54 protein-coding genes are annotated in these 55,083 nt (G+C 61.3%); 32 read left to right on the top strand and 22 right to left on the bottom strand.

Translation table 11 applies throughout. The features are described 5' to 3' along the window. Nucleotides 1-80 precede the first annotated feature (80 nt). Nucleotides 81-881: an alpha/beta fold hydrolase gene (locus tag ACQZ6F_RS22575; RefSeq protein ID WP_449094181.1), complete on the top strand. Its 801-nt coding sequence runs from the start codon at nucleotides 81-83 to the stop codon at nucleotides 879-881. A gap of 20 nt (nucleotides 882-901) precedes the next feature. On the opposite strand, the gene ACQZ6F_RS22570 is transcribed toward ACQZ6F_RS22575, so the two are convergent. Beyond that, nucleotides 902-1,978, bottom strand: coding sequence for a DUF2252 family protein (locus tag ACQZ6F_RS22570; RefSeq protein ID WP_449094180.1), 1,077 nt, complete (start codon nucleotides 1,976-1,978; stop codon nucleotides 902-904). A 163-nt stretch (nucleotides 1,979-2,141) separates the two neighbouring features. On the opposite strand from ACQZ6F_RS22570, the gene ACQZ6F_RS22565 reads away from it, so the two are divergent. From ACQZ6F_RS22565 to guaA, 3 genes are all read left to right on the top strand, one after another. Next, nucleotides 2,142-2,591 carry a PaaI family thioesterase gene (locus ACQZ6F_RS22565; RefSeq protein ID WP_037197294.1) on the top strand — a complete coding sequence of 150 codons (450 nt, stop codon included), beginning with the start codon at nucleotides 2,142-2,144 and terminating at the stop codon, nucleotides 2,589-2,591. Further along, nucleotides 2,588-3,229 (top strand): 5'-methylthioadenosine/S-adenosylhomocysteine nucleosidase, encoded by a 642-nt coding sequence (locus ACQZ6F_RS22560; protein WP_449094179.1) that lies wholly within the window; start codon nucleotides 2,588-2,590, stop codon nucleotides 3,227-3,229. Before ACQZ6F_RS22565 ends, ACQZ6F_RS22560 begins: the two co-directional genes overlap by 4 nt. 102 nt (nucleotides 3,230-3,331) lie before the next feature. Continuing rightward, complete coding sequence (guaA, locus tag ACQZ6F_RS22555; protein WP_077468465.1) at nucleotides 3,332-4,894, top strand: glutamine-hydrolyzing GMP synthase; 1,563 nt, start codon at nucleotides 3,332-3,334, stop codon at nucleotides 4,892-4,894. Between the two features lie 102 nt (nucleotides 4,895-4,996). Here the strand turns inward: guaA and ACQZ6F_RS22550 are convergent, their stop codons facing one another. Further along, nucleotides 4,997-5,437, bottom strand: coding sequence for a lipid-binding SYLF domain-containing protein (locus tag ACQZ6F_RS22550; protein ID WP_077468464.1), 441 nt, complete (start codon nucleotides 5,435-5,437; stop codon nucleotides 4,997-4,999). A gap of 316 nt (nucleotides 5,438-5,753) precedes the next feature. Here ACQZ6F_RS22550 and ACQZ6F_RS22545 point away from each other — a divergent pair, with 316 nt between their 5' ends. From ACQZ6F_RS22545 to mug, 4 genes are all read left to right on the top strand, one after another. Further along, entirely contained in the window at nucleotides 5,754-7,265 is a 1,512-nt protein-coding gene (locus ACQZ6F_RS22545) for an FAD-dependent monooxygenase (protein ID WP_449094178.1), read from the top strand. 98 nt (nucleotides 7,266-7,363) lie between these two features. Then, on the top strand, nucleotides 7,364-7,972 hold the full coding sequence (locus tag ACQZ6F_RS22540; protein WP_449094177.1) for a TetR/AcrR family transcriptional regulator: 609 nt from the start codon (nucleotides 7,364-7,366) through the stop codon (nucleotides 7,970-7,972). Nucleotides 7,973-8,086: 114 nt separating this feature from the next. Next, nucleotides 8,087-8,338 carry a hypothetical protein gene (locus tag ACQZ6F_RS22535; RefSeq protein ID WP_449094176.1) on the top strand — a complete coding sequence of 84 codons (252 nt, stop codon included), beginning with the start codon at nucleotides 8,087-8,089 and terminating at the stop codon, nucleotides 8,336-8,338. Nucleotides 8,339-8,425: 87 nt separating this feature from the next. Further along, nucleotides 8,426-9,007, top strand: coding sequence for a G/U mismatch-specific DNA glycosylase (gene mug / locus ACQZ6F_RS22530; protein ID WP_449094175.1), 582 nt, complete (start codon nucleotides 8,426-8,428; stop codon nucleotides 9,005-9,007). A 12-nt stretch (nucleotides 9,008-9,019) separates the two neighbouring features. Here mug and ACQZ6F_RS22525 read toward each other — a convergent pair whose 3' ends face one another. Beyond that, nucleotides 9,020-10,006, bottom strand: coding sequence for a zinc-dependent alcohol dehydrogenase family protein (locus ACQZ6F_RS22525; protein WP_449094174.1), 987 nt, complete (start codon nucleotides 10,004-10,006; stop codon nucleotides 9,020-9,022). 103 nt (nucleotides 10,007-10,109) lie between these two features. Here ACQZ6F_RS22525 and ACQZ6F_RS22520 point away from each other — a divergent pair, with 103 nt between their 5' ends. Further along, the gene (locus ACQZ6F_RS22520) at nucleotides 10,110-10,961 is read left to right on the top strand and encodes a LysR family transcriptional regulator (RefSeq protein WP_449094173.1); all 852 of its coding nucleotides are present in this window, start codon (nucleotides 10,110-10,112) and stop codon (nucleotides 10,959-10,961) included. Nucleotides 10,962-10,979: 18 nt separating this feature from the next. On the opposite strand, the gene ACQZ6F_RS22515 is transcribed toward ACQZ6F_RS22520, so the two are convergent. Beyond that, nucleotides 10,980-11,486, bottom strand: a complete 507-nt coding sequence (locus ACQZ6F_RS22515; protein ID WP_449094172.1) for a hypothetical protein — start codon at nucleotides 11,484-11,486, stop codon at nucleotides 10,980-10,982. 84 nt (nucleotides 11,487-11,570) lie between these two features. Between ACQZ6F_RS22515 and ACQZ6F_RS22510 the strand changes: the two genes are divergently transcribed. From ACQZ6F_RS22510 to ACQZ6F_RS22500, 3 genes are all read left to right on the top strand, one after another. After that, nucleotides 11,571-12,185, top strand: coding sequence for a TetR/AcrR family transcriptional regulator (locus tag ACQZ6F_RS22510; protein ID WP_449094171.1), 615 nt, complete (start codon nucleotides 11,571-11,573; stop codon nucleotides 12,183-12,185). Between the two features lie 158 nt (nucleotides 12,186-12,343). Then, the gene (locus tag ACQZ6F_RS22505; RefSeq protein WP_449094170.1) at nucleotides 12,344-12,718 is read left to right on the top strand and encodes a DUF4180 domain-containing protein; all 375 of its coding nucleotides are present in this window, start codon (nucleotides 12,344-12,346) and stop codon (nucleotides 12,716-12,718) included. Nucleotides 12,719-12,736: 18 nt separating this feature from the next. Beyond that, complete coding sequence (locus tag ACQZ6F_RS22500; protein ID WP_449094169.1) at nucleotides 12,737-13,288, top strand: GNAT family N-acetyltransferase; 552 nt, start codon at nucleotides 12,737-12,739, stop codon at nucleotides 13,286-13,288. A 28-nt stretch (nucleotides 13,289-13,316) separates the two neighbouring features. Here ACQZ6F_RS22500 and ACQZ6F_RS22495 read toward each other — a convergent pair whose 3' ends face one another. Further along, a complete protein-coding gene (locus ACQZ6F_RS22495) occupies nucleotides 13,317-13,880 on the bottom strand; it encodes a methylated-DNA--[protein]-cysteine S-methyltransferase (RefSeq protein ID WP_449094168.1) in 564 nt (187 codons plus the stop codon). Nucleotides 13,881-14,041: 161 nt separating this feature from the next. Continuing rightward, nucleotides 14,042-14,179: a hypothetical protein gene (locus tag ACQZ6F_RS22490; protein WP_449094167.1), complete on the bottom strand. Its 138-nt coding sequence runs from the start codon at nucleotides 14,177-14,179 to the stop codon at nucleotides 14,042-14,044. A gap of 233 nt (nucleotides 14,180-14,412) precedes the next feature. On the opposite strand from ACQZ6F_RS22490, the gene ACQZ6F_RS22485 reads away from it, so the two are divergent. Continuing rightward, the gene (locus ACQZ6F_RS22485; protein ID WP_449094166.1) at nucleotides 14,413-15,027 is read left to right on the top strand and encodes a 2'-5' RNA ligase family protein; all 615 of its coding nucleotides are present in this window, start codon (nucleotides 14,413-14,415) and stop codon (nucleotides 15,025-15,027) included. A gap of 9 nt (nucleotides 15,028-15,036) precedes the next feature. Here ACQZ6F_RS22485 and ACQZ6F_RS22480 read toward each other — a convergent pair whose 3' ends face one another. Then, nucleotides 15,037-16,677, bottom strand: coding sequence for a SulP family inorganic anion transporter (locus ACQZ6F_RS22480; RefSeq protein ID WP_449094165.1), 1,641 nt, complete (start codon nucleotides 16,675-16,677; stop codon nucleotides 15,037-15,039). Nucleotides 16,678-16,768: 91 nt separating this feature from the next. Continuing rightward, nucleotides 16,769-17,650: a LysR family transcriptional regulator gene (locus tag ACQZ6F_RS22475; protein ID WP_449094409.1), complete on the bottom strand. Its 882-nt coding sequence runs from the start codon at nucleotides 17,648-17,650 to the stop codon at nucleotides 16,769-16,771. A gap of 91 nt (nucleotides 17,651-17,741) precedes the next feature. Here ACQZ6F_RS22475 and ACQZ6F_RS22470 point away from each other — a divergent pair, with 91 nt between their 5' ends. The 3 genes from ACQZ6F_RS22470 (at nucleotide 17,742) to ACQZ6F_RS22460 (ending at nucleotide 21,324) form a co-directional block, all read left to right on the top strand. Next, complete coding sequence (locus tag ACQZ6F_RS22470) at nucleotides 17,742-18,716, top strand: quinone oxidoreductase family protein (RefSeq protein WP_449094164.1); 975 nt, start codon at nucleotides 17,742-17,744, stop codon at nucleotides 18,714-18,716. Nucleotides 18,717-18,976: 260 nt separating this feature from the next. Further along, nucleotides 18,977-20,158: an MFS transporter gene (locus ACQZ6F_RS22465; RefSeq protein ID WP_077468731.1), complete on the top strand. Its 1,182-nt coding sequence runs from the start codon at nucleotides 18,977-18,979 to the stop codon at nucleotides 20,156-20,158. A gap of 104 nt (nucleotides 20,159-20,262) precedes the next feature. After that, a complete protein-coding gene (locus ACQZ6F_RS22460; protein WP_449094163.1) occupies nucleotides 20,263-21,324 on the top strand; it encodes a M14 family zinc carboxypeptidase in 1,062 nt (353 codons plus the stop codon). Between the two features lie 295 nt (nucleotides 21,325-21,619). Here the strand turns inward: ACQZ6F_RS22460 and ACQZ6F_RS22455 are convergent, their stop codons facing one another. Beyond that, nucleotides 21,620-22,141 (bottom strand): MarR family winged helix-turn-helix transcriptional regulator, encoded by a 522-nt coding sequence (locus ACQZ6F_RS22455; RefSeq protein WP_077468448.1) that lies wholly within the window; start codon nucleotides 22,139-22,141, stop codon nucleotides 21,620-21,622. Between the two features lie 155 nt (nucleotides 22,142-22,296). Between ACQZ6F_RS22455 and ACQZ6F_RS22450 the strand changes: the two genes are divergently transcribed. From ACQZ6F_RS22450 to ACQZ6F_RS22440, 3 genes are all read left to right on the top strand, one after another. Further along, nucleotides 22,297-22,653, top strand: a complete 357-nt coding sequence (locus ACQZ6F_RS22450; RefSeq protein ID WP_077468447.1) for an ArsC family reductase — start codon at nucleotides 22,297-22,299, stop codon at nucleotides 22,651-22,653. A gap of 10 nt (nucleotides 22,654-22,663) precedes the next feature. Continuing rightward, a complete protein-coding gene (gene ybaK, locus ACQZ6F_RS22445) occupies nucleotides 22,664-23,137 on the top strand; it encodes a Cys-tRNA(Pro) deacylase (RefSeq protein WP_077468446.1) in 474 nt (157 codons plus the stop codon). Nucleotides 23,138-23,231: 94 nt separating this feature from the next. Next, nucleotides 23,232-24,485, top strand: a complete 1,254-nt coding sequence (locus ACQZ6F_RS22440; protein WP_077468445.1) for an aminopeptidase — start codon at nucleotides 23,232-23,234, stop codon at nucleotides 24,483-24,485. A 76-nt stretch (nucleotides 24,486-24,561) separates the two neighbouring features. Here the strand turns inward: ACQZ6F_RS22440 and ACQZ6F_RS22435 are convergent, their stop codons facing one another. Both ACQZ6F_RS22435 and xseA read right to left on the bottom strand, forming a co-directional pair. Next, nucleotides 24,562-25,152, bottom strand: coding sequence for an NAD(P)H-dependent oxidoreductase (locus tag ACQZ6F_RS22435; protein ID WP_449094162.1), 591 nt, complete (start codon nucleotides 25,150-25,152; stop codon nucleotides 24,562-24,564). Continuing rightward, entirely contained in the window at nucleotides 25,152-26,759 is a 1,608-nt protein-coding gene (xseA, locus tag ACQZ6F_RS22430; RefSeq protein WP_449094161.1) for an exodeoxyribonuclease VII large subunit, read from the bottom strand. Before xseA ends, ACQZ6F_RS22435 begins: the two co-directional genes overlap by 1 nt. 239 nt (nucleotides 26,760-26,998) lie before the next feature. On the opposite strand from xseA, the gene ACQZ6F_RS22425 reads away from it, so the two are divergent. Then, on the top strand, nucleotides 26,999-27,229 hold the full coding sequence (locus ACQZ6F_RS22425; protein ID WP_449094160.1) for a homogentisate export protein: 231 nt from the start codon (nucleotides 26,999-27,001) through the stop codon (nucleotides 27,227-27,229). 81 nt (nucleotides 27,230-27,310) lie between these two features. Here ACQZ6F_RS22425 and ACQZ6F_RS22420 read toward each other — a convergent pair whose 3' ends face one another. Continuing rightward, a complete protein-coding gene (locus ACQZ6F_RS22420) occupies nucleotides 27,311-29,128 on the bottom strand; it encodes a hypothetical protein (RefSeq protein ID WP_449094159.1) in 1,818 nt (605 codons plus the stop codon). A 256-nt stretch (nucleotides 29,129-29,384) separates the two neighbouring features. Between ACQZ6F_RS22420 and ACQZ6F_RS22415 the strand changes: the two genes are divergently transcribed. Both ACQZ6F_RS22415 and ACQZ6F_RS22410 read left to right on the top strand, forming a co-directional pair. Beyond that, nucleotides 29,385-30,401 carry a glycosyltransferase gene (locus tag ACQZ6F_RS22415; RefSeq protein WP_449094158.1) on the top strand — a complete coding sequence of 339 codons (1,017 nt, stop codon included), beginning with the start codon at nucleotides 29,385-29,387 and terminating at the stop codon, nucleotides 30,399-30,401. Further along, nucleotides 30,398-30,784, top strand: coding sequence for a GtrA family protein (locus ACQZ6F_RS22410; protein WP_077468439.1), 387 nt, complete (start codon nucleotides 30,398-30,400; stop codon nucleotides 30,782-30,784). The genes ACQZ6F_RS22415 and ACQZ6F_RS22410 overlap by 4 nt, the downstream gene beginning before the upstream one ends. Before the next feature lie 9 nt (nucleotides 30,785-30,793). On the opposite strand, the gene ACQZ6F_RS22405 is transcribed toward ACQZ6F_RS22410, so the two are convergent. Further along, entirely contained in the window at nucleotides 30,794-31,780 is a 987-nt protein-coding gene (locus ACQZ6F_RS22405) for a Gfo/Idh/MocA family protein (RefSeq protein ID WP_077468438.1), read from the bottom strand. Nucleotides 31,781-32,097: 317 nt separating this feature from the next. Between ACQZ6F_RS22405 and ACQZ6F_RS22400 the strand changes: the two genes are divergently transcribed. The 4 genes from ACQZ6F_RS22400 (at nucleotide 32,098) to ACQZ6F_RS22385 (ending at nucleotide 35,174) form a co-directional block, all read left to right on the top strand. Next, nucleotides 32,098-32,664, top strand: a complete 567-nt coding sequence (locus tag ACQZ6F_RS22400; RefSeq protein ID WP_077468437.1) for an isochorismatase family protein — start codon at nucleotides 32,098-32,100, stop codon at nucleotides 32,662-32,664. Further along, nucleotides 32,661-33,659: a GlxA family transcriptional regulator gene (locus ACQZ6F_RS22395; RefSeq protein ID WP_449094157.1), complete on the top strand. Its 999-nt coding sequence runs from the start codon at nucleotides 32,661-32,663 to the stop codon at nucleotides 33,657-33,659. Before ACQZ6F_RS22400 ends, ACQZ6F_RS22395 begins: the two co-directional genes overlap by 4 nt. A 106-nt stretch (nucleotides 33,660-33,765) precedes the next feature. After that, complete coding sequence (locus tag ACQZ6F_RS22390; protein WP_449094156.1) at nucleotides 33,766-34,716, top strand: aldo/keto reductase; 951 nt, start codon at nucleotides 33,766-33,768, stop codon at nucleotides 34,714-34,716. A 14-nt stretch (nucleotides 34,717-34,730) separates the two neighbouring features. Then, nucleotides 34,731-35,174: a GNAT family N-acetyltransferase gene (locus ACQZ6F_RS22385; RefSeq protein ID WP_267551336.1), complete on the top strand. Its 444-nt coding sequence runs from the start codon at nucleotides 34,731-34,733 to the stop codon at nucleotides 35,172-35,174. A gap of 17 nt (nucleotides 35,175-35,191) precedes the next feature. Here ACQZ6F_RS22385 and ACQZ6F_RS22380 read toward each other — a convergent pair whose 3' ends face one another. The 3 genes from ACQZ6F_RS22380 to ACQZ6F_RS22370 form a co-directional block, all read right to left on the bottom strand. Then, nucleotides 35,192-35,632 carry a DUF4279 domain-containing protein gene (locus ACQZ6F_RS22380; RefSeq protein WP_449094155.1) on the bottom strand — a complete coding sequence of 147 codons (441 nt, stop codon included), beginning with the start codon at nucleotides 35,630-35,632 and terminating at the stop codon, nucleotides 35,192-35,194. A 70-nt stretch (nucleotides 35,633-35,702) separates the two neighbouring features. After that, on the bottom strand, nucleotides 35,703-36,317 hold the full coding sequence (locus ACQZ6F_RS22375; protein ID WP_449094154.1) for a hypothetical protein: 615 nt from the start codon (nucleotides 36,315-36,317) through the stop codon (nucleotides 35,703-35,705). A 116-nt stretch (nucleotides 36,318-36,433) separates the two neighbouring features. Further along, nucleotides 36,434-37,327: a LysR family transcriptional regulator gene (locus ACQZ6F_RS22370; protein ID WP_068400714.1), complete on the bottom strand. Its 894-nt coding sequence runs from the start codon at nucleotides 37,325-37,327 to the stop codon at nucleotides 36,434-36,436. A gap of 131 nt (nucleotides 37,328-37,458) precedes the next feature. On the opposite strand from ACQZ6F_RS22370, the gene ACQZ6F_RS22365 reads away from it, so the two are divergent. The 4 genes from ACQZ6F_RS22365 to ACQZ6F_RS22350 all read left to right on the top strand — a co-directional run bounded on the left by ACQZ6F_RS22365 (nucleotide 37,459) and on the right by ACQZ6F_RS22350 (nucleotide 46,773). Further along, entirely contained in the window at nucleotides 37,459-38,454 is a 996-nt protein-coding gene (locus tag ACQZ6F_RS22365; protein WP_449094153.1) for an aldo/keto reductase, read from the top strand. A gap of 254 nt (nucleotides 38,455-38,708) precedes the next feature. After that, nucleotides 38,709-44,225, top strand: a complete 5,517-nt coding sequence (locus ACQZ6F_RS22360; RefSeq protein WP_449094152.1) for an alpha-2-macroglobulin family protein — start codon at nucleotides 38,709-38,711, stop codon at nucleotides 44,223-44,225. Nucleotides 44,226-44,233: 8 nt separating this feature from the next. Further along, a complete protein-coding gene (pbpC, locus tag ACQZ6F_RS22355) occupies nucleotides 44,234-46,321 on the top strand; it encodes a penicillin-binding protein 1C (RefSeq protein WP_449094151.1) in 2,088 nt (695 codons plus the stop codon). A gap of 92 nt (nucleotides 46,322-46,413) precedes the next feature. Next, complete coding sequence (locus tag ACQZ6F_RS22350; RefSeq protein WP_068401155.1) at nucleotides 46,414-46,773, top strand: nuclear transport factor 2 family protein; 360 nt, start codon at nucleotides 46,414-46,416, stop codon at nucleotides 46,771-46,773. Nucleotides 46,774-47,033: 260 nt separating this feature from the next. Here the strand turns inward: ACQZ6F_RS22350 and pheT are convergent, their stop codons facing one another. From pheT to infC, 6 genes are all read right to left on the bottom strand, one after another. After that, the gene (gene pheT, locus ACQZ6F_RS22345) at nucleotides 47,034-49,457 is read right to left on the bottom strand and encodes a phenylalanine--tRNA ligase subunit beta (protein WP_449094150.1); all 2,424 of its coding nucleotides are present in this window, start codon (nucleotides 49,455-49,457) and stop codon (nucleotides 47,034-47,036) included. A gap of 15 nt (nucleotides 49,458-49,472) precedes the next feature. Further along, a complete protein-coding gene (gene pheS / locus ACQZ6F_RS22340; RefSeq protein WP_077468430.1) occupies nucleotides 49,473-50,555 on the bottom strand; it encodes a phenylalanine--tRNA ligase subunit alpha in 1,083 nt (360 codons plus the stop codon). A gap of 37 nt (nucleotides 50,556-50,592) precedes the next feature. Further along, nucleotides 50,593-51,153 (bottom strand): hypothetical protein, encoded by a 561-nt coding sequence (locus ACQZ6F_RS22335; protein ID WP_449094149.1) that lies wholly within the window; start codon nucleotides 51,151-51,153, stop codon nucleotides 50,593-50,595. Between the two features lie 414 nt (nucleotides 51,154-51,567). Next, nucleotides 51,568-51,972, bottom strand: a complete 405-nt coding sequence (gene rplT, locus ACQZ6F_RS22330; protein ID WP_068400732.1) for a 50S ribosomal protein L20 — start codon at nucleotides 51,970-51,972, stop codon at nucleotides 51,568-51,570. 37 nt (nucleotides 51,973-52,009) lie between these two features. Further along, nucleotides 52,010-52,213, bottom strand: coding sequence for a 50S ribosomal protein L35 (rpmI, locus tag ACQZ6F_RS22325; protein WP_003544621.1), 204 nt, complete (start codon nucleotides 52,211-52,213; stop codon nucleotides 52,010-52,012). 321 nt (nucleotides 52,214-52,534) lie between these two features. Further along, nucleotides 52,535-53,071 carry a translation initiation factor IF-3 gene (gene infC, locus ACQZ6F_RS22320; RefSeq protein WP_174070236.1) on the bottom strand — a complete coding sequence of 179 codons (537 nt, stop codon included), beginning with the start codon at nucleotides 53,069-53,071 and terminating at the stop codon, nucleotides 52,535-52,537. A 279-nt stretch (nucleotides 53,072-53,350) separates the two neighbouring features. Between infC and ACQZ6F_RS22315 the strand changes: the two genes are divergently transcribed. Next, the gene (locus ACQZ6F_RS22315; RefSeq protein WP_449094148.1) at nucleotides 53,351-54,163 is read left to right on the top strand and encodes an alpha/beta hydrolase; all 813 of its coding nucleotides are present in this window, start codon (nucleotides 53,351-53,353) and stop codon (nucleotides 54,161-54,163) included. 236 nt (nucleotides 54,164-54,399) lie between these two features. Then, nucleotides 54,400-54,999, top strand: coding sequence for a transglutaminase-like cysteine peptidase (locus tag ACQZ6F_RS22310; RefSeq protein ID WP_077468427.1), 600 nt, complete (start codon nucleotides 54,400-54,402; stop codon nucleotides 54,997-54,999). Nucleotides 55,000-55,083: the final 84 nt, after the last annotated feature.

Below are 55,083 nucleotides of genomic sequence, written 5' to 3'. Positions count from 1 at the left end.
CGAGAGACCAGTCGCCCAGCATCTCGGCCGGAAGGCCCTTTGCCGTCGATTTCGCCCCTCCCACGCAAAGGATCAGGACCATGATGATAACCAGACGGAATTTCTCGGCCGCACTTGTCGCCGGTGCCGCCGCTTCTCTCGTTTCCACCCACGGCATGGCCGCCACCAGTGCCGCTGGCTCTGGCTCGACCGTCTCCGCAGCGCAAAAGGCGCGCAACGTCGTGCTGGTGCATGGGCTTTTTGCCGATGGTTCCTGCTGGTCGGAGGTCATCGCGCGATTGCAGGCCAAGGGGCTGAACTGCACCGCAGTGCAGAACCCGCTGACCACGCTGCCGGACGCCGTCGCCTCGGCCCAGCGCGTTCTCGATCGCCAGGATGGCCCGACCGTGCTCGTCGGTCATTCATTCTCAGGCATGATCGTCACCGAGGCAGGCATGCACCCGAAGGTCTCTTCGCTGGTTTATGTCGCGGCCCGCGCGCCGGATGCAGGCGAAGATTACACGGCGCTCGCCAAGACCTATCCGACGCCGCCGGCATCGGCCGGCATCGTCTTTGACGGTGACGAGGGCCGCTTGAGCGAGGAAGCCTTCCTGCGCGACTTCGCCGGCGATCTGCCCGAAGCCAAGGCCAAGGTTCTCTATGCCGTACAGGAGCCGTTCCACAAGGGACTCCTCACCGGCAAAACGACCCAGGCCGCATGGCATTCAAAGCCGAGCTGGTATGCGGTTTCCACCGAAGACCGGACGATCAATCCCGACCTCGAGCGTTTCATGGCCAAGCGCATGGGTGCCAAGACCATCGAGGTGAAGGCGAGCCACCTCGCGCTGATCTCCCACCCCGATACGATCGCCGGCCTGATCCTCGAAGCTGCCGGGCACTAGGCCGATGGGCTACCGCTGAGCTAGCCTTTCCTGGCGTACTCAGCCTGCTCCGCATTTACGGCGACAGCGGCTGCCTTGGCCGCTGTCCGCAACCAATCCGCCCCTCGCGTATCGAGATCGGCGAGAATAGCCGATATGCGCGAGGCATCGCCGGCGTGGCAGTTGGCGATCTCGAAGCCCATGAGATCCAGCATATCAGTCGACAGCAGCATCTCGGCGTCGCCATCGACTTCGATCTTGCGGCTGTTGGGCGACAGGCGACGGACCAGCAGTTTTCCGCTCACCTGATAGCGTGGATCGGGCGAACGCGCCCGCCCGACCGCGATAACACCGGTATGAACGGCCTCGTCCGACGGATTATGCTTGAGCGACCAGCCCGACTGCAGCAGCGCCTTGACCTCGCGCAGGACCGGGCCACCGCGCCACTCGACATAGGCGACGAAGCGCGGACGGCCGAGACTGCCGGTGCCGGCCGTGCGCGGCTTGGCTTCGAATGTGGTCATCGGATCCGGCAACGCCCGGCGCAGCGCCTTCAGATAGGGTTCCGGCACAGGATCTTTCGCCGACGGCAGGCTGCGATACTTCTCCCAGAAGGCCTTGCGCTCGGCATTCGAGAGCAGCACCTCATTGCGCAGCCATTTGTAGTCACGCTCCAGAATGACTGATGATGGTTGCTGCAAGCCGCGGCGATAGCCTGCAAGAATAGCAGCGGCGATGGCGCGCGGCGTCGGACCGACATTGCCCCGCGCCAGCATTGCGCTCGTCGCCAGCCGCACGAGATCGAGGGCATAAGGCATGACGGCCGCCTCGTCGAAATCATTGGCGCCCCAGACCAGCCGACCCTCTTCATCGCGCCAGGTGCCGAAATTTTCCAGATGCGTGTCGCCGATTGCCAGTACCTGCGGCGCGTTGGCGAGAGTAGGGCAAATACCGAGGATGGTTTCGGCCCAGCGCCAATAGGTTCCGCGCAGGAAGGAGAAGCTGTCCCTCTTCATCAGCTTGTGCTTTTTCGCCAGGCCCGCCTCGACCAGATCGCTGCCGAGCTGCGCCTTCATCCAGCTCTCGTATGCCGCCACCGATTGCAGAATCGTGGTCATCGATGCTCCTTGCAGCAAGTTTTCCTGTTCCGGATAGCATGCCCCGGCGACGGAGGAAATTCGACGTCAGCAATAGTCCCGTCAGAGGCGCTTCTTTTCCAAGTCTTGACCCTTGTCCAAACCGCCTCTCCATGCCAATTTCGCACCCGCGAAGGGGAACGGCATGACAGAGGCAGACAGCGGCGACTTTCGGGCCCGCATCAGAACAAGCTTCGAGCGGCAGGCAGCGATGGCGACCATCGGCGCGGAACTGACACGCGTCGAACATGGTGCCGTCGAGATCGAGCTGCCCTTCGACGTGAAGCTGACACAGCAGCACGGCATTCTGCATGCCGGTATCATCGCCGCCGCGCTGGATTCGGCCTGCGGGTTTGCTGCCTACAGCGTCATTGATCCCTCCGCATCTATTTTGACAATCGAATTCAAGATCAACCTGATGTCGCCGGGACGCGGCGAACGCTTCCTGTTTCGCGGCGATGTCACCAAGCCCGGCACGACGATCATTGTCGCCGACGGCCGCGGCTATGCGATCGGCGACGGACCGGCCAAGCTGATTGCCTCGATGACCGGGACGATGATGGTCATTCGGGGCAGAGAGGGAATTAGCGGATGAAATTCGAATTGAAGCGCGTCTCGGGCAAATCGATCCTGTTCGTCATGGCGGCGGACGCGGAATACGGCCCCTTCCTGCGCTCGCGCATCGATCCGCTGATGACCGGCGTCGGGCCCGTTGAGGCGGCCATCGCGCTGACCCGCGCCTTCGCCCAGCTCGAAGCCCATGACGACCTGCCCGATCTCGTGGTTTCGCTCGGCTCGGCCGGCTCCGCCAGGCTGGAGCAAACCGAAGTCTATCAGGTCAGCTCCGTCTCCTACCGCGATATGGATGCTTCGCCGCTCGGCTTCGAGAAGGGGCGCACGCCCTTCCTCGACCTGCCGGCCACACTCGAACTGCCGCTGCGCATTCCCGCGATTGCCGAAGCGAGCCTTTCGACCGGCGGCAATATCGTTTCCGGCGCGGAGGCCTATCAGCGCATCGGCACCGACATGGTCGATATGGAAACCTTCGCCGTGCTGCGCGCCTGCCAGATCTACGGCCGGCCGCTGATCGGGCTGCGTGGGATTTCCGATGGGCAGGTCGAATTGCAGCGCATTTCCGACTGGACGGAATATCTGCATGTGATCGACCGTAAGCTTTCCGAGGCCGTCGACGGGCTGTTTACCGCGCTGGAAGATGGCGTATTCTGGTTTTAACGGATCAAAACCGCCCTATGTGAGGACAATCGGGACAATAAAATCGGCTCCGGCGTGATTTGCCCGATTGCCAGCGAAAGCGCTTTTCATTAAAGGCTCGCCATGACCCAGACAGCACATCCAGACACCGTTCTCATCGTCGATTTTGGCAGCCAGGTGACGCAGCTCATCGCACGGCGTGTGCGCGAAGCGGGCGTCTATTGCGAAATCGTCCCCTTCCAATCCGCAGACGCCGGTTTCAAGCGGCTGCAGCCGAAGGCCGTGATCCTCTCCGGTAGCCCGGCCTCGACCGTGGATGAAGGCTCGCCGCGAGCGCCGCAGATCATCTTCGACAGCGGTATCCCCGTATTCGGCATCTGCTACGGCCAGCAGACCATGTGCATGCAGCTCGGCGGCAAGGTGGAGAGCGGACATCACCGCGAATTCGGCCGCGCCTTCCTCGACGTCAACAAGGATTGCGCGCTGTTCGAGGGCCTCTGGTCCTCCGGCTCGCGCCATCAGGTCTGGATGAGCCATGGCGACCGCGTCACCGCGCTGCCCGATGGCTTCGAAGTCGTCGCCACCTCCTCGAACGCGCCTTACGCCTTCATCGCCGACGAGAAGCGTAAATATTACGGTGTGCAGTTCCATCCGGAAGTCGTGCACACGCCCGATGGCGCCAAGTTGATCGGCAACTTCATCCACAATATTGCAGGGATCAAGGGCGACTGGTCGATGTCGGCCTATCGCGCCAAGGCGGTCCAGGCGATCCGCGATCAGGTCGGTGACAAGCGCGTCATCTGCGCTCTGTCAGGCGGCGTCGACTCCTCCGTCGCAGCCCTGTTGATCCACGAAGCGGTCGGCGATCAGCTGACCTGCATCCTCGTCGACCACGGCCTGATGCGCAAGGACGAGGCGGCCAATGTCGTCGCCATGTTCAGCGAGCACTACAATCTGCATCTGCTGCATGTCGACGCTTCCGACCGTTTCATCGGCGAACTGGAAGGCGTGAGCGACCCCGAGACCAAGCGCAAGATCATCGGCCGTCTGTTCATCGAGACCTTCGAAGAGGAAGCCAAGAAGCTTGGCGGCGCCGATTTCCTCGGTCAAGGTACGCTCTATCCCGACGTGATCGAGAGCGTTTCCTTCACCGGCGGCCCGTCGGTCACCATCAAGTCGCACCACAATGTCGGCGGCCTGCCGGAGCGCATGAACATGCAGCTCGTCGAGCCGCTGCGTGAACTCTTCAAGGACGAAGTGCGCGCGCTCGGCAAGGAGCTCGGCCTGCCAGATAGCTTCATCGGCCGTCATCCCTTCCCGGGTCCGGGCCTTGCCATCCGCTGCCCGGGCGGCATCACCCGCGAAAAGCTGGAGATCCTGCGCGAAGCCGACGCCATCTATCTCGACGAGATCCGTAAGGCCGGCCTCTACGACGCCATCTGGCAGGCTTTCGCCGTGCTGCTGCCAGTCCAGACCGTCGGCGTCATGGGCGATGGCCGTACCTACGAATTCGTCTGCGCGCTGCGCGCCGTGACATCGGTCGACGGCATGACGGCGGATTTCTATCACTACGATATGGAATTTCTCGGCCGCGCCGCGACCCGCATCATCAACGAAGTCCGCGGCATCAACCGCGTGGTCTACGACGTGACCTCGAAGCCACCCGGCACGATCGAGTGGGAATAAAGGGCGAGCAGCATCCCTAAACGCGACTTTCCCAGAAGCGCCCGATTTGCCGAATTTAGCAAATCGGGCTCATCCGGGGAATTGGCGACTGGAGTGACGCCCTTACTTAACCTTGATGCTCAGACCGCTGATATCGGCATTGACCTGCAGACCGACCTGGCGGCCCGTCAGCTCGAGCTGAGCGCCCTTGTCATTGGTCATGACAATCATCTGGGCTCCCTTGCCGACCGCGCCACCGCCACCGGCTGCACCGTAGATCCCCGATACATCCTGAGCGCGGCGAATGTTGCGCACGGTACCCTGGAAATAGGTCTTGGAGGCACCGAAGGCGAGACCGCCCGAGATACCGCCGATCGACACGGGATAGCGGTGACCGCGGAAGGTCAGCGTGCCCTCGCCTCCGGAGCCGCCGACGAAGAAGGCGGCCTTATAGACGGAAAAACGGATCGTGCCGCTTTCAGCATGCGCGACGCTGGCAAAGCTAATTCCTGCAGTGGCGATGGCGGCAACCGCGACTGAGCGAAATCCGGACGAAATCTTCATGATGAGCTATTCCTCAAGAGCGCCGCTTACCCAGCCGGCCGGGCACGACGTCACCGTCGTATAAAAGTTACAGATGAACGATCTTGCGCGCTATTGGTTCCAAAGCACGCTAAAAACAATGTGTTAGAAGACATTCAAATAAATGAGCGGAAATGAGGAAACGCGCCTTCCGATGAGGCCGGCGGTCATCTGCTGACCGCAAAAAGAAACGAATACGTCTCCCTCTAGTCTACATATGTGGCGCACAAGGGGCTTGCGTCAAGACCCGGCATCTCCCGTATAAGCCTTGGCCTCGGCCAAAAAAGGGAGTGCGGAGATGGGTATATCCACGACGGAACATGCAGTGGTAATTGCAGGAGGCGGCCCTACGGGACTGATGCTGGCGGGGGAATTGGCGTTGGCGGGTGTGGACGTTGTGATTGTCGAGCGGCGTCCCGATCGGGAGCTTGTCGGATCGCGCGCGGGCGGTCTGCATTCACGCACCATCGAAGTCCTCGATCAGCGTGGGATTGCGGATCGGTTTCTCTCAGAGGGGCAGGTAGCCCAGGTCGCGAGCTTCGCCTCCATGCGCCTCGATATCAGCGATTTTCCCACACGACATAATTACGGGCTTGGGCTGTGGCAGAAACATATTGAACGCATATTGGCAGATTGGGTCGGCGAGTTGGCGGTGCCAATTCACTACGGTAGTGAAGTCACCGGCTTCAAGCAGTACGATACGGGCGTCGATATCCGGCTGGCCGACGGCAAGTCGTTGCGGGCGCAATATCTCGTCGGATGCGACGGAGGACGCAGCCTTATCCGAAAAGCAGCCGGCATCGAATTCCCGGGCTGGGATCCAACCGTCAGCAATCTCATCGCCGAAGTCGAGATGACCGAGGAACCGGAGTTGGGCATCCGCCACGATGCCCTCGGTCTGCACTCCCTTGGCAGGCTCGAATATGAGGTCCGCGACGGCAAAGTCGTCTTTAAGGATAAGGGGCCAGTAGGGGTGATGGTGACCGAGCCGCAGGTGGGCGCTTCGAGCGAACCTACGCTGCGTGATCTAAGCGAAGCTCTCATCGCCGTGTACGGCACCGACTACGGTGCCCACAATCCCATCTGGATTTCCAGATTCACCGATACGACGCGCCAGGCGGCATCCTACCGTAGCGGCCGCGTACTGCTCGCCGGCGACGCCGCACATGTGCATGCTCCGGATGGGGGGCAGGGTCTCAATACCGGAGTGCAGGATGCAGTGAATTTGGGATGGAAGCTGGCGCAGGTGGTCAAGGGGACTTCGCCGGAGAGCCTTCTGGATAGCTATCATGCCGAGCGTCATCCGGTTGCTGCCCGCGTGCTGCGCAACACTATGGCCTCCGTCGCGCTTCGCCGCCCCGATGAACGCGCAAAGGCCCTGCGTGACACTGTTGCGGAGTTACTCCACATGGACGAGCCACGCAGACAATATGCCGCCGTCATGTCCGGCCTGGACATCCACTACGATCTTGGCGCGGGAAACCCGCTGCTTGGGCGCCGTATGCCCGATCTCGACCTGATCACGACCGAAGGCCCGCTCAGGGTCTTCTCCCTGCTGCATAGTGCTCGGCCAGTACTGCTCAATCTTGGTGAGCCCGGCAGCTTGGACATCGCACCATGGGCAGATCGGGTCCAATTGGTCGACGCCCAATATGTTGGTCCATGGGAGCTTCCGGCGATCGGAACGGTTGCCGCCCCCTCGGCCGTGTTGATCCGGCCTGACGGACATGTGGCCTGGGTGGGAGAGCTAACCCAGTTAGGGCTCACAGACGCGCTAACCACCTGGTTCGGAGCGCCGATGATGGCATAGGCCGCTGGCCTCGACTCGGGTCGCCCGATATGCAGGTTCGGAGACATTGGGTCGTTTCGCTGTTGATCGACGGCATCGAGTTGAGCTAGGCCTGATGAATGAGCACAACGCCCCTTGCCGCGAAAAAACGAACATCCATCGGATCGCGCCGTAGCCCGGAAACTGAGGCGGCCGTGCTTGCGGCCGCCAAGGAACTCATCGGCGAGAAGGGTTATGCCGGATTTTCCGTCGATGAAGTCGCACGCCGGGCAGGCGCGGGGAAAACGACGATCTACCGATGGTATCCGACGAAGGCCGACCTGTTCATCGCGATCTATACCACCGAACGAACGACCTTCGTGCAGGTGCCGGATACGGGAAACCTGATCGACGATCTCGAGCAATACACGACCAGCCTTTGGCGATTTTGGGCGTCCCATCCTGCCGGCGCCGCTTTGCGAGGCTTGATTGCCGAAGCACAGGGCACGAAGGAGGCACTGGCGGCCTTGCGCGACAGGTTCCTTCCCGAGCGTACCGCCGACGTCAGACACCTGCTGACATCCGCCGCGGCCCGCGGCGAGGTTCGCCTCGAAGACATCGACGGCAAGCTCCCGCTCTGGGTCGGGTTCAGCTGGTTTCATCTACTGACCGGCGACCTGCATCGCGAAGACGGGATCCGATCCGCGATGGCGCAGATCGCCGGACTGCCAACCCATCTCACATCCTGACTGAACAGGCACCGCTGCCCGCAAGTGCAGTTTTTTGCCTGCCGCGGCTTTACGAAACGATCCGTATCGTTTAGATAAAAATTGCTCTGCAACATCCCGTTATTTGGAGGTCTTATGAGACGCTTTTTCTCATCAACCCTTTTTCTCGAAGCTCGATTTCTGATCACAGCCATTGCGGGGGGATATATGCTCGTCAACGCGCTGAACTTGCTTCTTTTTCATGTGACGGAAGGCCTGGGACAGGCCGGAGCCACGGCAGTCGTCGTTCCGCCGATGGTGACGGCGATGATCTATGGCATTGTCCCAACTGCCAGAAAACTATCCAGAAACCGCCGGGAAAGCCCCTCAGCCGCAAGTGAAGCCTAGGCGCCCGTGGCCGAGCGATGGTTTATCGGCTAGCTTGGCGAGGCGACAAACACGACGCCTCGCCTCCGCTCCCGCAGGGAATTTGATATGCAAGATGATGCCATAGCCGAGGGCATGGATGGTCAGGCAAAGGCCGCAGCCCAGGCGAGCGGGCTGGCTGAAATCCTCGCGCCTCACCTTTCAGTGGTTTTTTGCGGCCTCAATCCTGCGCTCACAGCCCAACGGGACGGGCATAACTTCTCGAACCGGAGCAACCGCTTCTGGCGGGTCCTGCATCTCGCCGGTTTTACCCCTCGCCTGTTGCGCGCGGAAGAAGAGCGCGAGATGCTGCAATATGGCCTGGGCCTGACATCGGCGGTCTCGCGTCCGACGAAAAGCGCGAGCGAGCTTACGAAGCGCGATTACGTCACCGCCGCTCCTATACTGGAAGAGAAGATCGGGAGGCTCGCTCCCGCCAACCTCGCATTTCTGGGCAAGGCCGCCTATGCGGCGATCAGCCTTCGCCCCCAAATCGAATGGGGCCGGCAGCCGGACGAATTTGCCGGCGCCACGATCTGGGTGCTTCCCAATCCGAGCGGCCTCAACAGGGCTTTCGATCTCGCAAGACTGACGGAGCATTATCGCGAGATGAAATTGGCAATTGGCCAGGTATCAGCGCCTTCTGAATAGGCGAGCCAGCTTTCAGCGGGGACTATCGGCAACTATTTCGACGACGATCTTGCCGCGCGTGGATCCTTCACGGACCAACGCATGGGCATTGCCGGCCTGATCGAACGAAAAGCGGCGATCATCCATACGAGGCATGAGCTTTCCGGCTTCGGCGAGTCTTGCCGCTTCACTAAGAATTCGTCCATGCGCCTCGCGACCCTCACCGGTCAGAAGCGGCAGCAAGGTGAAAACGCCGCCATAGGTGGCTGCCCGGAAAGAAAGCGGCGCAAGGGAATGCGTGCTCCAACCGAGCGAACTGGTAACCCGGCCGAAGCGACGGACCGCGAGGAAGGCGTCGTCCAGCGCGCCGACGCAATCATAGACGACATCGAAGCCCTTGCCGCCGGTCAGATCGCGTACATAGTCCCCGACAGCGGTATCGCGGTCGACCGGCGTAGCGCCGATCGATCGCAGATAATCGGCGGCTTCGGCGCGATCGACGCCGTAAGTTATGGCTCCCCGCGAGCGGGCGAGTTGAAGGGCGACATGCCCTACCCCGCCGGCAGCACCGATCACCAGTGCAGTCTCGCCTTCCCTGACATCGACGCGGTCGACCATACCTTCCCAGGCGGTGATGACTGCCAGCGGAAGTGCGGCCGCCTCTCGCATCGGGAGATTTGCCGGCTTGTGGGCGATCAATCTGGCATCGACGGCAGCATATTCCGCCAGCGATCCCTGCACTCCACCCACGCCGCCGGTCATGCCATAGACTTCGTCTCCGATAGAGAAGCCTTCGGCGCCAGAGCCGACCGCCTCGACGGTGCCGGCCAGATCTATACCGAGAATAGCTGGCAGGGGATGGCGGGCATGGGCGGCTGCCTCCGCCCAGATTTTCGTATCGAGCGGGTTCACGCCGCTTGCGTGGATCCTGACCAGGACCTTGCCAGGTCCTGGCGTGGGCTTGGGAACGTCCTTGATCGTGAACGGACCCTGGGCATGTTCGACAATAAGAGCTTTCATGGGAGCAACCTTTCTAATTTGGTTGCAAGGATGCCCTTCTCTTGTCTGCATGGAAATCATAAGTATTGTTCGTTTAACATGCATTTTTGTTTGGACGGAAGCTATGGAGTGGAGCGACCTTCGCATTTTTCTCGCCATAGCGCGGGAGGGCACGCTTGGCGCGGCGGCCCGCGCGCTGGGGCAAACCCAGCCGACCATGGGGCGACGGCTGAGGGTGCTGGAAGATGCTGTGGGGCAAAGGCTGTTTCAGCGCACCAGCGACGGCTTTGTGCTGACCAACGAGGGCCAGGCCGTCCTTGTCCATGCCGAACGGATGGAAGAGGAAGCGATCGCCATCGGGCGGGAACTGGCGGGTGCCGAAACAGCACTCAGCGGGCTGCTGCGGGTTTCGTGCTCCGACTGGTTCGGTGTCACCATGCTGACGCCCGTGCTTACAGAATTTGCAAGCCTCCATCCCAAGGTCGTCGTGGAGCTTCTGACCGATGCCCGCCTTTACAGCCTGCCAAGGCGGGAAGCCGATCTGGTTTTACGGATCAAGGCTTTCGATGAGCCCGAGGTCGTCTCACGCCGGCTGCTGCATATTCCCTATGGGGTCTACATCAAAAGCGGCAAGACACATCCAGATGCAGGCGACGGCACCGGCTTCCGTCTCATCCTCATGGACACCGCCTTCGGCGGCATGCCCGACGTAGCCTGGATCGAGCAAAAGCTGCCGAAGGCCTCGGTGATCAGCCGAAGCAACAACAGAGAGGTTCAGGCCCGCCTCTGCGCCGCCGGGGTCGGCGTCGCTGTTCTCCCGCGTCCATTGGGTGATGCCACGCCTGGCGTGGAGCTCGTCGACCTTGGCGAACCGCCGCCCGGCCGCGATACATGGATCGGTTATCATCGCGACATGCGCCGCATGCCGCGCCTGCGCGCACTGATGGACCTCGTGATCGACAGACTCGGCCGGTAGGCGATGACGGACGGACCCCTAGCCCAATTGATCGGCAGACCGCTCGGGCACACTCATGTAGCGTGACAGCAGGTGCAGGTTCCGGCCGAGCGTCATACCGATGAAGCCGGCCCAGATCGCCGCGGCAAGCGGCGGGGCGGCCGGCGCCGAAAACCAGGCCGCATGCATCTCTGCCGCGGCATGCAACAGAAATTCAAACGCGAAAGTCGCGAGGATGATGACAAGCATCATGATATCGCCGGGAAGGGAGAGCGAGCCCTTCGTCCTGTCGACTCCAATCTTCCAGGCACTGACGTGGCGCCAGCCGACTGCCATGCCAATGCCCAGGCCCACCGCCGCCAGAAGCAGGTCGAGCAGGGTCGGCTGCGAGAAAAGGCCTTCGAAGCCGCGGATACCGAGAACGACCATGATGATGGGCATTATGGCGAGACGTTCGATCCGGACCGTACGCGGCAGGCATCGCGAGACGCCCATCCATATCAGCAGCAGAAACAGGCCATAGACATAGGCCGGAATATGGGTCATCGCCGGAACTCCGTAGCCGCAGGATTGCGGTTGGACGAGAATTAGCCGATAATCTTAACGACGTAAAGATAGGAGAAAAATGCATTGACGACAGCAGAGGCCGGCACGCCGGCGCGCTATCACCATGGAGATTTGCGAAATGCCCTCCTTGAAGCCGGACGTGCCCTGCTGGAGGAAGGAGGGCCGGCTGCACTCAGCATTCGGGAAATAGCCCGGCGGGTTGGCGTCTCCGCGCCAGCCGCCTATCACCATTTTTCCGGATTGGACGACATCGCGGTGGCGCTTGCCGAGCGCGGATTTGCCGAGCTGGCGGAACGCCTGCAGGCCGCTCCCAGCAATGCGAAGGGGCAGCTGGGACCGGCAGGCATGGCCTATGTTGGCTTTGCCCGCGACAATCCGGGACTTTACCGCTTGATGTTCGGTGAGGGCTTCAAGGGCGCTTTCGCAGCCGATGAGAGGGTTCGTGCGCTGCGCTCCGACGCTTACGAGGTCCTGAAGACCGGCCTGTCAAAGCGTGTGCCAGCCAGCGAAGTCAGCACGGCGGCGCTGTTCCTGTGGTCCTTGACCCACGGCCTGTCGCTGCTGATGATCGACGGTCAATTCGATCCGGGCGCAGATCCTGATACCCTGGTCGCTGCGGTATTGCGACTGTCCGGCAAGGGGCTTCCGACATCATCGGAGCCTGGCGATCGCGCCTAGTTTCGAGCAGATCGGGCCCGATCGACAACACCTCATCCGCGCCAAGGCCTTAAATCTAGGCTCTAGGCTATGGGCGCCCTAGATGATAGCTATCGCCCCTCCGCACACGGGATGATGGCGAGAGCTGATCTTTATAACAGCAGGCAAAGTCGAATAGCATGTTTACAGTCAAGGACTTCTCCGGCCGCAAGGCCATTATCGGCGACGACAGCGGCACGTTTCTCACAAGCGAAAGAGACGTGAACGACTGGATCAGCGCGGCATGGGACGCCGAGGCCACCCTCGTGGTCGTTCCGGTATCGCGGCTGAACGAGGAGTTCTTCCAGCTCTCCACCCGCATTGCTGGCGGCATTATCCAGAAATTCGTCAACTACCGCTCTCAGCTCGTCGTCATCGGCGATATCTCCCGATGGGTCGCCGGCAGCAATGCCTTGCGGGATTTCGTCTATGAAGCCAACAAGGGGCGCGAAGTCTGGTTCCTGCCGGACCTGAATGCTCTCGCCGAACGCCTGCAGCAAAACTCCCCGAGCTAACCGGAAAGAGTAGCCCGCATGAAACCAGCCACATCTCCGCCGACACTCGAAACCGAGCGATTGCTCCTGACGGGCCATACGCTTGATGACTTCGAACCGCTTGCGGCCATGTGGAGCGACCCGCTTGTTGTGAAGCACATCTTCGGCAATCTGGTATCGACCTCACGGGAATCCTGGATGCGAATGCTCTCCTATCACGGCCTCTGGCCGCTTCTGGGGCATGGATATTGGGCGGTCCGCGAGAAATCATCCCGCCGTTATGTCGGCGATCTCGGCTTTGCCGATTTCCATCGCATCATGGAACCATCTATCAAGAGCATTCCGGAGGCTGGATGGGCCTTCTCGGCATGGGCGCATGGCAAGGGACTTGCCACAGAAGCCCTGACGGCGGCCACCGCCTGGCTCGACGAGCAGCCACGCTTCGAACACAGCGTCTGTCTGATCTCGCCCGATAACACGGCCTCGATCCGCGTCGCCGAAAAGGCCGGCTACGGAGACCCGAAACCGGTGCGCCTCAACGACAAGGAAACGCTGCTGTTTTCTCGCGCCCGCCGGCTGGCGAAGGACTGACGGGACACGTCCGGCGCAATACTGCCGCCTAGAATCCCAGCGACTGCTGCACCGGCTTTGGCGGCGCCAATTGAACGCCCTCCAGCTCCAGCATATGGGCCTTGGCGTTCGAGCCGCCGGGCGCTGAAAAGCCGCCGATCTTGCCGCCTGCCGCCAGAACGCGATGACAGGGGATGATCAGTGCGACCGGGTTCTTTGCCATGGCCTGGCCGACATCGCGGGCGGCCTCCGGCCCAGCGCCAAGCTGCTTGGCGAGCGTGCCATAGGTGGTGGTATGACCCCAACTGATCTGCCGCGCGGCATCATAGATCTGCTTGAAGAATTCATCCTGTTCGCCAAGATCGAGCCTGACGCCGGAAAAATCGATTTCTTCGCCCGCAAAATACCGCTTCACCTTGGCAACGACCTCGGCAACCTCAGGCGTCGGCGTGCCGGGATGCGCATTGGGGACGCGGCGCAGAAGCAGCCGCTCGGTCGCGCCGGCATCCTTCGTCGGCAGCTGGAAGCGTATGACGCCGAGATCGCTCCAGGCGATACCGCAAAAACCGCCAGCGGTTTCGAAGATCAGATAGTCTTGCCTTGTCTCGTTCATGACCGAAGCTCCGTGTTTCCACTTGTCATGAAAATCGTACCGCAAGGCGGGGAATTCAACCCGATTCTTGCGCCGGAGCGGAATTACCACTGCTTTAGCTATTGAGTGAGACGCCGCCGCTGGCAGGGCGGCGCCCCAAATCCAGTTCGCAGTTCAGTGGATTAATATCCACCGCCGGTCGGAGGCGAATTCAGCGTCATGCCGCTACCGGACCCATGCTGATCCGACGTGGAGCAAGCTGAAATACCGAGACCGATGAGAGCGAGCAAGGCAATCGAGAAGATGGCTTTCGTCAACATGTGAGACCCTTCCTTTGAAAAAGGCGAAAACACCCCTGGCAGACGGCGAACAGGTCAAGCGGGTGTTTTATTCGACAGCGCTTGCAAAATTGAGGTGCGGCCGACCACTTTCCGTCAAGCTGGTCACCTCAATTATGTTCTCTTTTTGTTCTTGATTTCATTGCAATGCCGCCTTACCATGTGGGATCAACAAACCAGGAGGAGGCAGAGCCAATTGGCTTTGTTGCAATTCCGTGAAAAACAACGGACAGCTTTCGCTTAATCTTGGAGGCGGATCGCGGAGGAAAAGATCACAGCCCGATCAGGCACCCATCAGCAAGCTTTATTTCGCGATCCTACCCGATCCAGTGATTGCCACGCACAGTCATCAACTTGCGTGGGGTTTCCGAGGACAATACGGTTTTTCGGCAAAGCCACCACGCGTGGATCTACTGCATATCACGCTCTATGAGATCGGAGCGTTTCACGACATACCTGAAGAAATAGCGTTCGCGGCGATGCAGGCTGCATCGACCATCGGAAAGTCGTCGTTTCAAGTCGCATTCGACCGGGCTGTGAGCTTTGGCAGCAAAGACAATCGCCCACTGGTGCTTTGGAACAAGGACGGAAATGCCGAATTGAAAGCGCTCCATCGGGAGTTGGATGACGCAATGCGGATGACCGGGTTCAAAAGGATTGGTGAAAAGTCGGTCGAGCCGCATATGACGCTGCTGTATCGGGGCCATCTCGTTCCGGAAATCATGCTTGAAGAACCTGTGACATGGACCGCCAAGGATTTCGTCCTCATCAACAGCCTGCAGGGTCAATCAATCCACGATCATCTTTGCTACTGGACTTTGCGAGACTGAAAAGCCCGTTCAAACTTTCGGCTGATTGCCTTCAGCCAGCACCACCGCCACAGCATCATCGACACTGAAGCTGCAGCGGCTGTCGAGATCGGTGACGCCAGCCACGGCCATGAGATCGCGAACGCGATCATGGACGCGGGCGAATTGCACGCGGATGCCGGCGCGCTGCATGGCGCTGTCAAACTCCATCAAGGCGTCCATCGCCGTGCTGTCGATATCGGAACTTTCTTCGAGGCTGAGAATAGCGGCCCGCAGCCCGGCCTCACCGCGGCTGCCAGACAGGATGTCGCCGAAGATCGTATCGGCATTGCCGAAAAACAGGGTCTCGCCGGGCCGCCAGATGGCGATGCCCGGTACTTCCGTCGCATCGCCATGCCGACTGACGTCCACGAAGTCGTGACTGCTGCCGAGGCGTCCGAGACGGGCGACATAGGGCGAGGCCAATCGATGCATCATGGCAGCGAGCGAAAGCGCGATCGCCAGCAGCATGCCGTTCAGCACGCCGAAAGCCAGCACCCCTGCCGCAGCCCCGAGCGCGACGTAGAAATCGCGATGCAGCCGCCGCAGATGCAGGATCGGACTGGGATCGAGCGCATGTGTCAAGGCGGCGATGACGACTGCAGCCAGCACCGGCTCGGGCAACAGCGCCACAAGCGGACTTGCGCAGGCAATGAGGATCGCAAGGCCGATGGCGGCAAAGACGGTGGTTGCCCGCGTCTTGGCACCTGCCGCCTCGCTGGCGAAGCCTGCCGAAAAGCCGGCGCCGACAGGCATGCCCTGAACAAGGGCGCTGGCGATATTGGCGGCACCGAGCGCGCCGAGCTCGCGGTTGACCTGCAGCGTCTCGCCATAGCGCAAAGCCAGCGCCCGCATGGTACCCCAGGATTCGGCAAAGAGAATAAGCACGAGAGGCACGGTAAACTGCACCAGCCGCGAATAGGCGGCCCAGCCGGCATCCGGCAGCGACGGCCATTGCGGCAGGATCTCGATCGATCCCACCAGCTTGACGCCATGTGCCTCGAGGCCGAACAGGTAGGATGCGAGAATGCCGGCAACGAGCACGAGGAAGGCGGCAGGAACGCCCGGCAGCCTCTTGAGCAGCAGCAATGCCACAAGCGCGACGACGCCGACCGCAACGCTAATGGGGTTCCACTGCAGAACCGCACCGAACAGCGATGCCGCATAGGTGAGGATATTCGAGCCCTGCGCGGGCACGCCGACGAGAATGGGCAGCTGATGCAGGATGATGGTGATCGCGAGGCCCAGCGCAAAGCCGCGCATCACCGGCCGCGAGATGAAGCCGGTGATGCCGCCAAGGCGCAGCACGGCGGCAACCACAAACAAAACGCCGGCGAGCGCAACGGCGACGGTGGCCAGTCCGGCCTTGACCGTGGCGTCACCGGGCACGACCGCCAGCGTTGCGGCAAGAATCGCGGCGGACGAGGATGTCGGCGAGACGATGGCGAAGCGGCTGCGGCCGAATATGGCGTAGATCAAGCATCCGGCAATGCCGGCAAGGATGGCGCGGTGCGGCGGCAAGCCGGCGATACCCGCGTAGGCAACGGCTTCCGGCAGCATCAGGCCGGCAACCGATATGCCGGCGACCAGATCCGCCTTGTCCACCACGAACCAACTGCCCAGCTTCGTCATCGATCACCGACCAAAAGGATGGCTCATCCATTTATGGATAGAGATTCGCCGCCAAGCTGCAACAAGAAAATATGGTCGCAGAAACCGGGCCTCAGGTCGCCGCCTCGGCGCCATCGCGCAAGGGGCAGCTTTTGCCGATGACATCGGTGACGAAATCCATGACGGCGCGGACAGCCAGCGAGCGACGTAGATCCGGATAGGTCACGAGCCAGAGATCGCGTGTCGGTGAGGGAACAGCCACCGGCAGACGGGTCAACCCCGCCTCGGCATCCCCCAGAAAGGCGGGAAGCGCGACGACGCCGAGGCCCGCACGGGCCGCCTCGAGCTGGCCGAAAACATCCGTGGCACGAAACACAATCGGACGCCCCTCCAGCAGGCTGCGAAGCCAGGTCTGCTGCGTCAGATGCTCCATGGCCGCGTCGTAGCCGATGAAAGACCATTCCTCCTCCGGCATTTGCGCCACGGCCGGGATGGCATAGAGGCCGAAACGCATGACGCCGATACGCCGGACGAGCAGATCGCTCTCTTCCGGCCGGGTCATGCGCACGGCGATATCGGCTTCTCCGTAATTGAGGGCGGCGCGGCGCGTAACGCCCGCGATAGTCAGGGTGATATCCGGATGCTCGTCCCGAAAGGCGACCGCTTTGGGAGCCAGAAGATGGGCGGCGATCGACGGTGGCGCGCTGATCTTCACGGCGGCGGAAAGCCCGGCGACAGCACTTTTCGAATAGCGCCGGATCGCTTCGACATTGTCTTCCATGCCCGCCACCAGTTCGGCAATGGCGCGGCCATCCGCCGTCAGCGGCGAAGTGCGCGGCCGCCGGTCAATCAGGCGCAGGTCCAGCGAGCGTTCCAGCGCGGCAATACGGCGGCCGACGGTTGCGTGATCCACGCCGAGTTCACGCGCTGCCGCCGAGAGCGAGCCTGTCCGCGCCAGGGCGGCGAAATGATGCAAGTCCTGCCAGTCGATCATCTGTGCATTATTGCACAGATACGGTGAGCTCATACCGAATTTATTCAGGCGGAACTTTGTGGTCAAAGATCTCCGGAAAGGAGACTTCTTGATGCCCCTAGCGATTGCCATCACCGGCCCCGGAGGACCCGAGGCCATGAAAGCCGTTGATCTCCCCGTGACAGAGCCAGGCCCCGGCCAGGCAAGAATTCGCCAAAGCATTTCAGGCGTCAATTTCGTCGATATCTATGTTCGTTCCGGGCTCTATCCCTTGCCGCCCGGCCAGAGTGTCCTCGGCTTCGAGGGTGCAGGTGTCGTCGACGCGATCGGCCCCGATGTCGCAGAGCTGAAGGTGGGCGACCGCGTCGCCTATATCGGCCATCCGCTCGGCAGCTATGCCGAGATGCGCACGCTATCGGCGCAGCGGCTGGTGAAGCTGCCCGATGGCGTCAGCGAACGGGTGGCGGGCAGCTCGATGCTGCGCGGGCTCACCGCCCATATGGTGCTGCAGAAGGTCTATCCGCTGAAAGCCGGCGAATGGGTACTGGTGCATGCGGCAGCCGGCGGCGTCGGCCAACTCGTCACCCGCCTTGCCAAGCGGCTTGGCGCCAATGTCATCGCCACCGTCGGCTCGGAAGCCAAGGCCGGATTTGCCTATGAGGCCGGCGCCGATACCGTGCTTCTGCACACATCGGAGGATTGGGTGGAAGAGGCCCGTCAGATCGCAGATCGCCGCGGCGTCCATCTCGCCATCGACGGGATCGGCGGCACCATGCTGTCGCAAACGCTTGCCGCCGTACGCCCCTTCGGAATGGTTGCGAGCCTCGGCCAGGCGGCCGGGCCCATCCCGCCAATCCAGATAGAGGAACTGACCGCGCCGCGCGCGATCGGCCTGTCTCGTCCCAGCGTATTGACCTATGCCAATGATCCCGAGCTCTATCGCCAGGGCACCCAGGCCCTGATGGGATATCTGCAGGCTGGGCTGATCAACCCGATTGGCGCCGAATACGAGCTGAAGGACGCCGCACGGGCACATGCCGACCTCGAGGCCGGGCGGACGACAGCCAGCGTCATATTGACGATGTAAGCCTCATCCGAACGGGGCCGGCCGCCGGCCCCGTTCGAACGACAGAATTTTCGGTTACACGCATATTCATCCCATGCCGTCAATGGTTTTTGCTGCAAGGCAGCAATTCGTTGACCTTGCTGGCTTTTGCCTGATATTCGTTTGCCATGACGACGCGCGGCCATTCGGCTATCGCCGCCATTTGATCCGATACGAACCCCCGAGCCTTCGTGGCAAACAGCATGGACACCGCGCTTCCCGGTGCCCGCAGGCGATATCCCGTGAACACTGCCTCCCAGACCATACGGTCCAATTCTACCCTCGGCCTCCTCTCCATTGTTGCGCTGACATTCTTCGGCTATCTGGCCATCGGCCTGCCGCTTGCGGTGCTTCCGACCTATGTCGATAGCGGCCTCGGCTTCGGCGTCGTCTGGGCCGGCATTGCCATCAGCACGCAATATGTGGCGACCATCGTCAGTCGCGCGCAGGTGGGTCGGCTGTGCGATCAATACGGGCCGCGCCGTTCTGTCCTGCTCGGCTTCCTCGCCTATGGCCTCTCCGGCATCCTGACACTCGCCTCCGCATTCACGGTCCATGTTCCGGCGGCCAGTCTTGCCCTCCTGCTTGCCGGACGCCTGGCGCTCGGTATCGGCGAAAGCTGGGTCAGCACCGCAGCCATCACCTGGGCGATCGGCCTGATGGGGTCGCGCGAAACCGTGCGCATTATTTCCTGGAACGGCATCGCCACCTATGGCGGCATCGCGCTGGCAGCTCCTTTCGGCGCCTGGCTGCAGGGGCAATATGGCTTCTTCGCCATCGGCATATTTACCGTCGGGCTCGCCATTGCCGGGCTGATGCTGGCGCAAACGCGGCCGCCGGTCGCTGGCGTCAAGGAAAAGGGCATCGGTACTGGCCAGGTGCTGAGCCGCGTGGCGCCGTTCGGCGTGGCGCTGGCGCTTGCTTCCAGTGGCTTCGGCGTGGTCATGACCTTCATCGCGCTGTTCTTCCACAGTCGCGGTTGGGAGGGCGCCCCCTTTGCACTCAGCGCCTTCGGCCTCGCCTTCATGGGCGTCCGGCTTGGTCTTGCTCAAGCCGTTGCCAAGTTTGGCGGTCTGCCGCTTACGCGCATCTCGCTTGTCGTTGAAATCATCGGCCTCGCAGCAATCGCATTCGCACCCTCGCCGACCGTCGCCATCATCGGCGCAGCCCTTGCCGGTGCCGGTTTCGCACCGGTCTTTCCGGCACTAGGCAACGAGGCGATGATCCGCATTCCACCGCAGAACCGCGGCGTGGCGCTCGGCCTCTATTCCATCTTCCTCGATATCTCGCTTGGCACGACAGGGCCAATCGCCGGCCTCTTTGCCGATCATCTCGGCTACGCCGCTCCCTTCTTCGTCGGGGTCGCCGCCGTGTTGCTCAGCCTTGTCCTCAGCCTCGGCTTGCGCAAACACAGCAACCCATGACACCTCTCCAAAGCCATCAGCATCGCCGATGGCAGCAATGGTTGCAGGATGCGGCTGCCGCTTGGTAGGGTCGGCAATCATAACAATGAGGAGGAAGCGCCAACATGGACATTACCGAAATTGTCATCGAGGGCGATACTCCGGGGATCGCCTGGCGGCTGCCGGTGTTGCATTTTTCCGGCAACAAGCCCGATGCGCCAAAGATCTACATCCAGGCCGCGCTCCATGCCGGCGAGCTGCCGGGGACGGCGCTTGCGCATTTCCTCTGCGAGCGGCTGCGGCAGGCGGAAACGGAAGGCACGATCCTGAGTGACATCGTTGTCGTACCGCATGCCAACCCGATCGGCGCGGCGCAATCGCATTTCGGTGAGATGCAGGGTCGTTTTGATCTGGGTTCGCGCACCAACTTCAACCGCGATTTCCCGCTGATCTCGCTGCGCGACCGCGATCTGCTGATCGAAAATCTGGAACGCTATCCCGCCGTCGACCGGCTTAAGCGCAAGCTGATTCACATGGCGCTCGGTGCGGATCTGGTGATCGACCTGCATTGCGACGACGAATCCCTGCAATATGCCTATATCGATGAGGCTTTCTGGCCCGAGGCCGCCGACCTCGCGGCGGCCTTGAATATGGAAGCCGTGCTGCTGTCGGATGGCGAAAGCTCGGCCTTCGAAGAGGCCGTGAGTTTTGCCTGGAAATACGAAGTGCCGGGTGAGAAGAAAGTGCCGTTGCCGGGAAAACTGTCGGTGACGGTCGAGCTGCGTGGGACACGCGATGTCTATCCCGACATGGCAAAGCGGGATGCCGAGGGTTTGTGGCAGTTCCTCGCCGCCCGAGGCGCCGTGCGCGACGAAAGCGTCAATCTCTCGGCCTTCACCGGACCGGCGGTGCCGCTCGACAATATCGAGATGATCCGCGCGCCGCAGACAGGCACGGTGCTCTTTCATCGCAATATCGGCGAACGCGTCGAGGAAGGTGATCTGCTGGCGACGATCATCACTGCGCCCGGAATGCCGGATGGCACCATCGATGTCCTTGCGCCGCAAGCCGGCCTCATCGTCACCCGCGTCTCGGACCGGCTGGTGCGCCGACGCGGCGACCTGATGAAGATCGCCTGCGACCGGCCAAGTGCCGCCACCCGCAAGCCCGGCACGCTGGAAGACTAGCCCTTCCCTAGCGGCCGTCGATCACCTTGCATCGCATCGTGAAGGCGATGGCGGCCGCGTCCCTTAGAAGCGCACCGAAGCAACGAATTTGATCCAGAGCGACGGCCATCGCCGCGCGGCCGGCGCGGGCCGTTATGGGAAAGATTGTGCGTTTTCCTGACACGATCATGCCTCCGATCGAAATGATGCAGGCGATGTTCACAGTGGCGACGGCAATGGCTGAAAGCGTACCCCAATATATATGTATGCAGTCTGCATAAATATTACCTGGATGTCAAGGCCGCTCGTTCGGCCGCTATGCCATGAAGGCGATGGGGCATCGGTCCTGATCGCAAACGCCCTGGTCACAGACGCGACAGACGACATCCTGATCGTCACCGAGATCGACCAGGGACGGCAGCAGTTTTTCCACCAGGCGGCCAAGCTGCTCGGTCTCTTCGGCTCCAAGAACCTTGAAGGCGCGGTGAATGACGGCCCGTCGAGCGGCGAGGCTTTTGTCGAAAAGTGCCTGCCCGTTCTCGGTCAATTGCAGTGATCGGGCGCGCTTGTCGCCTTCGACGCCGCCGGCTCTCAACACGAGACCGGATGCTACGAGCTGGTCGACAAGGCGGACGGTCGCGGAATGGGAGAGCGCGATCAGCCTGCGCAACGTCTCGATCGTCAGGCCCGGCTCGGTGCCGATCTGGATGATGGCGGCAATCGCACTCGGCCCATGGCCGGTTTCGTCGGCAAAGGCCTTTTCCATCTTATCTACGAGAGCCAGGCTCATGGCGCCGAAGAGGTTTTCCAGCCGCAATATTTCCTTATCCGCCGCCATGCCCTGTTCCGCCGCTATAAATATGTATTCTGCATATTTATAGGAAAATCGGCCGTTGTCGCAACCGGCAGCGAACCGCTTCGCCCCCTGCCCGGCTTTTATCCGACTTTACTTGCGTGCTATGCCGCTAACCAACAGCAAGAGACGGATTCGCCATGACGATCACCATTTACGGCATCAAGAACTGCGACACGATGAAGAAGGCGCGCACCTGGCTCGAAAGCCACGGCATCGCCTACGATTTCCACGACTACAAGGCCGTTGGCATCGACAGCGACCATCTGGAACGCTGGACGACGGAAGCCGGCTGGGAGATCGTGCTCAACCGCGCCGGCACGACCTTCAAGGCCCTGCCGGAAGCAGACCGCACAGACCTATCGAAAGACAAGGCCATTGCGCTGATGCTGGCGCAACCTTCGATGATCAAGCGCCCGGTGCTGGAAGCGGACGGCAAGTTGCTCGTTGGGTTCAAGCCCGATATTTACGCGGCTGCATTCGGCAAGGTCGCCTAGAGACACGCCCATGTCAAAAACAACCCGTGCCACGCAAGTTCTGACCCAGGCGAAAGTCGCCTTCACCGTCCATGCCTATGACTACGATCCAAATGCGGAGCGTGTCGGCATGCAGGCGGCGGAAGCGCTTGGAGAAGAGCCGCATCGGGTGCTCAAGACCTTGATGGCGGAGGTCGACGGCAAGCCGGTCTGTGTCATCGTTCCCTCCGACCACGAAGTCAGTATGAAGAAGCTGGCCGCGGCCTTCGGCGGTAAATCGGCAAGCATGATGAAGCCTGCCGATGCCGAGCGCCTGACGGGTTACCATGTCGGAGGCATCAGCCCCTTTGGCCAGAAAAAGCTTGTTCCCACAGCCATCGAAGCGCAGGCGATGACCGAAGCCTATGTCTATATCAACGGCGGCCAGCGCGGTCTGCAGGTGCGGCTCAGCCCGCAAGACGCATTGACCGCCTTGAAAGCAAAGGCGGCTTCGCTGATTGCCTGATCGGCCACGCAAACTGACAAACCGCCTTCAATTTCGCCGCAAAGCGGTCTAAGTCTTCAGACCATCGTCCGATATCAAGCACGCAGGTCCCACCATGACATCAGCCTCCCAGAACCATCATCCCGTCGATCACGCCAAGCTGGAGAAGCTTGCGGAGGTAGCCGTCAAGGTCGGGTTGCAGCTGCAGTCTGGTCAGGACCTGCTGATCACCGCGCCGGTCGCGGCGATGCCGCTGGTGCGCTTGATCACGCGCGAGGCCTACAAGGCCGGCGCCGGTCTCGTATCGACCTTTTATGCCGATGAAGAGACGACGCTTGCCCGCTACGAATATGGTCATGATGCAAGCTTCGACCGTGCCGCCAACTGGCTTTACGAGGGCATGGCCAAGGCTTTCTCCAACAACACCGCGCGGCTTGCGATCGCCGGCGACAACCCGATGCTGCTCTCCAATCAGGACCCGGCCAAGGTAGCCCGTGCCAATCGCGCCAATTCAGCCGCCTATAAGCCGGCGCTGGAAAAGATCTCGAATTTCGACATCAACTGGAACATCGTCTCCTATCCGAACCCCTCCTGGGCGAAGCTGGTATTCCCGAACGATCCGGAAGCGATCGCCGTCGCCAAGCTCGCCAAGGCGATCTTCTCCGCCTCGCGCGTCGATGTTGAAGATCCGATCGCAGCATGGGCCGAGCACAATGCCAATCTGCGCAAGCGCTCGACATGGATGAATGGCCAGCGCTTCGCCACCCTTCATTTCCAGGGTCCGGGCACCGACCTGAAGGTTGGTCTTGCCGATGGCCATGAATGGCATGGCGGTGCCTCGACGGCCAAGAATGGCATCACCTGCAATCCGAACATTCCGACGGAAGAAGTGTTCACCACGCCGCATGCGCTGCGCGTCGAAGGCCATGTGTCGTCGACCAAGCCGCTCTCGCATCAGGGCACGCTGATCGACAATATCCAGGTGCGCTTCGAAGGCGGCCGGATCGTCGAGGCCAAGGCGACGCGTGGCGAGGAAGTGCTGAACAAGGTGCTCGACACCGACGAAGGCGCGCGCCGGCTTGGCGAAGTGGCGCTGGTGCCGCATTCCTCGCCGATCTCGGCAAGCGGCATCCTGTTCTACAACACGCTGTTCGACGAAAACGCCTCCTGCCACATCGCGCTCGGCCAGTGCTATTCGAAGTGCTTCCTCGACGGAGCGTCGCTTTCCCAGGAACAGATCAAGGCGCAGGGCGGCAACTCCAGCCTGATCCATATCGACTGGATGATCGGCTCCGACAAGGTCGATGTCGACGGCATCAAGCCGGATGGTTCGCGCGTGCCTGTTTTGCGCAAGGGCGAGTGGGCCTGAGGAGACCCGGATATTCGAATGCGATCGTGCCGCGGTATCCCCTACCGCGGCATCTTTTTTGACGGAAACCGCGACATCAGATCGTCGCCAGCGCTTTCCTGATGCGGGCGAGATGCGCCTTGCGGGCGGTATCGGTGACGCGGTCCATGTCGTGGAGCGCCAGCATGCGGAAATTGAGCCGCTTGGCGCAGAAGGCGGCAATGCCGCGCCTCAGCAAGCGCCGCACCGGATTGCCCATGTAAAGATGCACGACCCACCAGGGCGAGCCGGTCGTCGTCAGCGCCCAGAACAGGCGGATGTTGGTCAGCTTCGGCACGATGCGGCCGCCGGCGGGATCGTGGGTGAAGGCGACGCCCGGCGCAAAGGCGCGGTCGAAGAAGCCTTTGAGAATGGCCGGGAAATTGAACCACCATTGCGGGAAGACCAGTATCAGCCCCTCGGCGGCCCGCAGCCGCGTGACGATACCGTCGACATCAGACGTATCATAGGGCTGGTCGAAATAGCCGCGCCGCTCGGCTTCAGAGAGGCGCGGATCGAAGCCCTCGCGATAGAGATCGAGCAGATCGACCTGATGTCCTCCGGCAGCGAGTGTCTCCTCGGCAAGCTTTGCCACTGACGCGGCAAAGCTATCTTCCAGCGGATGAGCAAGAACCAGCAGAATACGCATCAGAACAGGCTTCCCTGTTTTGGCGGAGCAGCTCCTTCAGCCGGCTTTGCGCTGCGCTTTTTCGGCGACGGTGCACCACCGGCCGGCGATGGTGTTGCGGCGTCTTCGCCAGTGACGGCGCCGATGCGGCCGTCGGCAAATTCGATCGAGATCGCGGCACCCGCGTTAAGCGCGGCAGCAAGGGAAACCGGCCGGTCATCCTCATCTCGCACCACGGCATAGCCGCGCTTCAGGACATTCTTGTAGGAGAGCGACTGCAGGATACGCTCCTGCGCGACGAGTTCGCTGCGGGCGCGAGCCAGCTGATGGCGGATTGCCGTATCGGCCTGGCGGGTGAGATTGCCCAGACGATCACGGGCGCGGCCGGTCTGCGCCTCCAGGCGGGATGGCAGCGTGGCAAAGACGGCGTCCGCACGGCCGATGCGGGCACGGGAACGATCGATCATGCGCTCGATGGTGCGTTCGGCCCGCGTCATGCGCTCATTGAGCTGCTGGCGCCGCTCGGCGATGCGGTTCGACAGGATGCCCGGCCGCAACTGCGAGGCCATGCGCTCGAAGGAACGGCGCTTGTTCAAAGTATTCAGTTCCAGACCACGGCCGAGGCCTGCGGCGGCCTCATCGAAGCGGCGGCGCGGCAAGGCGAGGATCTGATCGAGGGAAGGCAGAGCCCGCAGCAGAGCCCGCACCGATTGGCGGCGCTGGTCCATCTGCCTGCTGACGCCGCCCTGAAGACGGGCGGAAAGACTTGCGAGCTGCGCTTCCAGTTCGGCCTTCACAGGCACGGCCATTTCGGCCGCGCCCGTCGGCGTCGGCGCGCGCACGTCGGCGGCATAATCGATCAGTGTCCAGTCGGTCTCGTGGCCGACGGCGGAGATCAGCGGGATCTTGCTTGCGGCAGCGGCGCGGACAACAGCCTCGTCGTTGAAACTCCAGAGATCCTCCAGACTGCCGCCGCCGCGCGCAACGATCAGCACATCGGGGCGCGGGATCGGGCCATCCACGGCGAATTCATTGAAGCCGCGAATGGCGTTTGCCACCTCGTCGCCGGAGCCCTCGCCCTGCACCTTCACCGGCCAGACCAGCACATGCACGGGGAAGCGATCGGAGATACGGTGCAGGATATCGCGGATGACGGCGCCGGTCGGCGACGTCACCACGCCGATCACCTTTGGCATGAAGGGAAGCCGGCGCTTGCGCTCGGGGTCGAAAAGACCTTCGGCACCAAGCTTGCGCTTGCGCTCCTCCAAGAGCGCCATCAGCGCGCCAGCGCCGGCCGGCTCCAGCGTCTCGATGACGATCTGGTATTTCGAGGAGCCGGGGAAGGTCGTCACCTTGCCCGTGGCGATGACCTCCATTCCCTCCTCGGGGCGGAACTTCAGCTTGGAAAATGTGCCTTTCCAGATGACCGCATCGATGCGGGACCTGTCGTCCTTCAGCGAGAAATAGGCATGACCCGAGGAATGCGGTCCGCGATAGCCGGAGATTTCGCCGCGCACACGCACCTGGTCGAACGCGGTCTCGACCGTGCGCTTGATCGACCCGGACAGTTCCGAGACGGAATATTCCGTCAGGTTCGACGGCGAATCATTCTCAAAAAAGCTGCTCATGACTTTTTCTAACCGATGTTGCCGGAAATGCGGAGCCTAGCGCACAGCTCGCTCGATCGGAATCGATGGAAGAAAAGGATTATGCGCAGATTTAAAGTGCTGCTGCGTCCTTTGCGCGTCCCGCAGGAAACGCGGAACAGTAGCGCTTCATCAAACGTTAACCCTGTCGACAAAGCCTTTCTTAGCCATCCACGCGTAAACCTGTGCAAACTGGTTCTTGGTAAAGAGGATATGGATCGATGATATTCGTGACCGCCACGATCATCGGAATTGCCGCCGGCCTGCAGCGCTCGACGATATCAGCAATGCTCGGCGTGGCGCTGTTGAGCATCGCCTTCATGGCAGCCGTCGTCCTGTCCCTCGTCCCGCCTCCGCTGACGACCTTGTTTATCACCTTGGGCGGCTACAATCTCGGTTTCATCGGCTATCTCGTTGCCGCCGACAGCATGGAACACGGCCGCCGCGCCTAGATCGCACAGACGCTCCAGATTGCTATCTCAACACAATTCCGGACGGAAACCACCTCGCACTTTCCCGAGACTGGCGGGGAATCACTTCTGCGGTTTGAAATAGAAGAACTCCACATCCGATTTTGCCGATGCGGGGATGGGTTCCAGATAGGTCGGCACGCGGCCGGCGCTGAGCTGGGCGTAGAGGCCCTGAGGGTTCCGCTCTGACAACAGCCCCACCTGAGGATCGCCCTTGCAGAAGGCGACAAGTGTTACATGCGCCTCACGCAGAAGCACTTCAGCCTCCACCGGCTTTGCAAGGCCGATATGCAGCTCGGCCAGCATCCCATCCGGATCGCGATGATAGGGGCCGGAGAGGGTGCGATGCGGCGTGAAGCGCAGGAGCGGCGCTCCCATATTCGATGCGGCGGCTATGACCCCGGGTTGAAGACCAGCGATCGGCGCCAGCGCTTCTCGTGACGCGCAATCTGCCGTCTCTTCTGCCTTGGCCGGAGCGGCGACGCTGAAGCTGTTGACGACGCCCTTGTGAGCAAGCGCGCCGCCGACAGCCCACACAGCCGGCACCGACATCAATGCCGTGACCACATAGAAGAAGGCTGCTCCCACATCTTCGCTATCGGCCGCCGATATCCGGCGCAGCTCCGCCAGCAGCAATGCCAACGGCGGAATGGCCAGCAGATTGGAAAACTCCGCGCCACGGACCTGCACCAGCGTGATCGCCCAGTTGACGGCAATCAAGGCCATCAGCACCGCATGCAAGCGAACCCTGTCGCCACGCAGCATACGGAACGAGCAGACAATCATCGCAAGAAAACCTGTCGCGTAGAACGCGGCGAAAGTATCGGGCTGCGTGCGGAAGACCGAAAAGATCGACTGCGCCTCCGTCACCTTGCTGAGCCAAAGATCCACCAGCATCGGATCGAGATCGGCAAGCGGGTTACGCAGGCATTGCGGCGCGATTGCCACTACCGTGGCGAAGACCGCCGCGCCGATGGCCGCCAGCGCCACCATACGCCCAATTCGGGACAGACGGCTGGCGAAAAAGGCGGCCAGGAGAAGGCCCACGCAGCCGACGCTGACAATGCTATAGAAGCCAAGCGAGAGGTTGTCGCAGGTGACCATCGAATAGAGGCGTGGCGGCACCAGCGAGAAGAAGGCGCCCCCAACGGCAAGCGTCATCGTCAGCGCGAAGGCTTTTGCGGCCGGCGCAAATGCTTCGCCATCCCAAGCCCATAAACAGGCCACCGCCATGCAGGCGACAGCCACGAAGGGCGTCGTCTCCGCACCGATGCCGAGCTGGATGGCGAGGGCGACGGCAGCAATGGCGAAGCTGCGGGGCCTGTAGTTTTCATCGGCCAGCATGGCGACGGTAAGGGCGACAAGGCCGAGCTGGACGTTGTCGTGATCGATGGATCCCGGCACGAAACGCGGCGAGAACAGGATGAAAAACGTCGTCAGGATGAGCGAAAAATGCATGCCTTCGACGCCTGCGATGCGGCGGCCCATTAGGCTCATGAAGAACATCAGCGGCAGGATAAGCATCAATGGCCAGACAGTCAGCGCTGCGGCCTCGGCGCCTTCCGGCGAGAAGAACATCCGAAAGAAGACAATGAGGCCCGCGATCGGCAGATCGATGAAGCGCGACCAATGCATCAGCGTCCCGCCGTCAAGGCCGAGGCGGTACTGCATCATGTCGAACCAGCCCTGGCCGGCAAGGAAGTCTCGGACTTCGACCAGACGCATGGCGTCATCATTATCGGGGCCGACATAGTCAGTAAGGTGACGATGAATGACGAGCTGCGCGACGATGATGAGAATGCCGTAGATCAGCGGCACAAGGATGGGATGCGACCAACGTGACGACGCTTTCCTTGCCGCCGGAACTGCTTCAGACGACATCGCCAGCGTCTCCACCATGTAGATAAATCCTGTATTCGAAGGATGTTTGGAGAGCACGCTAACGCCTGCCCATCAAAAAAAAGTAAAGCTGATGCCGATAGCGATATTCTTCACGATAATGTTTTTCGCAGGGGCGACATCACGCCATTTTTTCTTCGCAAGCATAGCGTCTTATTAACAGCCAACGGGATAAGCTCTCGTCCGGATCGTCCATCAGGCCTCGACTTGATATCACGCGTAGGAACCGGCCAAGACCATGTGGAATGAGAAGCTGAACATCGCTGTTCTTCTGCCCTGCTATAATGAAGCGGCCACGATCGGCGATGTCGTTCGCGGCTTTCGTCAGGCGCTCCCGCATGCCAGCATCTATGTGTACGACAATAATTCCACCGACGGCACGGCGCTGCATGCCATGCTTGCCGGCGCGACCGTGGTGCGTGAACGCCGCCAGGGCAAGGGGCATGTCGTGCGACGCATGTTCGCCGACATCGATGCCGACATCTACCTCATGGCCGATGGCGATGGCACCTATGCGCCAGATGATGCAGAAGAGCTGATCCGCACGCTGCTGACCGAAGGCTCCGACATGGTGGTCGGCACGCGCCGCAATGTTCACAACGATGCCGGACGCCAGGGCCACGCCTTCGGCAACCGCATCTTCAACTGGCTCTATCGCACCATCTTCGGTGCTGATTTCACCGACATCTTCTCCGGCTACCGTGCCTTCTCGCGCCGCTTCGTCAAGAGCTTCCCGGCGGTGTCCGGTGGGTTTGAGATCGAGACGGAAATGTCCGTCCATGCCTCCCGGCTGAAGCTGCCCGTCAGCGAGCTGGAGCTCGATTACGGCCGACGGCCGGAAGGCTCGCATTCGAAGCTCTCCACCTTCCGCGACGGCTGGAAGATCCTCTGGATGTTTGCGATGCTGATGAAGGAAACCAGACCCTTCGCCTTCTTCGGCATTCTGGGCGCCATCTCCATGGAGCTCAGCATCGGCTTCTCAATCCCGGTTCTCATCGAATATTTCGAAACCGGTCTCGTATTGCGCATGCCGACCTGGGTGCTCTCCATGGCACTGATGATGATTTCCTTCATGCTGTTCACGGCCGGCTTGATCCTGGATTCCGTCGCCCGCGCCCGTGCGGAGCAGCTGCGCATTCACTATATGAGTCTGACAAAGCCGGCATCCGGCGAAATCGGCGACAGGCGGACAATCTCCATGGTGGAAATCGAAAAGCCGGCAAGCAGCCGCAAGAAAAGGCCCAAGGCTGCATGAAGAAGCTCTTTCGCTTCCTGCTCGCTGGTAGTGTCGGCTTCGTGGTCGATGCCGGCGTGTTGCATCTGCTGCTTTGGTATACACCCGTTGGTCCGTTTATCGGACGGGCACTCTCGATACCCAGCGCATTGCTCGCCACATGGATCCTCAACCGCAAATTCACCTTCGGTCGCTCCGACCGTTCGCTGGCGGCCGAAGGTTTCCGCTATGGTTCGGTCGGTCTGACGTCTGCGGTGCTGAACTATGCCCTGTTCAGCTCGCTACTGATGACCGAGCCATCGTTGCGGCCGATCATTGCTTTGACGCTCGGCTCGGCGGCGGCGACGGCGTTCAGCTTTTTCGGCTATTCACGCTTCGTCTTCCGCCACCGGCAAAATCCCTGAGATCTTCGCTCAGACGGTTTCCCAGCCATCCTTCTCGCTGGCGCGATAGATGGCGTCAATGACCTTCTGATTGAGCTTCGAGCTTTCCAGCGGCACGATCTCCGCACCTTCACCGAGTGCTGCGGAAGCAAAGGCTTCCGCTTCGCGCTTGTACTGGCGGCTGTCGGGGAAACGGAAAATCGTCGATTCCGAATGGCCGCGATTGGTCAGTTCCAGCTCCTCTGCGCCATAACGATCGGCGTTGAAGGGCGACTTTACCTCGATGAAGCCTTCCGTGCCGTGGAAGACCATGACCTGGCGATTGGCCATCTGCGTCGAGATGTAGAAAGTCATTTCGAAATCACCGAAATCGGCCTTGACGCTGGAATAGATGTCGGTGCCGAATTCCGGATCGCGCTCGGTCACCGCCTGGATGCGCAGCGGCTCGCGGCCGGTGACAAAACGGGTGCTGATCGTCGGGTAGACGCCGATATCGGGCAGACCACCGCCGCCGAGCGACGGGATATTGCGCATGTTGCCGGCATCGCGGTTGAAATAGGTGAAGGCTCCCTGGATATGGCGCAGGCGACCGATGGCGCCATCGGCGAGCAGCGAACGGACCTTCCGCCACACCGGCGCATAGGTGACCATGTAAGCCTCGGTCACCAGCACCTTGTTGCGGTCGCGGGCTGCAATCAAACTGTCGATTTCATCCGCTTTCAGCGCAATCGGCTTTTCGCAGAGCACATGCTTGCCGGCATCGGCAGCCTTGATCGTCCACTCGACATGCTGCGAAGTTGGCAGCGGAATGTAGACGGCATCGATGGTATCGGAGGCGAGCATTTCCTCGTAGGAACCGAAGGCGTGCGGCACGGAGAAGCGGTCGGCCATCTGCCGGGCACGATCGAGATCACGGCTGGCGATTGCCGTGACGACACAATTTTCCGCGTCCTGAATGGCCGGCACCACCAGGTCGCGACCGATTTTTGCCGTCGATAGAATTCCGAAACGCAACATGATCTTTCTCCCGAAGCATTGTCCCGAGGCGAACGGCCGCACAGCGATGGTCGCGACACGGCCTTCCAGCGGGATCCCTTGTCAATACGGTGGATGGAGAGCGAAACGAGGCCATTCCGCTCCAGACGAAATCGACTGCAACCTTATTCGGCCGGTGCAGACGGCGCAACGGTTTGAGGCAATGATTGCTCAAGGACATCGAGCCAAATGGCCTCAAGGCATGTCCGGATCTGTCCTCTTTCTGTCCGATAGGTGGCTTTCGTAGCTTTTGACTGGCGCTTAGTTTCGGCTATCCTTCAATCACAGGAGATACGAAAATGTCCCATGCCGACACCGCGCTGCTCGTCATCGATGCCCAGGAATCGTTTCGCCAGCGTCCCTACTGGCGGGCAGACGACCTGCCTACCTTCACCAACCGCCTGCAGGCGCTGATCGATGGTGCCAAGGCCAAGGGCATCCCCGTTGTCCAGATATTCCATGTCGACGACGATCCGCATTTCAGCCTGGAGAGCGGCTACGTGCGCAAGCTCGATGAAATCTCCCTGGAGGCCGATGCGGTATTCCACAAAGCTCGCCATTCGGCCCTCGTCGGCTCCGGGCTGGATGTCTGGCTGGTGGCGAACGGCATCCGCAAGGTGATCGTCTCGGGCATTCGCACGGAGCAATGCTGCGAGACGACGACGCGACATGCATCCGATCTTGGCTACGAAGTCGACTATGTGACCGAGGCGACGCTGACCTTCCCGATGACGCATGCTTCGGGCACGGTCTTCAGCGTCGACGATATCAAGAAGCGCAGCGAGCTGGTGCTGTCAGGCCGTTTCGCCCGCATCGCGACGGTCGAGGAAGCGCTTGCCGGTGCCCCGATCCGGAGTGCTGCATGAGCCATAACGACAGGTACCTCCAACGCCGGATCATTCCCGTCTACGTCCTTCTGCCGCCCTATACGCTGCTGATGGATGTGGCCGGGCCGGTGGAGGTGCTGCGCCGCGCCAATATCGAACAGGACGATGTCCTGTTCGATTATCGCTTCATCGCTGCCCAGCCGTCGCAAACGACCTCGGTCGGGTTGACGCTCACCAATCTCGCCCCTCTGCCGGATCACATTCCAGACGGTGCCTATGTCATCATATCCGGCAGCGTCACGCCGCCTGACGATGCCGAGGACGTCGAGCCCGAAACCGACACGCTGGCGCGCTGGCTGGCGGGCGTCATCCGCCCGGGCATCACCCTCGTCACCATCTGCTCCGGCGCGGTGATCGCGGCCCGTGCCGGTCTGATGGACGGCTATGCCTGCACTACTCACTCCGCCTGCCTCGACGAGGTCCGGCACCATGCCCCGACTGCGCGCGTGCTCGACAACCGGCTCTATGTCGAAGATCGGGAACGCTATTCCAGCGCCGGCATCACCACCGGCACCGACCTGATGTTGCACCTCGCCTCCAAACTGACCTCGCCGATGACAGCTTTGACTATTGCTCGCCATATGGTCGTCTACATGCGGCGCACCGGTGCCGAGCCGCAGCTTTCGCCTTGGCTCAGCGGCCGAAACCATGTGCATCCCGCCATCCACCGCGTTCAGGATGCGATCATGGCCGATCCCGCTCACAGCTGGTCGCTCGCCGAGCTTGCCGGCATTGGCGCCATGAGCGCACGGCATATTTCACGCCTGTTCCAGGAACATGCGGACCTGTCGGTGACGGCCTATGTCAATCTGATGCGCGTGACGTTGGCGCGGGATGTGCTCGCCAATTCGCGGCTCGACATGGAGCGCGTGGCGGAAAAATCCGGCTTCGCTTCTCCAAGGCACATGCGGCGCGTCTGGTCGAAATACAATACGCTGCCGCCAAGCCACTATCGGCGCACGACGCCGGAATAAAGAAATCGTTAGTGGAGTTTCACTGGCCGTAGCGCTAGCCTGCCTTGTCCCTTCCGTCCGGCGCCTCTGACGCCGGCTTCCCGCTCAATTGATTTGGAGAGATATCATGGACCTGCGCAAGCTTGGACGAACCGATCTTTTGGTCGCCCCTATCGTTTTCGGCGGCAATGTCTTCGGCTGGACGGCCGATGAGAAGACTTCCTACGCATTGCTCGACGCCTTCTTCGACGCCGGCTTCAACACGATCGACACGGCCGATGTCTATTCGAGCTGGGTTCCCGGCAATAAGGGCGGCGATTCCGAGGAGATCATCGGCAAATGGCTGAAGCAGGGCCGCATCGCCCGCGACAAGGCCATCATCATCACCAAGGTCGGCTCGGAGATGGGCCCTGGCAGGAAGGGCCTCAAGGCAAACTACATCCTCGAAGCCGTCGAAGCCTCGTTGAAGCGGCTGCAGACCGATCACATCGATCTCTATCTGTCGCATTGGCCGGATCCCGAGACGCCGCATGAGGAATCGCTTGCCGCCTATGCCAAGCTGAAGGAGCAAGGCAAGATCCGCCATGTCGGCTGCTCGAACCTTGATGCGACGCAATTGCAGGCATCGCTCGATGCCGCCGCCAAGGCCGGCCTGCCGCGCTACGACGTGCTGCAGCCGGAATATAATCTCTATGCCCGCGCCAGCTTCGAAGGCCCGCTGGCGGATCTCTGCGTCAAAGAAGATATCGGCGTCATCACCTATTTCAGCCTCGCGGCCGGCTTTCTGACCGGCAAATACCGCACCAAGGCGGATACGGAAGGCCGCGCTCGCGAAAACCGGGTCTCGGCCTATCTCGACGACAAGGGTCTGCGCATTCTCGCGGCACTCGATACGGTTTCGGCCGAAACCGGCTCGAAGCCTGCCGAGGTCGCGCTCGCCTGGCTGCTGCGCAAGCGCGGCGTCACCGCACCGATCGCCAGCGCCACTAGCCTTGGCCAACTCGACGCGATAATCAACTCGGCGAAGCTTTCGCTTTCCGATGAAGCCATGCGCCTGCTCGACAAAGCCGGCGAATAAACCGAGGCAGGCCGATGACCGTGACGATCCGAGATGCCAGACCCGAAGACGAAGCGCGCTGGCGCAAGCTTTGGGACGGATATCTGGCATTTTACGGCGTCACCATCGCGCCTGACATCACCGATGCGACCTGGCGCCGGGTCTTCGATCCGGCGTCGACCATCTTCATGCGGGTCGCCGAAGTCGACGGCGAGGTGAAAGGCTTCACGCTCTGCCTGACACATGAAGGCACATGGACGCGCGCGCCGGACTGCTATCTGGAAGACCTGTTCGTCGACGAAAGCGCCAGAGGCCACGGCGTCGGCCGGGCGCTGCTGGACGATCTCGTCGACCTCTGCAAGAAAAACGGCTGGGCGCGCCTCTATTGGCATACGGACGAAACCAACGCGACCGCCCGCAAGCTCTATGACACCTACGTCAAGAGCGACGGCCATATCCGCTACCGCGTTAATATCTAGCTGTGAATTGGGACGATCTAAACATCACAATCAACGACTGACACCGTCACTTGCAGGTCTAAACCTGCATTAGCGATGGTTGATAACTCAGAATTAGGCAGCTTCAATGTATAGCCTGCGTCAGATTGCTCGCGGCTAATGCAAACGAATATATCCGCGTAGGCACTTTCTATGCCCGGCACGGATGAAATTCTTGAGAAGTTTTCTCCGAGGGCACCCGTCAATTTCTTGAGTATGTCATCTATATCGTCGTCTGCAAGCGGCACGGACAACGTCCACATTCCTGTTTTTGCGCTTACAGACGCTCCGCTGCTCAGGCGCCTTTCCTCACCGGATGTCCAACTTGCATCCGGCTTGATTCCCAGAAGCTCCGTCACTCGCCGTGGGTCAAGGTTATCGCCATGCATGTATATAGCGACCGAGCCTATTCTTTGCGCTTCACTCACCCAAATACCCAATCATTTCGCCATTCCGATCTACAGCATATGCCAATTCCGATTCAAAAACTGCGAGCACTTTTGCCGGAATTCATCTGAGCTTCGGAAACCCCTCATAGAGAGCGGAATGATCGCCCTCCCAGTTCGCCATGCCACGCTTGGTGAGCATGCCGCGCGGGCTGACAAAGCTCTGGATGCTCCGCATCGGCCGCTCGTGCCACTGGATGTTGAAGGCCCATAGTTTCGGAAAGAAGCACAGCGAAGCGTAAGGCAGATGGTCGTGGATCCACCAGGCGAGTTTCTGCCAATCGCCCTCCTGGCTCTGATGGTCGATCAGCCAGGGCACGACGATGCAGACGGCGGCGCCCATGCAGCCATCGAGATCGCGCATGTCCCAGATGTGATGGGCGGCGGTATGAGGATTGGTCGAGCAATTCAGCCCGTTCTTGTTGCCGAAGGCATTCACCTCGGGCGAGCGGTAGCCTGAACGGATATGTAGCCGGCCAAAGGTCGCCTCCAATGGTTCCAGCAATTCCTCGCACAGTCTTCGGCCCGACTCGATCGCCAGATCGGGGTCTTCGGGAATATTGGGAATGCGATAGAAATCAGCAATTTCCGAATGCAGGAAATCGCGGAAGAAGAAATTCTTCGACAGCCTGACGCGGCCGAGCTCCTCCAAGCCCTTCATCGACCCCGGTTTTCTCATCGTCTCAACTCCTTCTTCCGTCCATCCGACCAGTGCAGACCAGATATCGCATGGAAGCCACCCGATTTCTGTCAGCAGTGCCGATCATTGGCCGGATCGGCGACGACGCCCTCTCGTCATGGCCCGGTATATTTGAAGAAATCGATGAAGGCTCGCAGTGCCGGGCGCATCTGGCGGCGGCTCGGATAATAGATGCAGAAGCCCGGATAGGGTGGGCACCAATCCTCCAGCACGCGGATCAGGCTGCCGTCCTCCAGTTCCTGCTTGACGCGGATGTCGAACAGATAGGACAGGCCCGCACCGTTCAGTGCCGCCAGAACCGCAAGCCGATCCTCGATGACGATCAAGGGACCATCGATGGCGACGATCAGCTCGCGGCCGTCCTTCTCGAACTCCCATCGATAAATCGAGCCATCGGTGAAGCGCCGCTTGATGCAGCGGTGATGCACGAGATCGCGCGGATGGAGCGGCTTCGGATTTTTCGCGAAATAGGCTGGAGAGCCGGCGATCACGGTGCGTATATCAGGCGAGACCTTTACCGCGATCATATCGCCCTCGATGCTCTCCTCCAGCCGGATGCCGGCATCGAAGCCCTCCTTGACGATATCGCTGAAGCCGTCCTCGTTGGCGATCTCCAGCGTAATGTCCGGATAGGTGTTGAGGAAATCGCCGAGCCGCGGCGCCATCAGCAGGTCCGAGGCAAAGCGCGGGGCGGTGATGCGCAGAGTGCCGGCCGGGCGGCCGCGGGTGGCAAGCGTATCTTCCAGCGCGATATCGATCTCTTCCAGCGCCGGCGCCAGCCGCTGCAGCAGCGCCTCGCCCTCCTCCGTCGGCAACACGCTGCGGGTGGTGCGCGCCAGCAGCCGCACGCCGAGGCTTGCCTCGAGGCTGGAGACGGCATGGCTGACCGCCGACGGCGCGATCGACAATTCCTTGCCGGCGGCGCGGAAGCTGCGATGGGCGGCCACGGCGGCAAACACCGCCAATTGAGAGAGCTGGGTCCTGTTCATTGATCTAAATTATAGAACAGGTTGTGAGAATTTGCATGGATTTTCATTCATTATGCCGAGACCTAGTTTGAACCTGTCGGCCGGCCTTGAGGCCCGCCACCGATCCAACAAGGTTCAAAAGGAACGCGATTATGAAAACCCGCAAGCTTGGCAAGGATCTCACCGTTTCCGCCGTCGGGCTCGGCTGCATGGGCATGAGCTTCGCCTATGGAGCGACTGACGACAACGAATCCGTCAAAGCGCTTCATCGTGCCGTCGAGCTCGGCGTCACTTTTTTCGACACCGCCGAAACCTACGGCCCCTTCACCAATGAGGAGCTGCTTGGTCAGGCATTGAAGCCTGTTCGCGACAGCGTGGTCATCGCCACGAAGTTCGGTTTCAAGCTCGACCACACAAAAACCGGTCTTGCCGCCATGATCGGCGTCGACAGCCGTCCGGAGCATGTCAGGGACGTCGCCGAGGCCTCCCTGAAGCGGCTTAACACCGATGTCATCGACCTCTTCTACCAGCATCGCGTCGATCCGAACGTGCCGATCGAAGATACGGTCGGTGCCATGGCGGAGCTGGTGAAAGAGGGCAAGGTGCGGGCGCTGGGTCTCTCGGAAGCCAGTGCCGCCACCATCCGCCGCGCCCATGCGGTGCATCCGATCGCTGCCGTGCAGAGCGAATATTCACTCTGGAGCCGCGATCCGGAGGAAGAGGCGCTCGCCACCTGCCGCGAACTCGGCATCGGCTTCGTACCTTATAGCCCGCTCGGCCGCGGCTTCCTGACGGGCGCGATCCGCAAGGTGGACGACTTGGCCGACGACGATTTCCGCCGCAACCTGCCACGCTTCCAGGGTGAAAATTTCGACGCCAATGCGGCGCTGGTCGCCAGGCTCGAGGCCCTTGCCAAAGAAAAGGGCGTCACGGCGGCACAACTGGCGCTCGCATGGGTGCTCTACCAGGGCGACGACATCGTCCCGATCCCTGGCGCCCGCAAACTGCACCATATCGAGCAGAACGCGGCCGCCGCCGATATCGTGCTTTCACCGCGCGAGGTGGAAGAGCTTGGCGCGATCATCCCGCTCGAAAGCGTCGCCGGCAAGCGCTACAGCGATGCGTCTCTCGCCATGACGAATATATGACGAATTGACCGCCTCTCCTGTCTAAACAGAGACACCGGCCATCACGGCCGGTGTCATTTTGGGGTTGAAAATAAAAGTGAAGCCTCACCAGCGACCGCAAGAACATGCGAATCGCCTGATTTACAGGCTCTTTCAACTTCCTAGACAAATCGTCATGGGCGCAAAGCGCATGCCAGAGCTCGACGCTCGGTTGACAAACGGGTCCGAAATTTGAAGATTGCCGCCAATCAAAACGGGCAGCGTTGGGAGGACTTATGTCTAAGCGCGCGTTTATCGGCTTCTCCGCTTTTCTTCTCGCCACTTTCGCATCCCTCAGCCCTTCGGCGGCCGCGGATGTCAAGCGCCAGGTGGTCACCACCAAGGACGGCGATTACTTCGGCTTCGACCTGCGCACCGAGCAGAATGTGACGCTGGACCAGTGCTCCGCCTCCTGCATCGGCGACAAGTCCTGCAAGGCCTTCACCTACAATCCCAAGGTGAAGTGGTGCTTCATGAAGTCCGACTTCAACCAGCTCAACAGTTTCCCGGGCGCCATCGCCGGCAAGATCGTCGAGACTGCGGCCGCCAACGAGCCCGATATCGGCGCGGCACCAGCCCTCCCCTTCCTCTCCGAGGACTTCGTTCAAAGCGCGCGCGATGCGAAAAGCACGCTGACGCTCGGCGACGAGTTGAAGGGCCAAGGCGTCGAAAGCCTGATAGCCCTCGGTCGCATCGAATTGACGTCCGGGAATGTCGAGAATGCCTTGAACGCATTCCAGGGCGCCCTGTCGCTCAGCCCCGACAATGGCGATCTGTGGATCGAAATGGCGCGGGCCGCCAACACGGTTACCAACGATACCGCCGTTGGCACCAAAGCCGCCTACGCGGCGCTCAACGGCTACCAGCTGACCCGCACGACGAGCAGCCGCGCCGACGCGCTTGCCGTTCTCGCTGAAGCGCTGAAGAACGCGCAGAACTATCGCCCGGCGCTCAACGCCTACAAGGCAAGCCTCAATCTCGTCAGCTCCGCCGCAGTCCAGGCCGCCTATGACGATCTGCGTGCCCGCCAGGGCTTCCGCGTCTCCGGCAACACGCTCGACAATGACAATGCGTCACCACGCGCCTGCGTGCAGTTCTCCGAAAAGCTGGTGAAGAGCGGCGTCGACTATACGCCTTTCGTCACCGTCAATGGCGCAGCACCGAAGGGCGTCGATGCCAAGGACAACCAGATCTGCGTCGAAGGCCTGGAATTCGGCCAGCACTACCGCGTTTCGCTGCGTGCCGGTCTCCCCTCCTCGGTCGGTGAAAACCTTCCGGCGCAGGTCAATGTCGATGTCTACGTCAAGGACCGCACGGCGTCGCTGCGCTTCACCGGCGACAATTTCGTGCTGCCCTCCACGGCGCGGCGCGGCATTCCGATCGTCTCGGTCAATGCCACCACGGCCAATCTCAAGCTCTATCGCATCGGCGATCGCAACATTGCGCAGCTCCTCAACAACTCGCAGTTCCTGACGCAGATGGACAGCTACAGCGCCCAGACGATCCAGGACACCAATGGTGAACTGGTCTGGCAGGGCTCGATCGATATCCAGCAGGAGCTCAACAAGGACGTCGCCACCAGCTTCCCGGTCGATGAAGCGCTGCCGAAGCGCAAGCCGGGCGTCTATGTGCTGACGGCCGTTGCCCCCAATAGCGGCGGCCAGGAATGGGATCCGCAGGCAACGCAATGGTTCGTGGTGTCGGATATCGGCGTCACCACCTATGCCGGCACGGACGGGCTCAATGTCTTTGCCCGCTCGCTCGCCAGCGCCAAGCCGCTCGCCGGCGTGCAGCTGCAGCTGCTTGCCAAGAACAATGAAGTCCTAGGCACCGCGAAGACTGATGACAATGGCCGCGCAGTCTTCAGCGCCGGCCTGATGCGCGGTACGGCGGGTATGACACCGGCGGTCATCACCGCTCAGAACGGCGACCAGGATTATGTCTTCCTCGACATGACGCGCGCCGGCTTCGATCTTTCCGACCGCGGCGTTGCCGGCCGGACCGCGCCCGGCGCGATCGACCTGCTGACATGGACTGAGCGCGGCATCTACCGCGCCGGCGAGACGGTGCATGCCTCTGCGCTTGCCCGCGACGTCAGCTCGACAGCGGTCGAAAACCTGCCGCTCACCTTCGTCTTCCTGCGCCCCGATGGCGTCGAGGACCGCCGCATCGTCACCGATGGCGGCAAGCTTGGCGGCTACACTGTCGACATGCCGCTGCAGCAGACCTCGATGCGCGGCACCTGGACGATGAATATCTACACCGACCCGAAGGGCGCCTCCATCGGCTCGCAGACCTTCCTCGTCGACGACTTCGTGCCCGACCGCATCGAATTCGACATGAAGAGCGACGCCAAGGAGATCGAAGTCGGCCAGCCGACACCTGTCAATGTCGACGGGCGCTATCTCTATGGCGCGCCGGCAGCCGGCCTTAGCCTTGCGGGCGAAGTGACGCTGAAGCCAACCCGGCAAAGCGATGCCTACAAGGGCTATCAGTTCGGCCTCGCCGACGAGGGCGCCGGCAAGGACAATAATGACGGCGACGATAGCAGCAGCGGTGACAGCAAGGCGGAGAGCACACAGGTGCCGCTGGAAGACCTGCAGGCGCTCGACGAAAACGGCAAGACCACCTTCGACGTCACCATCAACGATATTCCTTCGACCACGCAGCTTCTGAACGCCAACATCACCGTGCGCATGCAGGAAGCCGGCGGCCGCGCCGTCGAGCGCTCGCTGACGCTGCCGGTCAAATCAGATGGCCCGCGCATCGGCATCAAGCCGCAATTCGACGGCGATCTCGGCGAAAACTCTGTCGGCAACTTCCATGTTATCGGCGTCGACGCGAATGGCCAGAAGCAGGCCATGCAAGGCCTGACGTGGAAGCTGCTCAGCGTCCAGCGCGACTATCAATGGTATCGCTCCGGCAATGGCTGGAAATATGAGCCGATCATGTCCACCAAGCAGGTGGCTGTCGGCACGGTCAACGCCACGACCGATGGCGGAACGATTTCCGTGCCCGTCACCTGGGGCCGCTACCGGCTGGAAGTTTCGAGCGCCGATGCGAGCGGCCCGGAATCGAGCGTCGAATTCAACGCCGGCTGGTATGTCGCTTCCACCTCCACGGAAACGCCGGACGCGCTGGAGATTGCACTCGACAAGCAGAGCTACAAGATCGGCGATATCGCCAAGCTGAAGGTGACCTCGCGCTATGCCGGCCAGTTGATGGTGACGGCCGGTGCCGAGACGCTGATCTCGGTCAACAATGCCGATATCGGTGCCACCGGCGGCGAGGTCGATATTCCCGTGACAGCCGATTGGGGAGCCGGCACCTATCTGACCGCCACCCTGTTCCGGCCCGGCGATGCCCAGGAAAGCCGCATGCCGATGCGCGCCATCGGCATCAAATGGGCGCCTGTCGATCCCGGTGAGCGCAAGCTGCAGATCGCGCTCGATGCGCCGGCCAAGACGCTGCCACGCCAGCCTTTGAGCGTTGCCGTGCAGGTTTCCGGCGCCGGCGCCAATGAAGACGCCTATGTCACGGTTGCCGCCGTCGATGTCGGCATCCTCAACCTGACGCGCTACCAGCCGCCGGCACCGGATGACTGGTACTATGGCCAACGCCAGCTCGGCCTCGAAATCCGCGACATCTACGGTCGCCTGATCGACGGCTCGCTCGGCGCGACGGGCAAGCTGCGCACCGGCGGTGACGGCGGACAGGCAGCCTTGCAGGCAAGCCCGCCGACGGAAAAGCTGGTCGCCTTCTTCTCCGGCCCTGTCAAGCTGGATGCCAGCGGCAAGGCGAATGTCAGCTTCGACATTCCGCAGTTCAACGGCACGGCACGCCTTATGGCCGTTGCCTGGTCGAAGGCTGGCGTCGGGCACGCGACCCAGGATGTGATCATCCGCGACCCGGTCGTCGTCACCGCGAGCCTGCCGAAGTTCCTCGCCCCTGGAGACAAGGCCAATCTGCGGCTCGACGTCGCCAACACCGATGCCCCTGCCGGCGACTATACGCTTGCGGTCACTGGCAACAGCGCCGTGACCGTGGATGCGAGCGCCACGCAGCAGACGATCAAGCTGGAGGCCGGCGGCAAATACAACATCACCCTGCCGCTGACGGGCGGACAACCCGGTGCCGGCACGGTCGCGATCAAGCTCTCGAATGCTTCGGGACTATCGCTCGATCAATCGGTCGATATCCCCGTTCGCCCGGCGCAGCTGCCGGTCACCGAACAGCGGGTCATCGCGCTTGCCCCCGGCAAGAGCCTGACCGTCAATGCCGATCTTCTCGCCGACAGCGTGCTGCCCGGTGCCTCGGTCAGCGTCAACGTCAGCCGCTCCAGTGCCTTCGACGTGCCGGGCCTGCTGATGAGCCTCAGCCGCTATCCCTATGGCTGCGCCGAACAGACCGCGAGCGGCGCCTTGCCACTCCTCTATTTCAGCGACATGGCGGTCAAGAACGGCCTTGCCGACGACGGCGAAATCCGCAAGCGCGTACAGGATGCCATTTATCGTGAACTGTCCTATCAGTCCTCGACCGGCAGCTTCGGCCTCTGGGCTCCCGGCTCCGGCGATCTCTGGCTGGACTCCTACGTGACCGATTTCCTCACCCGGGCCCGCGAGCAGAAGTATACCGTGCCGGATCAGGCGATGGTGCAGGCGCTGGAAAACCTCCAGAATTCGCTGAGCGCCAATACCAACGTCAAGGACAATGGCAACGAGATCGCCTATGCGCTCTACGTGCTGGCGCGCAACAAGAAGGCGTCGATCAGCGATCTGCGCTACTACGCCGACACGATGCTGAACGACTTCCAGACGCCGCTCTCCAAGGCGCATCTGGCCGCGGCGCTGGCGCTCTACGGAGACGCGCAGCGCTCGCGCAACATCTTCATCGATGCATTGCAGATGTCGCAGAAGGCGGTGGCCACGAAGGTCAGTTTCGTCCGCTCCGACTATGGTTCGTCGCTTCGAGATGGTGCCGCGGTGCTGGCGCTTGCCGCCGAAAGCCGTCCGGTTCCGCCGATCATTCCGGATCTGGCTGGTGTCGTCGCCAAGGATTGGCAGACGAAGAAATATACCAGCACCCAGGAGCAGACCTGGATGCTGCTGGCAGCTCGCGCGCTGCAGAACGGCGATGACGGGCTGATGCTCGACGTCAACGGCGCCGCCCACACCGGCACCTACATGGCGCAGATGACGGGCGACGCCCTGGTGGGCCATCCGCTGACCGTCACCAACACCACGCGCCAGCCGCTGTCTGCGGCCGTGACCACGGTCGCGGCTCCCGTCGCTCCGCTGCCGGCCGGCGGCAACGGCTTCAAGATCGAGCGCAAGTACTACACGCTCGACGGCGAGGAGGCGAACGTCACCCAGGCGCAGCAGAACGAACGCTATGTTGTCGTGCTGCATGTGACCGAAGACAATGACTGGCCGCAGCGCCTGCTTGTGACCGATCTGCTGCCTGCCGGCTTCGAGATCGACAATCCGAGCATCGTCAACAGCGCTCAACTGTCGAACTTCGACTTTCTCAGCGACATTCAGCCGGCTCATGTCGAGTTCCGCAGCGACCGCTTCGTCTCGGCCTTCGATCAGGCCGCTGGCGCCGACCGCGACCTGACCTTCGCCTATGTCGTGCGCGCCGTGACCCCCGGCGTCTACGATCATCCGGCTGCAACCGTCGAGGACATGTATCGTCCGCAGTTCTCCGCCCGCACGGCGATGGGCCGCATGGAGGTGCTGGCTGCACAGAAGTAAGAGCCGTCATGAAGACGCGATGGAAGATTGCGATTGGCTTTGGAGCCACGGCCTTGACGGCGGTGGCGCTGGTCTTCGGCCTTGAGGCCGCGGACCGCGCCTATCCACCGCCGCTGGACAATGCCCGCGTCGTCTCCGCCGAAGTGCTTGATGCCAATGGCGACTTGCTGCGTGCCTTCGCCACGCCCGAGGGACGCTGGCGGCTGAAGACCGAGGTTTCCGACGTCGACCAGCAATATCTGCGCATGCTGGTCGCCTATGAAGACCGCCGCTTCTACGATCACCACGGCGTCGACCCGATGGCGATCGGCCGCGCCTTCCTCCAGCTCGTCACCCATGGCCGCATCGTCTCCGGCGGTTCCACGCTTTCCATGCAGGTGGCCCGCCTGATCGAGCCACGCAGCCAGCGGTCGATGACGGCGAAGCTTCTGCAGGTCGTCCGCGCCATCCAGATCGAACGGCGGCTCAGCAAGGAGCAGATCCTCGATCTCTACCTGACGCATGCGCCCTATGGCGGCAATCTGGAGGGCGTTCGGGCCGCGAGCCTTGCCTATTTCGGCAAGGAGCCGCGACACCTCACCGTGGCGCAGTCAGCCTTGCTGGTAGCGCTACCCCAGCTGCCGGAAAAGCGGCGGCCTGACCGCAACTTCGCAACCGCACAAGCAGCCCGCCACCGCGTGCTGGAACGCGCCGCCGTCGCTACCATCATCGGCGAGGGGGAAGCCGAACGCGCCGCGCTGACGCCCATACCCGCCGGACGGCGGCAACTGCCCGCCTATGCAGCCCATCTGGCCGAACTGGCGCTGAAGAAGCAACCCGGCGTCATCCAGCACCGAACCACGCTACGGCGCAGTGTCCAGCAGGGGCTGGAAGCCGTTGCCGATGCGGCCGCAAAGCGGCTTGGACCGAAGGTATCCGTCGCCATGGTGATGGCCGATGCCAAGACCGGTGAGATCATCGGCGAAGTCGGCTCGGCCAACTACTTCGATTCCGGCCGTTCGGGCTGGATCGACATGACCCGCATACTGCGCTCCCCCGGCTCGACGCTGAAACCCTTCATCTATGGTCTCGCTTTCGAGCAAGGCTACGTGGCGCAGGAGACGATCATCGAGGATCGCCCGGCCGATTTCTATGGCTACCGTCCGCGCAATTTCGACATGAGCTATCAGGGCGATGTCAGCGTGCGCCAGGCGCTGCAGCTGTCGCTCAACGTACCAGCCGTCCGCCTGCTCGACGCCGTGGGTCCGACGCGGCTGCTGGTGCGCTTCCGTCGCGCCGAGGTGAAGCCGATGCTGCCGCCGAACGAAGCCCCAGGCCTTGCCATCGGCCTTGGCGGTGTCGGCATTACGCTGAAGGATCTCGTGCAGCTCTATGCCGGGCTTGCCAATCGCGGCAAGCCGATGCGGATCGGTGACGGGGTTCAGGACCAACCGGGTCCGATCGACAGCGAGCCGTTGATGGAGCCGGTCGCGGCCTGGAACATCACTGACATTCTCTCCGATATTATCGCGCCGCGCGGCAGCAAGCAGCTCGGCATCGCCTACAAGACCGGCACGAGCTACGGCAATCGCGATGCATGGTCGATCGGCTATGACGGCGCACACGTGCTCGGCGTCTGGGTCGGCCGTCCTGACAATGGCGCCGTGCCGGGACTGGCGGGCTATGTTTCGGCAGCACCCATCCTGTTCGAAGCCTTTGCCAAGTCGGGCGTGGCCATCACACCCTTCCCGCCGCCTCCCATGGGTGCGGTGCGCATTTCCGCGACCGAGCTGCCGATCAGCCAGCGGCGCTTCTCCGTGACCGCCGCAGGGCTGCTGGCGGCTTCGAACCGGGAGCCTGCGCCGCAGATCGTCTATCCGCCGGAAGGGGCGCGCGTCGATCTCGGCGCCAGCGGCGGTGCGAGCCAGATCACACCGCTGGCGCTGAAGCTGCAGGGAGGACGCGCTCCGTTCCGTTGGCTCGCCAATGGCAAGCCGCTGCCGGATCTGTCTCGCCGCCGCACCAATCAATGGACGCCTGACGGTGCGGGATATTCGACGCTCACCGTCATCGATGCGGCCGGACGCGCCGCCAGCGTACGGGTTTTCGTCGAGTAGAGGCGTCAAATCATCGCGATCATGCCATCGCCTTTTTGTCAGCCGGCAGCGTCCATGCTATCTTAGGCATGACTCAAATGAGGAATGGCGAGATGTCGGAAGAGCAGGCAATCCGCGCGGTTGTTCACCTCTATGTCGATGGCATGGCATTCGCGAATGAGCCCGCGCTGCGAAAGGCTTTCCATCCACGAGCCCAAATCATCGGCAATTATCAGGGCGCAGTCGAATGGATGACACGGGATGAATTCATCTCGGCAATCGTCGAGGAAGGCAGCGCTCCGCCCGGCACCATACCGCTGATGGACATCGAGCTGATCGACATCGAAGGCGATGCGGCTAGCGTGAAGGTCGTCGACGAATTCGCAGGGATGCGCTTTTCGGACTATCTATCGCTGGTGAAGATCGATGGGCGGTGGAGTGTGGTGAACAAGGTCTATCATCTGCATCGGTGATGTGTTTCGAGGCTGCTCCGTCTATGCCGAGCCTCTGATACCCCCCTCTGTCCCTTCCGGGACATCTCCCCCACATGGGGGGAGATTGGTAACTCGCGGCATTATCTTGCCCCAAGCTGATATCGCATCTGTTGAAATCGAAGCTTCTGCTTTAACGAAGGCGTGCGTCGAACTCCCAACGATCTCCCCCCATGTGGGGAAGATGTCACGACAGTGACAGAGGGGGGTGACGCGCCCTCCGCGAACTCAGCAGCAGCAGATTAACCGCGCAGCACCCCACCCGTCGACTTCGTCACATTGGCGACGATCTTCTGCGTCAGTGCCTCGAAATCCTCGTCCGTCAGCGTGCGCTCGGCCGGCTGGATCTGCACTTCGATGGCGATCGACTTCTTGCCCTCGCCGAGCGATGCGCCTTCGAAGATGTCGAAGACGTTGACGCCGGTCACCAGCTTGCGGTCGGCACCGACGGCAGCGCGGATGACTGCACCGGCTTCCACCGACTTGTCGACCACGAAGGCGAAGTCACGCTTGACGGCCTGGAAGGGAGAAAGCTCCAGCGCCGGCTTGGTGCGGGTTGCCTTCTTCTTCGGCTCGGGCATGGCGTCGACATAGACTTCGAAGCCGGCGAGAGCGCCCGACACGTCGAGCGCTTCCAGCGTCTTCGGATGGAATTCGCCGAAATAGCCGAGCACGACCTTCGGCCCCATCTTGATGGTGCCGGACCGGCCCGGGTGATACCAGGCGGGGCCACCCTGCTCGATCTGGATATTGGTCATCGGCAGGCCGCAGGCCTCGATGACGGCGAGCGCATCGGCCTTGGCATCGAAAACGTCAACCGGCTTGCCACCGCCCTTGGCAGCGTTCGACCACATGCGGCCGGCGCCGGCGAGCGTTGCCGTACCACGGCGGATACCGCCTGCGACGCGACGCTGGCCTTCGGGCGTATCGTTCTCATAGGTGCCGGACACTTCGAAGATCGCGACGTCGCCATAGCCCTTGTCGGCATTGCGCTGCGCTGCGGACAGCAGGCCCGGCAGCAGCGACGGACGCATGTCCGACATATCGGCCGCGATCGGGTTGGCAAGCTTCAGGGCGTTGGAGCCGCCGCCGAAGAGCTTGGCCTGATCTTCGGCGATGAAGGACCAGGTGACGGCTTCCAGCATGCCCCGCGATGCGAGCGCGCGCTTGGCGGTGCGGGTGCGGATCTGCAGCGTCGTCAGGATCTTGCCGTTGACGGCAGCGTGGCTGGCCAGCGGCTGCGGCTTGATGTTGTCGACGCCGTGGATACGCATGATTTCTTCGACGAGATCGGCCTTGCCGTCGACATCCGGACGCCAGGAGGGAACGGCGACCGAAATGCGCTCGCCCGAACCGGAAACCGAGAAGCCGAGCTTCGTCAGGATGGACTTGCTCTCATCGGCCGAGACTTCGAGGCCGGTCAGGCGCTTGACTTCCGACAGCGGGAAATCGACGACCTTGGCCTCGTAGCCCTTGTAACCTTCGACGCGAGCCTTGGCAGCCGTGCCACCACAGCAGGCAAGCACCAGTTCGGTGGTGCGCTCAAGGCCCGGAACCATGTATTCCGGATCAACGCCGCGCTCGAAGCGATAGCGTGCATCGGTGATGATGCCGAGGCCACGGCCGCTCTTCGCGATGTTCATCGGGTCCCAGAGCGCCGATTCGATCAGCACATCCGTGGTGTTCTCGTCGCAGCCGGAATGTTCGCCGCCCATGATGCCGCCGATCGACTCGACGCCATTATCGTCGGAAATGACGACATTGCTGGGGTTGAGCTTGTATTCGCGCTCGTCCAGCGCCAGCACGGTTTCGCCGTCTTTGGCGCGGCGCACCACCAGATTGCCCTTGACCTTGGCGGCATCGAAGACGTGCATCGGCCGGCCCTGATCGAAGGTCATGTAATTGGTGATATCGACCAGCGCGCTGATCGGGCGAAGGCCGATGGCGAGCAAACGCTGCTGCATCCATTTCGGGCTCGGGCCATTCTTGACGCCGCGCACGAGGCGGAGCGCGAAGCCGGGGCAAAGGCGCGTGTCATCCAGATCGATCTTGAGTTCGGTCGTCGTCTCGCCTTCGACGGCGAAGGACGGCGCCGCGGGCGATTTCAGCGTGCCGAGGCCGGAGGCGGCGAGATCGCGGGCGATGCCAAAGACGCTGGTGCAATCCGGACGGTTCGGCGTCAGGTTGATCTCGATCACCGCATCGTCAAGGCCGGCATAGGCGGCAAAGCTGGTGCCAACAGGTGCATCTTCGGGCAGGTCGATGATGCCGTCGTGGCTGTCGGAAATTTCCAGTTCCTTTTCCGAGCACATCATGCCGCGGCTTTCGACGCCACGGATGTTGCCGATGGCCAATGTCACGTCGATACCGGGAACATAGGTGCCGGGAGCCGCAAAGGCGCCAACGAGGCCGGCGCGCGCGTTGGGAGCGCCGCAGACGACCTGAACGGGCGCGCCGCTGCCAATATCGACCATCAACACCTTCAGGCGATCGGCCTGCGGGTGCTTTTCGGCTGACAGAACCTTGGCGATGACGAAGGGCTTGAACGCCGCCTTGTCGTCGACATCCTCCACTTCCAGACCGATCTGGGTCAGGCGTGTGCAGATCTCGTCGAGCGTGGCATCGGTATCAAGATGCTCTTTCAGCCATGAGAGTGTGAATTTCATCTGATCAATCCTTGCTTACGCGCTCAGGCCGCCGAACAAAGTCGGCATGTCGAGCGGGCGGAAGCCGTAATGGTTCATCCAGCGGACGTCGGCATTGAAGAAGTCACGCAGGTCCGGCATGCCGTATTTCAGCATGGCGATACGGTCGAGGCCCATGCCCCAGGCAAAGCCCTGATATTCATCGGGATCGAGTCCGCCATGGCGCAGCACGTTCGGATGCACCATGCCGCAGCCGAGGATCTCCATCCAGTCGGTGCCTTCGCCGAACTTGACGATCGGGCCGGAACGGTCGCACTGGATATCAACCTCGAAAGAGGGCTCCGTGAACGGGAAGAACGACGGGCGGAAGCGCATCGTCACGTTGTCGACCTCGAAGAAGGCCTTGCAGAACTCTTCCAGCACCCAGCGGATATTGGCGACGTTCGCCGTCTTGTCGATGACGAGGCCTTCGACCTGATGGAACATCGGCGAATGCGTGGCGTCGCTGTCCTGGCGGTAGGTCTTGCCGGGGATGATGATGCGGATCGGCGGCTTTTGCGCTTCCATGGTGCGGATCTGCACCGGCGAGGTGTGCGTACGCAGCACCTTGCGCTCACCCTTTTCATCCGGCTGGAAGAAGAAGGTGTCGTGCATCTCGCGCGCCGGGTGCCCCTCGGGGAAGTTCAGAGCCGTGAAGTTATAGTAGTCGGTCTCGACATCAGGACCTTCGGCGATCGAGAAGCCCATGTCGCCGAAGATGGCGGTGATCTCATCGACGATCTGGCTGATCGGATGAATGCGGCCACGCTCGGCCGGCGAGGAGCGGACCGGCAGGCTGACGTCGACCGTCTCTGCCTTCAGCTTTGCATCGATTGCCGCATCACGCAGCGCGCCCTTGCGCTCGTTGATCGCGTCGGTGACGGAATTCTTCAAAGCGTTGATCGCAGCACCGCGTGTCTGCCGCTCTTCCGGCGACATCGAGCCCAGTGTCTTCAACAGTTCCGAAACCGAGCCCTTCTTGCCGAGCGCGGCGACCCTCACGGCCTCGATCGATTGCTCGTCGGTTGCCGCGGCCACGTCGGCCATGAGTTGGGTTTCAAGTGTTACGAGTTCCGTCATCTGGTCCTGCCTTGCGGACCGTAGGCTATAGCGCCGCTCAGTCCACCGAATAAGTGGTAAACGCATGCATCAGAAAGCTGGTCGCAACGATGAAGCGTCGCAGATCACTACCCATGTGCACGCGGCCAATCAACCGGGCAAGGAACAAAAAACCACCAAGAAAGCGAATCATGCGCTGAAGCTCGACACGAGCGGCGGCCGGCGCCTGTTCCGACCAGGCCTCATAGGCCCTGTTCTGCGTCTCCATGCCGAGGCGGGCACCGGTGGCGATCTGGAGAAACAGAAGCCAGATGTCGCGCGCCTGAGCAACCTCAAGCGGCATCACCGTTTGCGGGTCTTCCTCGAAATCCATGAAGCCGAGCCGCCTGCCGGCAAAGAACATATCACGCGGATAGGGGCGGCCGTGGCAAAGGCCGCTAGCGTGAAGCCGGCCAAGCTCGGTGGCGCAAGCAACCATGAGATCGTCATGAGCGACGGGGTCGCTTTCTTTCAGCTGCTCGAGACGTCCCTGCACCGTGATGCCGGCATCCGCGAGCATGATGGCACTGTTCGAGGCATAGAGAACTTTCGGAACCGCAATGCCCTGCTCTGCAAACATGGCTATGCGCCTGATCTCGCGTTCCGCCATCTCCTGCGGTGTGAGGCATGCACAGGGGCGAAGAAAATCTAAGGGGATGACGCACGACAAAGCGGCCTGCAAGTAGCGCCAGAACCGCGTTTTCTCAGTCCCAAATCGTTTGATCCAGACAAGACGCGACGAAAGAGGAACACGCTCAACCCGGCCGGACCCATTCACCAGCACTGTCAGCAAAGCCTGGATATCCTTGCCGGTGAGGTTTGGTATGGAGCTTAGTTCCTTAGTCTGGCCGTTCAATAATTTCACCCACCCTCGGTGGCGAGAGTCCCTAAGGTGATCGTCACAACTGTTTATGGCCCGAAAAATATAAAACCCGCGCCGGTTACACAAGCGCGGGTTTCACAAATGTGACAAAAATCTGTCTAAAAGTCGGCCTTAGCCAACGGCAGCTTCGAACTCGTTCGTCGTGCCGGCTTCCTTGAGATACTCAAGAGCCTTCTTCGATGCTGCAACGAGCGCACCGAAAGCTTCCGTCTCATGGATTGCCATGTCGGAGAGAACCTTGCGGTCAACTTCGATGCCAGCCTTGGTGAGGCCGTCAATGAAGCGGCCGTAGGTCAGGCCGTGTTCGCGGACGGCAGCGTTGATACGCTGGATCCAGAGAGCGCGGAAATTGCGCTTGTTAACCTTGCGGTCGCGATAAGCGTACTGCTTGGAACGATCGACAGCAGCCTTGGCGGTCCGGATGGTGTTCTTGCGGCGGCCGTAGAAGCCACGAGCCTGCTTCAGAACCTTCTTATGCTTGGCGTGGGCGGTAACGCCTCTTTTTACGCGTGCCATTTCATGATCTCCTTAGTCTATAGCGTTACGAATAGTCTTAGAGACCGTTCGGCAAGTAGTTCTTGATTACCTTACGGCCATCCGGTTCTGCGAGAACCATGGTGCCGCGGGCGTCGCGAATGAACTTGTTGCTACGCTTGATCATGCCGTGGCGCTTGCCAGCAGCGGCGGCCTTGACCTTGCCGGTCGCGGTGATCTTGAACCGCTTCTTGGCTGAGGACTTCGTCTTCATCTTGGGCATTTTGCTACTCCTTCGATGCTTCCTGGCGTGCTTTGCTAAAAAGCCCTTCCCACAGATCCGGCTAGGCCGGGCTGCGACAAGGTGCCGGAGCGTTTGTTGTTGAACGGCGGATACGGCGACGAACCGTCCCGCCAGCATTCTGAACTGCCACGGCATGCCCTGCCGGTCAGTTCGGACGCGCGCTTATAACCGCAGTTGCCTCAGAGTGCAACGGGCCGGACGCGTGAATCTTTGCAGATCGATGACAGCGTCAAACCGGCGGCTTAAAAGGAAAAAGCCGCCCAAGGGACGGCTCCGGCCTCTATTACTGCAACCTGCGCCTCACTTCGGCGCAAGCACCATCATCATCTGGCGGCCTTCGAGCTTGGGCTCGGCTTCCACCTTGGCGATCTCGAGCGTGTCTTCCTTGACCTGCTGAAGAAGCTTCATACCGAGTTCCTGGTGGGCCATTTCGCGGCCACGGAACTTCAAGGTCACCTTCACCTTGTCGCCTTCCTCGAAGAAACGGCCGATCGCCTTCATCTTCACCTCATAGTCATGGGTGTCGATGTTCGGACGCATCTTGATTTCTTTGACTTCGACGATCTTCTGCTTCTTGCGCGCTTCGGCTGCCTTCTTCTGGTTAGAATACTTCAGCTTGCCGAGGTCGAGAATCTTACATACAGGCGGCTCAGCATTGGGGGAAATCTCAACCAGATCGAGACCGGCCTCCTCTGCCATTCTCAAGGCCTGGTCCGTCGCGACGATGCCCAGATTCGCGCCGTCAGCTCCGATAAGCTGTACTTTGGGAATGCGGATTTCCCTGTTGGAACGTGGCCCGTCCTTTACGGGCGCATCGGTTTTAAAGGGTCTGCGAATGGTCGTATTCTCCACGAATTGTTTCGGATTAGATGCAGCCTATCTCTCCCGTCGGCGCAACTGACGGAAATGTCGTAAAAGCTGTGTTGAAGTCAATAGCATGACATCAGGAAAAAATCACCTCCCACGTGTCAATATAGTGTCGCGGCCGCGCGAGATGCGCGAAGGACACAGTATCGCTGCCAAATAGCGCCAAAACCCCTGACAGCAAACCGCGGATTTTTCGGGTAACGCGCGCGCGAATCTGTTCTATAAGGCAAAAATTCCGGGAGTTTCTTGATGTCCGAAGCAACCACGGCCCCCCAGCCGACCTTCCTGTCCGTCGGCAAAGGCGAAAACCAGCGCCAGATTGCCATCAGCGAACGTGCCGCCGGCAAGGGCGCAAAGAATGTCAGCTTCGTATGGCTATCCGGCTATCGATCCGACATGAGCGGCACCAAGGCGGTCGAGCTCGATGCGCTTGCCGAACGGCTTGGCCTCGGCTGCATCCGCTTCGACTATTCCGGCCATGGCCAATCCGGCGGCGAGTTCACCGACGGCACGATATCGCGCTGGCTGGAAGAGACGCTTGCCGTCATCGACCATACCAAACCCAAACGGATCGTCCTCGTCGGCTCATCGATGGGCGGCTGGATCGCGCTCAGGACCATCCAGGAACTGCGCAAGCGCAAGAAGACGCCCGCCATTGCGGGTCTCGTGCTCATCGCGCCGGCACCCGATTTCACCATCGATCTCATCGAGCCCAATCTTTCGGATACGGAGCGACGGTCGCTGGAGGAGCGTGGCTATTTCGAAGAGCCATCGGAATACAGTGCCGAGCCGAACATCTTCACCCGCGCCCTCATCGAGGACGGCCGCGCCAATCGCGTGCTCACCGGCATCATCGAAACCGGCTGCCCGGTGCACATCCTGCAGGGCATGGAGGATGCCGACGTGCCCTTTGCCCATTCGTTAAAACTGGTCGAGCATCTGCCCGCCGACGACGTGGTGTTAACACTTGTGCGCGATGGCGATCATCGCCTGTCGCGACCGCAGGATATCGAGCGCATGTTGAGCGTTGCAGAAACGCTGGCGCTGCATAATCTCACGTAAAAACAAACAGATACATCAGGGATCGATCGCTGAGCAGTGTTTTTGCCGCCCAGTGTCCGCCTACGCTTTCCTTACCGCAGGAGGCACAGGAATATGGCAACTAGCCCTTTGATTGTGCCGAAATTAACCATAGAGGCCGGTTCCGCCGTTAACACTTAAGTAACGATTGACTTCGCACGCCCCCCTACATTAACAATTTGTTAATAAATGTAGGGACGATACAAGGAATAGTGGGCGTGCGTATTAAGGGCCTTTTGGTTGCTTTCGCTGCTATAATTGCGATGTCGTCGTCGGCGATGCCGGCGTCCCAACAGACAGCGTCGATGACGGTCGGGAACGTCACTTCCCAGCCTATCGGGCACTATGATTTCTGCCAGCGACACACCGACGAATGCGGCCCGACCCGCAATATCGGTCCCGTCGACATGAATGCCGCCGCCTGGGCGCTGGTCAACCAGATCAATCTGCGCGTCAACAAGACCATCCGGCCGGCAACGGACATGGAAGTCTACGGCCAGGAAGAATACTGGGAATATCCGAAGACCGCCGGCGACTGCGAGGATTTTGCGCTGCTGAAGCGCAGGATGCTGATGCAGAGCGGCATTTCCGCTTCCAATCTGCTGATGACGGTCGTGCGCAAGCCCGATGGCGAGGGCCATGCCGTGCTGACGCTGCGCACCAAGCAGGGCGACTATGTTCTCGACAACCTCGAGGACGAGATCAAGCTCTGGTCCAAGACCCCCTACTCCTACCTGAAGCGCCAGGCGAGCTTCAACGCCGGCCGCTGGGTGACCATCGAGAATGGCAACGACGTTCTGGTCGGCTCGGTCAAATAACCACTAGACACTCGAACAGATGCAAAAGGCCGGCGAATGAGCCGGCCTTTTTATTGAGCTGGTTCAGGCGAGACGGCGCCGCCG

It is taken from the genome of Rhizobium sp. A22-96 (genome assembly GCF_053521805.1).
The sequence above is the reverse complement of the archived record's forward strand: the minus strand, read 5'-3'. Positions and strand labels throughout refer to the sequence as shown.

What these genes read in the sequence shown, in the direction of transcription:
- ACQZ6F_RS22390 (WP_449094156.1), top strand. Translation starts at nt 33,766, where the DNA reads ATGGACCTGCGCAAGCTTGGACGAACCGATCTTTTGGTCGCCCCTATC.
- ACQZ6F_RS22415 (WP_449094158.1), top strand. Translation starts at nt 29,385, where the DNA reads ATGTGGAATGAGAAGCTGAACATCGCTGTTCTTCTGCCCTGCTATAAT.
- pbpC (WP_449094151.1), top strand. Translation starts at nt 44,234, where the DNA reads ATGAAGACGCGATGGAAGATTGCGATTGGCTTTGGAGCCACGGCCTTG.
- ACQZ6F_RS22450 (WP_077468447.1), top strand. Translation starts at nt 22,297, where the DNA reads ATGACGATCACCATTTACGGCATCAAGAACTGCGACACGATGAAGAAG.
- ACQZ6F_RS22520 (WP_449094173.1), top strand. Translation starts at nt 10,110, where the DNA reads ATGGAGTGGAGCGACCTTCGCATTTTTCTCGCCATAGCGCGGGAGGGC.
- ACQZ6F_RS22350 (WP_068401155.1), top strand. Translation starts at nt 46,414, where the DNA reads ATGTCGGAAGAGCAGGCAATCCGCGCGGTTGTTCACCTCTATGTCGAT.
- ACQZ6F_RS22395 (WP_449094157.1), top strand. Translation starts at nt 32,661, where the DNA reads ATGAGCCATAACGACAGGTACCTCCAACGCCGGATCATTCCCGTCTAC.
- ACQZ6F_RS22365 (WP_449094153.1), top strand. Translation starts at nt 37,459, where the DNA reads ATGAAAACCCGCAAGCTTGGCAAGGATCTCACCGTTTCCGCCGTCGGG.
- ACQZ6F_RS22515 (WP_449094172.1), bottom strand. Translation starts at nt 11,486, where the DNA reads ATGACCCATATTCCGGCCTATGTCTATGGCCTGTTTCTGCTGCTGATA.
- ACQZ6F_RS22335 (WP_449094149.1), bottom strand. Translation starts at nt 51,153, where the DNA reads ATGTTTGCAGAGCAGGGCATTGCGGTTCCGAAAGTTCTCTATGCCTCG.
- ACQZ6F_RS22550 (WP_077468464.1), bottom strand. Translation starts at nt 5,437, where the DNA reads ATGAAGATTTCGTCCGGATTTCGCTCAGTCGCGGTTGCCGCCATCGCC.
- ACQZ6F_RS22495 (WP_449094168.1), bottom strand. Translation starts at nt 13,880, where the DNA reads ATGAACGAGACAAGGCAAGACTATCTGATCTTCGAAACCGCTGGCGGT.
- ACQZ6F_RS22480 (WP_449094165.1), bottom strand. Translation starts at nt 16,677, where the DNA reads ATGACGAAGCTGGGCAGTTGGTTCGTGGTGGACAAGGCGGATCTGGTC.
- ACQZ6F_RS22315 (WP_449094148.1), top strand. Translation starts at nt 53,351, where the DNA reads ATGTCCGAAGCAACCACGGCCCCCCAGCCGACCTTCCTGTCCGTCGGC.
- ACQZ6F_RS22420 (WP_449094159.1), bottom strand. Translation starts at nt 29,128, where the DNA reads ATGTCGTCTGAAGCAGTTCCGGCGGCAAGGAAAGCGTCGTCACGTTGG.
- ACQZ6F_RS22500 (WP_449094169.1), top strand. Translation starts at nt 12,737, where the DNA reads ATGAAACCAGCCACATCTCCGCCGACACTCGAAACCGAGCGATTGCTC.
- ACQZ6F_RS22540 (WP_449094177.1), top strand. Translation starts at nt 7,364, where the DNA reads ATGAGCACAACGCCCCTTGCCGCGAAAAAACGAACATCCATCGGATCG.
- ACQZ6F_RS22525 (WP_449094174.1), bottom strand. Translation starts at nt 10,006, where the DNA reads ATGAAAGCTCTTATTGTCGAACATGCCCAGGGTCCGTTCACGATCAAG.
- ACQZ6F_RS22370 (WP_068400714.1), bottom strand. Translation starts at nt 37,327, where the DNA reads ATGAACAGGACCCAGCTCTCTCAATTGGCGGTGTTTGCCGCCGTGGCC.
- ACQZ6F_RS22470 (WP_449094164.1), top strand. Translation starts at nt 17,742, where the DNA reads ATGCCCCTAGCGATTGCCATCACCGGCCCCGGAGGACCCGAGGCCATG.
- ACQZ6F_RS22505 (WP_449094170.1), top strand. Translation starts at nt 12,344, where the DNA reads ATGTTTACAGTCAAGGACTTCTCCGGCCGCAAGGCCATTATCGGCGAC.
- rplT (WP_068400732.1), bottom strand. Translation starts at nt 51,972, where the DNA reads ATGGCACGCGTAAAAAGAGGCGTTACCGCCCACGCCAAGCATAAGAAG.
- ACQZ6F_RS22435 (WP_449094162.1), bottom strand. Translation starts at nt 25,152, where the DNA reads ATGCGTATTCTGCTGGTTCTTGCTCATCCGCTGGAAGATAGCTTTGCC.
- ACQZ6F_RS22535 (WP_449094176.1), top strand. Translation starts at nt 8,087, where the DNA reads ATGAGACGCTTTTTCTCATCAACCCTTTTTCTCGAAGCTCGATTTCTG.
- ACQZ6F_RS22545 (WP_449094178.1), top strand. Translation starts at nt 5,754, where the DNA reads ATGGGTATATCCACGACGGAACATGCAGTGGTAATTGCAGGAGGCGGC.
- ACQZ6F_RS22560 (WP_449094179.1), top strand. Translation starts at nt 2,588, where the DNA reads ATGAAATTCGAATTGAAGCGCGTCTCGGGCAAATCGATCCTGTTCGTC.
- ACQZ6F_RS22405 (WP_077468438.1), bottom strand. Translation starts at nt 31,780, where the DNA reads ATGTTGCGTTTCGGAATTCTATCGACGGCAAAAATCGGTCGCGACCTG.
- pheS (WP_077468430.1), bottom strand. Translation starts at nt 50,555, where the DNA reads ATGACGGAACTCGTAACACTTGAAACCCAACTCATGGCCGACGTGGCC.
- ACQZ6F_RS22385 (WP_267551336.1), top strand. Translation starts at nt 34,731, where the DNA reads ATGACCGTGACGATCCGAGATGCCAGACCCGAAGACGAAGCGCGCTGG.
- rpmI (WP_003544621.1), bottom strand. Translation starts at nt 52,213, where the DNA reads ATGCCCAAGATGAAGACGAAGTCCTCAGCCAAGAAGCGGTTCAAGATC.
- ACQZ6F_RS22440 (WP_077468445.1), top strand. Translation starts at nt 23,232, where the DNA reads ATGACATCAGCCTCCCAGAACCATCATCCCGTCGATCACGCCAAGCTG.
- pheT (WP_449094150.1), bottom strand. Translation starts at nt 49,457, where the DNA reads ATGAAATTCACACTCTCATGGCTGAAAGAGCATCTTGATACCGATGCC.
- ACQZ6F_RS22400 (WP_077468437.1), top strand. Translation starts at nt 32,098, where the DNA reads ATGTCCCATGCCGACACCGCGCTGCTCGTCATCGATGCCCAGGAATCG.
- ACQZ6F_RS22425 (WP_449094160.1), top strand. Translation starts at nt 26,999, where the DNA reads ATGATATTCGTGACCGCCACGATCATCGGAATTGCCGCCGGCCTGCAG.
- ACQZ6F_RS22375 (WP_449094154.1), bottom strand. Translation starts at nt 36,317, where the DNA reads ATGAGAAAACCGGGGTCGATGAAGGGCTTGGAGGAGCTCGGCCGCGTC.
- ACQZ6F_RS22360 (WP_449094152.1), top strand. Translation starts at nt 38,709, where the DNA reads ATGTCTAAGCGCGCGTTTATCGGCTTCTCCGCTTTTCTTCTCGCCACT.
- ACQZ6F_RS22475 (WP_449094409.1), bottom strand. Translation starts at nt 17,650, where the DNA reads ATGATCGACTGGCAGGACTTGCATCATTTCGCCGCCCTGGCGCGGACA.
- ACQZ6F_RS22490 (WP_449094167.1), bottom strand. Translation starts at nt 14,179, where the DNA reads ATGTTGACGAAAGCCATCTTCTCGATTGCCTTGCTCGCTCTCATCGGT.
- xseA (WP_449094161.1), bottom strand. Translation starts at nt 26,759, where the DNA reads ATGAGCAGCTTTTTTGAGAATGATTCGCCGTCGAACCTGACGGAATAT.
- ACQZ6F_RS22410 (WP_077468439.1), top strand. Translation starts at nt 30,398, where the DNA reads ATGAAGAAGCTCTTTCGCTTCCTGCTCGCTGGTAGTGTCGGCTTCGTG.
- ACQZ6F_RS22455 (WP_077468448.1), bottom strand. Translation starts at nt 22,141, where the DNA reads ATGGCGGCGGATAAGGAAATATTGCGGCTGGAAAACCTCTTCGGCGCC.
- ACQZ6F_RS22575 (WP_449094181.1), top strand. Translation starts at nt 81, where the DNA reads ATGATGATAACCAGACGGAATTTCTCGGCCGCACTTGTCGCCGGTGCC.
- ACQZ6F_RS22570 (WP_449094180.1), bottom strand. Translation starts at nt 1,978, where the DNA reads ATGACCACGATTCTGCAATCGGTGGCGGCATACGAGAGCTGGATGAAG.
- guaA (WP_077468465.1), top strand. Translation starts at nt 3,332, where the DNA reads ATGACCCAGACAGCACATCCAGACACCGTTCTCATCGTCGATTTTGGC.
- ACQZ6F_RS22565 (WP_037197294.1), top strand. Translation starts at nt 2,142, where the DNA reads ATGACAGAGGCAGACAGCGGCGACTTTCGGGCCCGCATCAGAACAAGC.
- ybaK (WP_077468446.1), top strand. Translation starts at nt 22,664, where the DNA reads ATGTCAAAAACAACCCGTGCCACGCAAGTTCTGACCCAGGCGAAAGTC.
- ACQZ6F_RS22460 (WP_449094163.1), top strand. Translation starts at nt 20,263, where the DNA reads ATGGACATTACCGAAATTGTCATCGAGGGCGATACTCCGGGGATCGCC.
- mug (WP_449094175.1), top strand. Translation starts at nt 8,426, where the DNA reads ATGCAAGATGATGCCATAGCCGAGGGCATGGATGGTCAGGCAAAGGCC.